The 57,671-nt window shown below is 38.5% G+C and carries 43 protein-coding genes and 6 pseudogenes (1 of these 49 running past the window's edge); 17 read left to right on the top strand and 32 right to left on the bottom strand.

The annotated features are described in order from the left end of the window. The 3 genes in view from NSQ44_RS01490 to NSQ44_RS01480 are tightly spaced (at most 19 nt apart) and all read right to left on the bottom strand, a layout consistent with a single transcriptional unit that may run on beyond the window. Positions 1-819 carry the 5' portion of a hydroxymethylglutaryl-CoA lyase gene (locus NSQ44_RS01490; RefSeq protein WP_340854577.1) on the bottom strand. The gene continues 132 nt to the left of window position 1, outside the view, so only the first 819 of its 951 coding nucleotides appear in the window; it begins with the start codon at positions 817-819; the stop codon falls past the left edge of the window. Continuing rightward, a complete protein-coding gene (locus NSQ44_RS01485) occupies positions 820-2,028 on the bottom strand; it encodes a CaiB/BaiF CoA transferase family protein (protein WP_340854575.1) in 1,209 nt (402 codons plus the stop codon). It abuts the gene before it with no gap. A gap of 19 nt (positions 2,029-2,047) precedes the next feature. Beyond that, on the bottom strand, positions 2,048-2,764 hold the full coding sequence (locus NSQ44_RS01480) for a FadR/GntR family transcriptional regulator (protein ID WP_340854573.1): 717 nt from the start codon (positions 2,762-2,764) through the stop codon (positions 2,048-2,050). Positions 2,765-3,081: 317 nt separating this feature from the next. Between NSQ44_RS01480 and NSQ44_RS01475 the strand changes: the two genes are divergently transcribed. After that, on the top strand, positions 3,082-3,849 hold the full coding sequence (locus NSQ44_RS01475; protein ID WP_340854572.1) for an inositol monophosphatase family protein: 768 nt from the start codon (positions 3,082-3,084) through the stop codon (positions 3,847-3,849). A 190-nt stretch (positions 3,850-4,039) separates the two neighbouring features. Here the strand turns inward: NSQ44_RS01475 and NSQ44_RS01470 are convergent. From NSQ44_RS01470 to NSQ44_RS01460, 3 genes and pseudogenes are all read right to left on the bottom strand, one after another. Then, positions 4,040-4,570, bottom strand: a pseudogene (locus tag NSQ44_RS01470) (amidohydrolase family protein); the annotation flags it as partial. 339 nt (positions 4,571-4,909) lie between these two features. Next, positions 4,910-5,602: pseudogene (locus NSQ44_RS01465) on the bottom strand (transposase); the annotation flags it as partial. A 143-nt stretch (positions 5,603-5,745) separates the two neighbouring features. After that, positions 5,746-6,902 (bottom strand): IS3 family transposase gene (locus tag NSQ44_RS01460; protein WP_445659486.1). Its coding sequence is split into 2 segments (ribosomal slippage): positions 5,746-6,641 and positions 6,641-6,902, totalling 1,158 coding nucleotides; the frame shifts between segments, so codons are not numbered across the junction. Positions 6,903-6,993: 91 nt separating this feature from the next. Here NSQ44_RS01460 and NSQ44_RS01455 point away from each other — a divergent pair. Then, positions 6,994-7,151: pseudogene (locus tag NSQ44_RS01455) on the top strand (IS3 family transposase); the annotation flags it as partial. Positions 7,152-7,364: 213 nt separating this feature from the next. On the opposite strand, the gene NSQ44_RS01450 reads toward NSQ44_RS01455, so the two are convergent. From NSQ44_RS01450 to NSQ44_RS01415, 8 genes and pseudogenes are all read right to left on the bottom strand, one after another. After that, positions 7,365-8,387 carry an LLM class flavin-dependent oxidoreductase gene (locus NSQ44_RS01450; RefSeq protein ID WP_340854569.1) on the bottom strand — a complete coding sequence of 341 codons (1,023 nt, stop codon included), beginning with the start codon at positions 8,385-8,387 and terminating at the stop codon, positions 7,365-7,367. A 684-nt stretch (positions 8,388-9,071) separates the two neighbouring features. Continuing rightward, positions 9,072-9,665, bottom strand: a pseudogene (locus tag NSQ44_RS01445) (LLM class flavin-dependent oxidoreductase); the annotation flags it as partial. A 520-nt stretch (positions 9,666-10,185) separates the two neighbouring features. After that, positions 10,186-10,659 (bottom strand): PCYCGC motif-containing (lipo)protein, encoded by a 474-nt coding sequence (locus tag NSQ44_RS01440; RefSeq protein WP_340854567.1) that lies wholly within the window; start codon positions 10,657-10,659, stop codon positions 10,186-10,188. A gap of 495 nt (positions 10,660-11,154) precedes the next feature. Then, positions 11,155-12,516: a branched-chain amino acid transport system II carrier protein gene (gene brnQ, locus NSQ44_RS01435; RefSeq protein ID WP_340854566.1), complete on the bottom strand. Its 1,362-nt coding sequence runs from the start codon at positions 12,514-12,516 to the stop codon at positions 11,155-11,157. Between the two features lie 321 nt (positions 12,517-12,837). Further along, complete coding sequence (locus tag NSQ44_RS01430; RefSeq protein WP_340854565.1) at positions 12,838-13,314, bottom strand: flavin reductase family protein; 477 nt, start codon at positions 13,312-13,314, stop codon at positions 12,838-12,840. Between the two features lie 361 nt (positions 13,315-13,675). Beyond that, positions 13,676-14,515, bottom strand: a complete 840-nt coding sequence (locus tag NSQ44_RS01425) for a zinc ribbon domain-containing protein (protein ID WP_340854563.1) — start codon at positions 14,513-14,515, stop codon at positions 13,676-13,678. 103 nt (positions 14,516-14,618) lie between these two features. Next, positions 14,619-15,932 carry a beta-N-acetylhexosaminidase gene (gene nagZ, locus NSQ44_RS01420; RefSeq protein ID WP_117017021.1) on the bottom strand — a complete coding sequence of 438 codons (1,314 nt, stop codon included), beginning with the start codon at positions 15,930-15,932 and terminating at the stop codon, positions 14,619-14,621. After that, on the bottom strand, positions 15,929-17,311 hold the full coding sequence (locus NSQ44_RS01415; protein ID WP_340854562.1) for a zinc ribbon domain-containing protein: 1,383 nt from the start codon (positions 17,309-17,311) through the stop codon (positions 15,929-15,931). The genes nagZ and NSQ44_RS01415 overlap by 4 nt, the downstream gene beginning before the upstream one ends. A 370-nt stretch (positions 17,312-17,681) precedes the next feature. On the opposite strand from NSQ44_RS01415, the gene NSQ44_RS01410 reads away from it, so the two are divergent. Genes NSQ44_RS01410 through NSQ44_RS01400 form a run of 3 tightly spaced genes read left to right on the top strand, consistent with a single transcriptional unit; the run spans position 17,682 to position 21,011 of the window. Further along, complete coding sequence (locus tag NSQ44_RS01410; protein WP_066250486.1) at positions 17,682-18,725, top strand: sugar phosphate nucleotidyltransferase; 1,044 nt, start codon at positions 17,682-17,684, stop codon at positions 18,723-18,725. Further along, positions 18,722-19,939, top strand: a complete 1,218-nt coding sequence (locus tag NSQ44_RS01405; protein ID WP_340854559.1) for a glycosyltransferase family 4 protein — start codon at positions 18,722-18,724, stop codon at positions 19,937-19,939. The genes NSQ44_RS01410 and NSQ44_RS01405 overlap by 4 nt, the downstream gene beginning before the upstream one ends. Beyond that, complete coding sequence (locus tag NSQ44_RS01400) at positions 19,920-21,011, top strand: glycosyl transferase (RefSeq protein WP_340854558.1); 1,092 nt, start codon at positions 19,920-19,922, stop codon at positions 21,009-21,011. Before NSQ44_RS01405 ends, NSQ44_RS01400 begins: the two co-directional genes overlap by 20 nt. 520 nt (positions 21,012-21,531) lie before the next feature. On the opposite strand, the gene NSQ44_RS01390 is transcribed toward NSQ44_RS01400, so the two are convergent. The 3 genes and pseudogenes from NSQ44_RS01390 to NSQ44_RS01380 form a co-directional block, all read right to left on the bottom strand. Beyond that, positions 21,532-22,905, bottom strand: a complete 1,374-nt coding sequence (locus tag NSQ44_RS01390; RefSeq protein ID WP_044899598.1) for an IS1380-like element ISGsp2 family transposase — start codon at positions 22,903-22,905, stop codon at positions 21,532-21,534. A gap of 94 nt (positions 22,906-22,999) precedes the next feature. Further along, a pseudogene (locus tag NSQ44_RS01385) lies at positions 23,000-23,301 on the bottom strand (SRPBCC family protein); the annotation flags it as partial. A 177-nt stretch (positions 23,302-23,478) separates the two neighbouring features. Next, complete coding sequence (locus NSQ44_RS01380; RefSeq protein ID WP_340854556.1) at positions 23,479-23,976, bottom strand: 2,4'-dihydroxyacetophenone dioxygenase family protein; 498 nt, start codon at positions 23,974-23,976, stop codon at positions 23,479-23,481. A 269-nt stretch (positions 23,977-24,245) separates the two neighbouring features. Here NSQ44_RS01380 and NSQ44_RS01375 point away from each other — a divergent pair, with 269 nt between their 5' ends. Then, positions 24,246-24,413, top strand: coding sequence for a hypothetical protein (locus tag NSQ44_RS01375; RefSeq protein ID WP_327856052.1), 168 nt, complete (start codon positions 24,246-24,248; stop codon positions 24,411-24,413). Between the two features lie 151 nt (positions 24,414-24,564). On the opposite strand, the gene ltrA is transcribed toward NSQ44_RS01375, so the two are convergent. The 3 genes from ltrA to pdxR all read right to left on the bottom strand — a co-directional run bounded on the left by ltrA (position 24,565) and on the right by pdxR (position 30,439). Then, positions 24,565-26,022 carry a group II intron reverse transcriptase/maturase gene (ltrA, locus tag NSQ44_RS01370; protein ID WP_232515578.1) on the bottom strand — a complete coding sequence of 486 codons (1,458 nt, stop codon included), beginning with the start codon at positions 26,020-26,022 and terminating at the stop codon, positions 24,565-24,567. An 874-nt stretch (positions 26,023-26,896) separates the two neighbouring features. After that, the gene (locus tag NSQ44_RS01365) at positions 26,897-28,108 is read right to left on the bottom strand and encodes an MFS transporter (protein ID WP_066250471.1); all 1,212 of its coding nucleotides are present in this window, start codon (positions 28,106-28,108) and stop codon (positions 26,897-26,899) included. A 930-nt stretch (positions 28,109-29,038) separates the two neighbouring features. After that, positions 29,039-30,439 (bottom strand): MocR-like pyridoxine biosynthesis transcription factor PdxR, encoded by a 1,401-nt coding sequence (gene pdxR, locus NSQ44_RS01360; protein ID WP_340854553.1) that lies wholly within the window; start codon positions 30,437-30,439, stop codon positions 29,039-29,041. Between the two features lie 361 nt (positions 30,440-30,800). On the opposite strand from pdxR, the gene skfA reads away from it, so the two are divergent. The 7 genes from skfA to NSQ44_RS01325 all read left to right on the top strand — a co-directional run bounded on the left by skfA (position 30,801) and on the right by NSQ44_RS01325 (position 36,932). Then, positions 30,801-30,968, top strand: coding sequence for a sporulation killing factor (skfA, locus tag NSQ44_RS01355; protein WP_063386524.1), 168 nt, complete (start codon positions 30,801-30,803; stop codon positions 30,966-30,968). A gap of 67 nt (positions 30,969-31,035) precedes the next feature. After that, a complete protein-coding gene (gene skfB / locus NSQ44_RS01350; RefSeq protein WP_117017014.1) occupies positions 31,036-32,271 on the top strand; it encodes a sporulation killing factor system radical SAM maturase in 1,236 nt (411 codons plus the stop codon). Continuing rightward, positions 32,268-33,767, top strand: coding sequence for a CPBP family intramembrane glutamic endopeptidase (locus NSQ44_RS01345; RefSeq protein WP_340854552.1), 1,500 nt, complete (start codon positions 32,268-32,270; stop codon positions 33,765-33,767). Before skfB ends, NSQ44_RS01345 begins: the two co-directional genes overlap by 4 nt. A gap of 15 nt (positions 33,768-33,782) precedes the next feature. After that, on the top strand, positions 33,783-34,505 hold the full coding sequence (locus NSQ44_RS01340) for an ABC transporter ATP-binding protein (RefSeq protein WP_144596901.1): 723 nt from the start codon (positions 33,783-33,785) through the stop codon (positions 34,503-34,505). Further along, entirely contained in the window at positions 34,498-35,946 is a 1,449-nt protein-coding gene (skfF, locus tag NSQ44_RS01335; protein WP_340854550.1) for a sporulation killing factor system integral membrane protein, read from the top strand. Before NSQ44_RS01340 ends, skfF begins: the two co-directional genes overlap by 8 nt. A gap of 43 nt (positions 35,947-35,989) precedes the next feature. Continuing rightward, on the top strand, positions 35,990-36,496 hold the full coding sequence (locus tag NSQ44_RS01330; protein ID WP_063386519.1) for a HEAT repeat domain-containing protein: 507 nt from the start codon (positions 35,990-35,992) through the stop codon (positions 36,494-36,496). A gap of 13 nt (positions 36,497-36,509) precedes the next feature. Further along, positions 36,510-36,932 (top strand): TlpA disulfide reductase family protein, encoded by a 423-nt coding sequence (locus NSQ44_RS01325; protein ID WP_094244947.1) that lies wholly within the window; start codon positions 36,510-36,512, stop codon positions 36,930-36,932. A gap of 155 nt (positions 36,933-37,087) precedes the next feature. Here NSQ44_RS01325 and NSQ44_RS01320 read toward each other — a convergent pair whose 3' ends face one another. From NSQ44_RS01320 to NSQ44_RS01280, 9 genes are all read right to left on the bottom strand, one after another. Next, entirely contained in the window at positions 37,088-38,059 is a 972-nt protein-coding gene (locus tag NSQ44_RS01320; protein WP_327848262.1) for a sugar phosphate isomerase/epimerase family protein, read from the bottom strand. Continuing rightward, the gene (locus NSQ44_RS01315; RefSeq protein WP_340854548.1) at positions 38,056-39,222 is read right to left on the bottom strand and encodes a Gfo/Idh/MocA family protein; all 1,167 of its coding nucleotides are present in this window, start codon (positions 39,220-39,222) and stop codon (positions 38,056-38,058) included. The genes NSQ44_RS01320 and NSQ44_RS01315 overlap by 4 nt, the downstream gene beginning before the upstream one ends. A gap of 164 nt (positions 39,223-39,386) precedes the next feature. Next, complete coding sequence (locus NSQ44_RS01310) at positions 39,387-40,436, bottom strand: Gfo/Idh/MocA family protein (protein WP_327848264.1); 1,050 nt, start codon at positions 40,434-40,436, stop codon at positions 39,387-39,389. Between the two features lie 64 nt (positions 40,437-40,500). Further along, positions 40,501-41,529: a sugar ABC transporter substrate-binding protein gene (locus NSQ44_RS01305; RefSeq protein ID WP_327848265.1), complete on the bottom strand. Its 1,029-nt coding sequence runs from the start codon at positions 41,527-41,529 to the stop codon at positions 40,501-40,503. Between the two features lie 41 nt (positions 41,530-41,570). Beyond that, positions 41,571-42,581 (bottom strand): ABC transporter permease, encoded by a 1,011-nt coding sequence (locus NSQ44_RS01300; RefSeq protein WP_327848266.1) that lies wholly within the window; start codon positions 42,579-42,581, stop codon positions 41,571-41,573. Next, the gene (locus NSQ44_RS01295; RefSeq protein WP_327848267.1) at positions 42,556-44,046 is read right to left on the bottom strand and encodes a sugar ABC transporter ATP-binding protein; all 1,491 of its coding nucleotides are present in this window, start codon (positions 44,044-44,046) and stop codon (positions 42,556-42,558) included. The genes NSQ44_RS01300 and NSQ44_RS01295 overlap by 26 nt, the downstream gene beginning before the upstream one ends. Then, on the bottom strand, positions 44,043-44,891 hold the full coding sequence (locus tag NSQ44_RS01290) for a sugar phosphate isomerase/epimerase family protein (RefSeq protein WP_340854545.1): 849 nt from the start codon (positions 44,889-44,891) through the stop codon (positions 44,043-44,045). Before NSQ44_RS01290 ends, NSQ44_RS01295 begins: the two co-directional genes overlap by 4 nt. Next, on the bottom strand, positions 44,888-45,739 hold the full coding sequence (locus NSQ44_RS01285; protein WP_340854544.1) for a sugar phosphate isomerase/epimerase family protein: 852 nt from the start codon (positions 45,737-45,739) through the stop codon (positions 44,888-44,890). The genes NSQ44_RS01290 and NSQ44_RS01285 overlap by 4 nt, the downstream gene beginning before the upstream one ends. A 1,111-nt stretch (positions 45,740-46,850) precedes the next feature. Further along, complete coding sequence (locus NSQ44_RS01280; protein WP_327848270.1) at positions 46,851-48,332, bottom strand: sugar ABC transporter ATP-binding protein; 1,482 nt, start codon at positions 48,330-48,332, stop codon at positions 46,851-46,853. A 328-nt stretch (positions 48,333-48,660) separates the two neighbouring features. On the opposite strand from NSQ44_RS01280, the gene NSQ44_RS01275 reads away from it, so the two are divergent. Together NSQ44_RS01275 and NSQ44_RS01270 are read left to right on the top strand one after the other, a co-directional pair. After that, positions 48,661-49,776, top strand: coding sequence for an IS4 family transposase (locus tag NSQ44_RS01275; RefSeq protein ID WP_339210175.1), 1,116 nt, complete (start codon positions 48,661-48,663; stop codon positions 49,774-49,776). Between the two features lie 202 nt (positions 49,777-49,978). Next, the gene (locus NSQ44_RS01270; protein ID WP_340854541.1) at positions 49,979-50,785 is read left to right on the top strand and encodes an AraC family transcriptional regulator; all 807 of its coding nucleotides are present in this window, start codon (positions 49,979-49,981) and stop codon (positions 50,783-50,785) included. A 398-nt stretch (positions 50,786-51,183) separates the two neighbouring features. On the opposite strand, the pseudogene NSQ44_RS01265 reads toward NSQ44_RS01270, so the two are convergent. Both NSQ44_RS01265 and NSQ44_RS01260 read right to left on the bottom strand, forming a co-directional pair. Beyond that, positions 51,184-51,795: pseudogene (locus NSQ44_RS01265) on the bottom strand (FGGY family carbohydrate kinase); the annotation flags it as partial. Next, complete coding sequence (locus NSQ44_RS01260) at positions 51,771-51,920, bottom strand: hypothetical protein (RefSeq protein WP_340854539.1); 150 nt, start codon at positions 51,918-51,920, stop codon at positions 51,771-51,773. The gene NSQ44_RS01260 and the pseudogene NSQ44_RS01265, both read right to left, overlap by 25 nt. 254 nt (positions 51,921-52,174) lie before the next feature. Between NSQ44_RS01260 and NSQ44_RS01255 the strand changes: the two genes are divergently transcribed. Both NSQ44_RS01255 and NSQ44_RS01250 read left to right on the top strand, forming a co-directional pair. After that, positions 52,175-52,588, top strand: coding sequence for a DUF2000 domain-containing protein (locus NSQ44_RS01255; protein WP_340854537.1), 414 nt, complete (start codon positions 52,175-52,177; stop codon positions 52,586-52,588). Between the two features lie 35 nt (positions 52,589-52,623). Continuing rightward, positions 52,624-53,931 carry an APC family permease gene (locus tag NSQ44_RS01250; protein ID WP_340854536.1) on the top strand — a complete coding sequence of 436 codons (1,308 nt, stop codon included), beginning with the start codon at positions 52,624-52,626 and terminating at the stop codon, positions 53,929-53,931. Between the two features lie 2,066 nt (positions 53,932-55,997). On the opposite strand, the gene rhaB is transcribed toward NSQ44_RS01250, so the two are convergent. After that, positions 55,998-57,443, bottom strand: a complete 1,446-nt coding sequence (gene rhaB / locus NSQ44_RS01245; protein WP_340854535.1) for a rhamnulokinase — start codon at positions 57,441-57,443, stop codon at positions 55,998-56,000. Positions 57,444-57,671 lie beyond the last annotated feature (228 nt).

Genomic DNA, 57,671 nt, shown 5'->3' with positions numbered 1-57,671 from the left:
TAAATGAATTCCAGTCTCAATCCCCATCTCTTCTAGTGAATGAACTAAATCCTCTGTTGCAATGTTACCCGTTGCTCCTGGTGCATATGGGCATCCGCCGAGACCTGCGACAGAACTGTCAAAATGGATGACACCTTGCTGCAAAGCGGCAACCACATTCGCCAACGCCATTCCGCGCGTATTATGGAAGTGCATGGAGAAAGTCATGTGAGGAAATTCCTTTTTTAATACACCAAGATATTGATAGACTTGTTTTGGATTGGCCATTCCTGTCGTGTCAGCAAGCGAAACTTCAGTTATCCCCATTTTCTTATATCGATCTACAATTGTTACTATTTTTTCTAAAGGCACTTTTCCTTCGTATGGACATCCAAATGCAACGGAAATTGATCCTCCTACTTCAACATTATGTTTTTGCGCCAAATCGACAATAGGTTCAAATCCTCTTTGCGCTTCTTCCACAAGGCAGTTTGCATTTGATAAACTATGCGAATCTGTTGCCGAGAGCATTAGCTTCAATTTCTTTATTCCAGCCGCAATTGCTCTTTGGGCCCCTTTTACATTTGGCACTAAAGCCCGAAATTTAATATGCGTTAAATCTTCTATCCCTTTCACAACTTCCTCGGCGTCTTTCAACTGCGGAATTGCTTTCGGATGAACGAACGATGTCACTTCTATCGATTGAACTCCTGTGTTCGCAAGCGCACGGATAATTTTTATTTTTTGTTCAGTCGGAATCCATTGACCCTCTGATTGAAACCCGTCGCGCGGCGCAACTTCGCAAATGATGACCCTTGCAGGAAACATGACATCACTCATTTAAATGACTCCTTTCTCTTTTAACTCGGCAAGCTCCTGTTTTGATAACCCTAATTTTCCGCCTAATATTTCTTCATTATGCTCTCCAAGCTCAGGAGCGCGGTAACGAATGGTTCCAGGAGTTTTTGAAAAATTAGGAACGACGCCCGGCACTTTTACTTTTCCAAGCCGAGGATGCTCAACTTCTACTATGTTTTTCCTAGCTTGATAATGTTCATTTTCAAAAATATCTTTAATACTTAAAATCGGACTGACAGGCACACCGTACAAATCCAATTTTTCCTGCAGCTCCTTCAGCGTAAACTGGCGTATCCAGTCAGAGACAATCTTTTGTACTTCATCGTCATGTTTTAAACGTTGTGAATTTGTATAATAACGTTCATCCTCGAGCATATCTGTTCGTTCCATTGCTTCTGCAAGCCGATTAAATGTTGAATCAGTACTGCAAACAAGAACAACATATTTTCCATCCTTCGTTTCATATGTTCCTGCTGGACTTGAATGTCCGGCCAACCCGGGTGTTCTTTCTCTTACTATACCGTTTTGGTCATATTCAGCTACTAAAAATTCGAGCATTCGGAAAATCGATTCATATAATCCCATTTCGACTACTTGCCCTTCTGGATCATCATTTTTATCACGGTAATATAATGCACTGACCGCAGCAAATGCAGTATATACACCAGTGATATAATCAAGCAATGAATAAGATGGGCTGACAGGCGGTCTGTCCGGATACCCTTGGATATAAGTATGGCCGCTGAAAGCGGTGCACGGAGTTCCGAACCCGGCTTTTTCGCGATACGGTCCTGTTTGACCGTAGCCCGAGATTCGAACCATAATCAATTTAGGATTTGCTTTTTTCAATTCTTCATACCCTAGCCCCCACTTTTCAAGAGTACCGGGGCGAAAGTTTTCAATTAAAATATCCGTATTTTTTATAAGTTTTTTTAAAATTTCTTTTCCTTCTTCTTTCCGTATATCTAAAGTAACTGATTTTTTGTTGCGGGCAAGCCCTGGCCATCTGAGCGGCTCATTCCCCTTCCAAGGGCCTACAGTCCGCAAAGTATCACCTTTATTGGGCAATTCAATTTTCGTCACTTCGGCGCCAAGGTCAGCTAACAGCGTTGCCCCAAAAGGAGCAGCGATCATAGTCGATATATCCAAAATATTTACTCCTGTTAACGGACCATATTTTCCTTTTTCCATCGTATCCCCCTCCAAAACATTAATTTTTCTCTGGCAGCATGCCTAATACATTGCTTCGCAAATTGCTTAAATGGACTTTCATCGCTTCCGATGCGTTTGCTTTATCTTTCTGTTTTACGGCTTCCAAAATCGCTTCATGTTCAAAAAAAGATTCAGAATAACGCGCTTGCGACTGCAACGTTTGCTTTCGCACTTGGCGGTATAAATTCAAATTCGTATCCATAAATGAGATGAACACAAAATTATGTGTCGCTTGGGCGAGAGATAAATGAAAGTTGCTGTCTGCATCTATTTCCTCTTCCGGATTTTTCAACTTTTCTTCCATTAATTTCAATGCCTTTTCCATCTTTTCTATATCTTCTTTCGTTGCCCTTTCGCATGCGATTTCAGCAATTTTTGGCTCCAATGCTTCCCGGGCCTCCAAAAATTGAATCACTGTTGTTTTTTCGAGTACATCAATAGGGTTGATCTGATATTTCAGAATCAAGCTTTGATCGACTTTTTGAACGAACCGTCCGCCGCCTGGTTTTGAAATAATGATTCCTTCCGATTCTAAAACTCTGCATGCTTCCCGCAAAGAAGTCCTGCTGCACCCGAGAATTTTCGCCAATTCACGCTCCGGAGGCAGGCGGTCATTTGGTTTTAGTTTTCCTTCTTCTATCAGCTGCTTAATTTGATCAACAATTTTTTCGTAAACTCTCGTATTGTTGAGCTCATTAAATATATTGGATTTCATAAACATGTTCCTTTCATTTTTTTGGACTGTTGGGCAGTCCAATTTCATTAAAATTATAATATTCTGTCATTAAATCGTCAAGCTGCTGCACCATCGAACATGCAAAACACCGGAAGATATGAAGAGAAAAGCGTTCAATGCAAGATGTAAGATGATTTTTCTTATCCAGGGCATTTCATTTCTCATGTGGAAACCTTTCATTACACTTCTAAAGCAAGTGTGTGTTAACATTCCATCTATTCCTAAATTTCTTGAAATATATTATGATTAATTAATAGCAATCAATCATTGATTCACTTTTCCGAAGGAGGAACGCAATGTATAAGCAATATTTGCCTTTTGCGATAAAGTTAGCTAAAGAGGCCGGTGAATTGATTCGGCCGTATGCAGGAAAAGCTGGGCAGCAAACATTAAAGTCAGCAAAAGATTTTGTGACTGAAATGGATTTGAAAGCTGAAAAGCTGATCATTGATCGCATTCAGGAGACATATCCCGATCACCGCATATTCAGTGAGGAAGCCGGCAGCATTGGGGGAAAGGATGAATTTGAATGGGTGATTGACCCTATTGACGGGACCATCAACTACAGTTTCGGCGTTCCGCTTTACGGAGTTTCCATCGCCCTAACCTATCAAAATGATCCAGTCGTCTCTGCAATATCATTGCCTGCTTTTGGGGAAACGTATTGGGCAGCAAAGGGAGAAGGAGCCTATTTAAATGGAAATGCTATAAACATTCGAAATGCCAGCCTGGCGGAAGCTTTTATTTCCATTGGCGATTTTGCAAAGGACGCCAATAAACAAACGAATAAAGAGCGCATTTCATTGCTTGAAAACATTGTAAACGACGTTTACCGAGTCAGAATGATCGGAACAGCTGCTGTCACTTTAGCCTACATTGCTTGCGGCAAACTTGATATCGCAGTCTACTATAAGCCTAATTTTTATGATATTGCTGCTGGACAGCTGCTTGTGTGCGAAGCGGGCGGAGCTATACAAACGATCGGAAATTATACTGTCATTGCTGACCAAAATATAATAGACGAGATAGCACCTTTACTGCCTGTTCAGCACACAACGGCATAAAAGCAGTCCGCAAGTCTAGACTGCTTTTATGCTTTTCTGCTGCCATATAATACAACGACATTTCCGTTTTCATGATGCTGAGCCCGTTCGTGAAATAACGTTTTGCTAACAAAAACCGGAACGATGATTCAAAAAATAAATCATTTAGCGATTGATTGTCCAGTCTGCTGGCTTAAAAGACGAAAAGCTTTTAAAAATCAATTAATGAACTTGCCCCTTTGTAATGCTTTTCATTTGGAGGCCAGACAGAAAGGTCGAACGGAAAATCGGAGCCAGGCACTACTCGATCTTCTCCCACTATTCGCACTAAATAGTCAATGCTTGCTTGCTCCCACAAAACATTGTCATACCAAAAACGCTTTAAGTATTCTTTCGGAGAGGATGTTAATTTTTTTGAAACCGCTTCCCATTCTTCGTATCCTTTTTCAATTCTGCCGATTTGGTAAGGCAAAAATCCTCCGCCATGGGCAAATAATATTTTCACATTTGGAAATCGATCAATCAATCCGCTTAATAAAAGATCTGTAGCACAAATCGTTGTTTCCCACGGAACACCGATTAAATTTGGCATCATTCTTCTTTTCAAGCGAGGATCTTCGCTCAATAACGGATGAATGAAAACAATCGCTTTCAACCGATCGGCTGCTTCAAAAAATGGGATAAAAAATTCATCTGACAGCATATGATTAGCTGCCCCAGGACCGATAATGGCTCCCTCTATAAACTTTAATTTTCTTCAAAATTCTAGCGTTTTCTTTAAATTTCGCTAACACATAATAGCTTCTTCACCTCAAATGAGTGGATATTACTTGTATTTATTCAATATATTTACATGGTAAGGTGCATCCTATAACCTGAATCCGTGATGAATTGAAATCGACTTTGATTTTGTTGTAATTTTGATGGATTGATAATCCATAAAACCCCTTTTATGCTTATGACCTATGTCATCTCTATTTCCGAAAATGGAACAAATCTCTTTTTTAGGTATACGAACCAAAAAAATAGACAAAAAAGCACAGGGAGTGACGTTGGACATCAGTGCCCGAACATTCGTTCGTTATCTTGCCTCTCTCCATTTCTGATAGACGTTCAGTAGGGGCTCGCTATAGCCACTCCTTCGCGTCAGTTTCATCCAGATCTGTCGTGATCGACGGACGAGTCGCCCTGCCATCGTGATCACCGTCTGAATAATCGTCTTGATGCGGCGGCGTTTCACTTTGTGGTGCAACGGATGTCTCGGATCGCTTAATAGATCTTGTCCAATCAGACGAAGAAGATTGTAAACGAAGGCTCCCATGACCAACACGAGCGCATTCGTTTTCATCTTCCCAGATGGAAGCCGCTCTAAATCTAAGTCGCTCTTCAGTTCGCTATGAAACTGTTCGCATGTCGCATGGTCATGATACAACGCGAGCACATCGCTCATTCGAACATGCTCGTATCCTTTGAGCCGCACCCAATAGCTTTCCACTTCATAATCAGGAACGAGCATCAGCTGTCCATTGCGTTCCATCGTCCGTTCCGTCACTTGGGTGACTTGAACGTACGTATACGTGTTTCCATCGATCGCTGCCTTCTGTGGAAGGCATAGCTCATAGGTTTGTACTCCTTCGCTTTGTCCATCATCGACACGTTTGCCCTTTTGCGAAGCGATCTGGAACCAAAGCGCTTTCGATTCTCGGCGTAAGTTTCGCTTGATGACAAAGTCCACGTCTTCCTTTAGGCATACGTGCACATTTGATATTAGGTCAATAAAGTAGACACAAAAATTTATAGATTTTTTTCGCAGCTACCGCGCTATCGCTTGGTGGCCTTTTAAAAGTAATTACGACGTTGTCCTAATTATTTTTAAAAGGTAAATTTTCGGGGCTAACTATTCTATTAATATGTTCATTAAGCTCCCTTTTTATAGTACATACGTTCGTATTCAGATGGTGAAAAATACTCTGTCGCGGAGTGAATACGTTTATTATTGTAAAATATTTCTATATACTCAAATATGCTCTTTTTTGCTTCCTCCCTTGTTTTATAACGAGTCTGATAGATTAGTTCTTTTTTTATTATCCCATGAAATGATTCAATACAAGCGTTGTCATAACAATTTCCTTTGCGGCTCATGCTACATTTCATTCCGTATTCCATTAGCTTAGCTTGATAGTCATTTGAAGCATATTGACTCCCTCGATCAGAATGATGGAGGATAGAACCCTGTGGTTGTTGACGCTGATAGGCTTGCTTTAAAGCACTTAACACTAGCTCCTTTTTCATGGAACAGTCTATATGCCAGCCGACTATTTTCCTTGAATACAAATCCATCATACTAGCTAGATAAAGCCAACCTTCATCCGTTGGAATGTAGGTGATATCAGCTACCCATACTTCATTTGGTTTCGTAACAGTAAAATGTTGGTTTAAGACATTTTCGTGGACCGGATGGTTATGTTTTGAGTTAGTAGTTGCCTTATGCTTTTTCACGGTACGAGACTTCATTCCCTCTTCATTCATTATGCGGGAAACCGTCTTCTGTGAAACCTTAATGCCTTCATGATTAAGCTTTTTGGCAACCTTGGGACTCCCATACAGTTGGCGAGATTCGATATACACACGACGCACTTCCTGCGTCAATTCTTCTCGACGCTCTTGTCTAGCACTTTTGGGACGATCACGCCATTTATAATAACCGCTTCGAGAAACTTTCAATACTTCGCACATCTTCTCCAATCGGTAATCGAAGCGATGTTTATGGATAAATGAATATTTTACCGATGGTCTTTCGCGAAGAAGTGCATCGCCTTTTTTAAGATGGAGTTTTCCTCCTCCAGATCCCGAATACGTTTCTTCAGTTCACGAACTTCGTGTTCTTCGGATCGAAACGTTTGGGTTTCTGATATTTCAGGTTCTTGCTTATATTTTTTCATCCAGCCGTGAAGAGTATTTTCGTTAATTTTGAGCTCACGAGCCACTTGTGCAACGGATTTCGCTTCCTCCAAAATATAACGAACAGTTTGACGCTTAAAGTCTTCCTCGTACCGCCTTTGTTTTTTTGTCATGTAGACACCTCATTTTTTAGTCTATTATTACTATAATAATCTGTGTCTACTTTTTAGTCTAACATCATATGGACCTATGGAATCTTTCTAGGGATCACTCAAATGTGAAAAATATTATTTGAACAAATATGACTCGTTTGAGGAGCTTTGTCAAGGAATCGAAGAGTACATCCTATTTTATAATCATGATCGACCCAAAAACGCTTAAACGGCCTCAGCCCTATGGAATTTAGGGCCGAAGCCACTTAGATGATTTTTGTTATTTCCACTGTCTACTTGACAGGGACAGTTCAAAGCCGATAGCCTGTTTTGAGAATCCGCAATTCATAAACATCGTTGCTTTTATGACAGCATAAATAACATTTCTGAAAAAGGAGTCTGCCGCTCTCAGATCTCTTCCCGAACTGAAAAAGTTAAACAGTAATGATAGTTGCCGAAAATAACATATTTAAAATAAAAGAACTACATTTCATTCTTTATCTCAGATAAAATACGGTACGAATGCACGCGAGCCGAATGGTCGTATATATATGAAACAACCATTATTTCGTCTACCTGAGTGTCATCCAAAAATTTTTGAAGCTTCTCTTTTATTGTTTGCTTAGATCCAACAAACGAAAAATAAAGCTGATGGCGTACCGCTTCTTTTTCAAATTCATTCCATTCTCCATCCATGCTTTCAACAGGAGGCTGCAACAATCTAGAAGTTCCTCGGATCACGCCCAAAAACATTTGATACAAGCTGGTTGCAAGATACTTCGCCTCTTCATCGGTATCTGCTGCCACGACATTCACACACGCCAACGCATACGGCTCCTTCAAATGTTCTGACGGCTGGAACTGGTCACGATATATTTTCAGTGCTTCATATAAGTGATTCGGTGCAAAATGGCTTGCAAACCCAAAAGGAAGTCCAAGCTTTGCTGCAAGCTGAGCGCTATACGTACTTGATCCAAGCAGCCAAACAGGAACATTTAATCCCTCACCAGGAACTGCGCGTACATATCCTTTCCGCTTCTCTTTCGGAGCAAAATAATTGATGAGTTCTTGGACGTCGTTTGGAAATTCTGATACTGACCCATGTAAATTTCTTCGCAATGCCATGGATGTCACCTGATCTGTTCCAGGAGCACGTCCTATCCCTAAATCAATTCGACCTGGATACAACGACTCTAATGTCCCGAATTGTTCAGCAATCACAAGAGGAGGATGGTTCGGAAGCATGACGCCTCCAGATCCTACTCGAATCGTTTTCGTACCTCCTGCAATATAGCCTATTAATACAGAAGTAGCTGAGCTTGCGATGCCCTCCATATTATGGTGCTCTGCAAGCCAATAACGTTTATATCCAAATCGTTCAACATTTTGCGCAAGGTCTAAACTGTTTTTGAATGTGTCAGCCGGCGTTTTCCCTAATAAAACAGGAGCCAAATCCAAAACTGAGAATTCAATCTCTTCCAATCTTTTTTTCTGAGAATTCGTCATTTTTTCAACTCCTTTTAAACTCTCCTTATAAGGATTGTAAAAAACTGTTCAATGGTATTACAAGGAATTTGCCTGCCGCACAACTTCTCACAGTGAAAAAAATAATTTGTAATTTTTTTATGATTCATCACAGGCTAATCATGAAAAATCAATAAATAAAAGCGAGAACGAGTTAAATCCTTAGTCTTAAAATATGAATTGCGCTGGAAGATAAATCTAGTGACCTTTCGCTTAAAAAATAAAGAACTTCACAAAGCTGCTTCCATTATTATCTTCCATTATTATAAGGAAAGTTTGTAAGTTTATTCTGATCAAACATAAGCAGATTTTTACTACTAAACAGTTAAAAATGGGTTTTCAATGTTTATAGGAAGGAATTTCCGCTGAAGTAGAGACCTATCGAGATGAATGACTTGTGTGAGCAAGACATAATCAAGTCCAAAAAAGTGTTCAGAACCATCATGGAGAATTTTCTTTTGTTTACAAGCTCAATCAATCATTTCGTTTTCGAAGCAAAAAACATTTCCTCCAAACAGAAAAACTGCCTGTACACGTCATTGTCAACCAATGTTCTATCTATCATTGCGGGTGAATTGATTGAGGCATAAAACTAAGCACAATAACTTACAGCCGCACAGCTTATACTCGCCAAGCGCTTTCCTTATCAGCAAAACTTTCATCTACATCTGAAACTCGTCCAGCCATTTCTCTTGCTGCTTTCGAGTTTCCGCCTTGGAAAATTTTTGGGATATTAATAGGTTTAGGCTTTAATGGCGCTTCATTTATACGATAAAAATCTCCTTTAAACGTAGTGGTTTCCTTTGTCCACAAATCTCGTAGAACCTGTATAAATTTTTCAGACCGTCGATAACGTTCATCATGGTCTAACCACGGTTCCCCATAACCGATAAATTCATTTTTAAACCATCCGCTGACAATATTAATGGAAGCACGACCATTACTGATATGATCAATCGTTGAAATAATTTTTGCTATGACACCTGGATGCCATAGACCGGGCAGCACAGCTGTAATAATGTTTAATTTTTTGGTACTAGCGGCAAGTGCAGAAGCAAGCGCAGCTGCTTCTAATTGTTTTTCAGCTCCGTAGCTGGCGAAAAATCTTGTTTGCAGCAGGACGTAATCAAAACCATTTTCTTCAGCTATTTGTGCATAACGTTTGTTATCCTCAAATGACCAGCCTGTTTTCTGTGGCAGATTAGAGATCACAAGCCCTCCACTAACGTTTGGCGCCCAATAAGCAAATTGTAAACCCATTGATTTTCCCTCCTTAAAATTTTAATAAAAAAGGCTCATATCAGATCCCTAATATTAGGAACTGATATGAGCCTCTGGCGGTCCAGTGGGCAACCGGATAAAAGTAAAAGATTTAAGTATGATATTAATTCCATTATTCCTATTTGTCAAGTATGTTTTTATAAATTTTGACTTTTCTTGCTAGTTTTATTGGATCTGTCTTTAGAATTGGACATGAAGGAAATTCGGAATGGAAATTGGGTCATGGAGCGATAGGGAATATGATTATATATAATGGAGAAGGGAAATAAATAATTCTTTGTTGGAAAGCGTGGAGGATCGGTCAAAAAAAGCCGAAGGAGCTTTCTCCGACAATTTTATTATGTAAAAATAACAAAAAAGCAGTATTGATGGACATTCAAGATTAAATGTCTAATCACAAGCCTTTTTCCATCATGATCAAGTCCTGAGGACAAAAACAGTTTCGACAAAGCATAAAACATAGAAAAGATGAAACCAATAATTGGTCTCATCCTTTTCTTTATAACGGCATTGGTGTGTCTGTCGGGTTTGCATAGCCTTCTTTATATTTTTCATCTATATATTGGCGAATTTCTTTTACCGTTTTTCCATCTTGCTTCATTTTGATGGCTACGGCTGCAATTTCTAAGCAGACGTTGCAGCGTGTTCCATGGTCATCCCATACAACAGACCCATTTTGATTTACTTGCTTAACAAAACAATTTAAACTGCTTCGATGTCCGGCATGGTCGCCGCAGCCACAATAACAAGGAATCCATTGCAGCAGCTCCGTTGATTTTCCGGCCGCTTGATAGATGAATTGAATGTCTTCGCTATATTCATTTAAAAAAGTCGGCAGTTCATCCCTTGAAGCAGTTGTTTCCCACAAGTCGCCATTCGGCGCGTGCTCTATGTTTGATTGTTCTTTATTTGAACTGCAAGCAGAAATGATGATTGTAATAAATAATAATACCAATAATTGTTTGGCTTTCACAACGTCACACTTCCTTTTATAAAGTCTATTAAAATACTTCCTTTCTATTCATCCACGAAAATCCACAAAAAATTACTTTTTATGAAAGCAAATCGCATTCAGCTGCCGTACATAGAACCATCTGGCGGCCGATGTTACCCTTACAATATATATTCCTATTTCCCTTCCTTAAAGTTTTTCTCTCAATTAATAAAGTCTAATGAACGGCATACATCTTCAAAGCTTCTGATATCATTCCATTATATTGTAAAGGGGATGCTTCTAGTAGCTGCTAGATATCCTTTATTTTCAAATCCGAACTTGCGAAGGGTGGATAGATTTTAAGCTCTACAAGAAATATACCATAATCACTAAATAATAAAAAGAATCTTCCTTTAGTTTTAAAAAATTGTCAATGGTCAAGTTTGATCAAAAAAGGAACCTTCCTTAAGAAAGTTCCTTTTTTATAGCTTACAAAAATTCAAACTATTCTTTCTATTATTATAATAGAACATTTTACGCTCTAACAGTTGATTTGGCCTGAACCCTTCCGACAATACCTGTAATAATAATGACAATGATCGCTGGAATAAACCAACCGAGTCCTTGTTTATAAAATGGCAATACTTGTTCATAGAACGAAACAATTGGTACCATCCATCCGAAATAATCAATTCCAAGTGAATCACATAATGATTTCAAACCGTCAAAAATACTGATTAAAAATGTAACTCCAGTCGCTGAAACATATACAATGCGTGCGTGATGGAAAAGCGGCGACAAGAACGTTAACAAAATCAAAACAATCGCTAGCGGATAGATGAACATTAAGACAGGGATAGAAAATGTAATAATATTCGCTAATCCAAAGTTTGCTATTATAAAAGTAAGTATGCTAAAGAAGACAACCCACGTTTTATAGCCGATTCTCGGAATCAATTTATGAAAATATTCAGCATTCGCCGTTATTAATCCGATGGCAGTCGTTAAACATGCAAGGATGATAATAATAGCCAGCATAATTAAACCGAATGTGCCAAAATAATGTGAAGCTGCATTGCTGAGAACGGGTCCACCTGTTTTAAAAATTCCGAAAGCTTCTACACTTGTTGCTCCTAAATAAGCAATTCCAATATAAATCAGTGCGAGAAGCGCAATGGCAACAGTTCCTGATTTTGTTGTTGCTTTCAGAATATCTTTTTTTGATGTTACACCTAATTTGCGTATGGCATTGATCACAATAATGCCAAATACAAGTGATGCAAGGGCGTCCATTGTACTATAGCCATCTATAAAACCTTGGGAAAACGCATGAATTTTATACACGCCTTGCGCTGAGCCAATGTCCCCAATAGGATTCACAACTACCATAAATAAAAGTATGGCAAGAAGAATCACAATTCCAGGTGCTAAAAGTTTTCCAACATTATCGACAATCTTAGACGGGTATAAAGAAAACCAAAAAGTCACAGCAAAAAATAGCAGCGTATAAATAAACAATCCAACTTGATGAAATTCCTCAGCAACAAACGGCGCAATACCGACTTCATACGCAACAGTTCCAGTCCGCGGTGCTGCAAAAAAAGGACCAATTGTTAAATAGAGCAATGATGTAAGAAAGACGGCATAAGTCGGATGAACTCTACTAGAAAGCTCTTGTAAATCACTGCTTCCGGAAAAACTCATCGCTATAATCCCGAGAAACGGCAATCCGACTCCAGTAATAATAAATCCAGTCACAGCAAACCACAGATTTTCCCCGGAATTTTGTCCAAGCTGAGCCGGAAATATTAGATTCCCTGCCCCAAAAAATAGAGCAAACAACATAACTCCAATGACAGCAAGCGAAGAAAATGATAGCTTGTTATCCCTATCCATAATTATTGATCCCACCATGATGAAATTTTTTAAAATTAATTTATTAAAATAATTTGCATGATTCGTACAATAAATTATATTATACTATTTTTTTACGAAAATTTCAATGAATTCATATACTTATACTACGTACATTCACTTGGAAAAAACGCTTGAAGCAGACGGAAATGAACGCCTGCTTCAAGCAATCGTAAGTCATCATCGCTTATTCTTTAAAATCTTGCTTCAACCTTTTGCCGAACAAAACTATTTTCTTATTTTTTGTCTCAAATAATAAAATTTGCAGGTCTTTTTAACCGAAACATTTTTCTTATAAAAAGTTTAGCCTCCATAATAAAAACCGGTTTCTTTCAATGTTAGCGGATCGCCTTCCCGGTGCACGCCGGCATTGATCACTTCACCGACGTAAATATAGTGGTCACCTTTTTCTATTTTTTCCACCACTTTACACTCAAAAAAGCTCAACGCATCTTTAAAAATCGGACATCCTGTTTCTTCGGTATAGAATTCGTATCCCGCCAGCTTGTTGCCTTCCGGTTCAATGGATCGGAAAAAAGCAGTAACCATTTCCTTCTGCCCCGTCTCCAAAATATTGACGCTAAATACTCCGCTTTTGGCAATTTGTTGTTGTGAACGTGTACCCGCTTTTACAGCAACTGCAACTAAAGGCGGTTCAAAAGAGGTTTGCGTCAACCAATTTCCAGCAAATCCATTGGCTCCGTTTTCATCTTTCGTTCCGACAATGTACAAGCCATATGTAATTCCACGTAAAGCCATTTTTTTCGCCTTTGCATCCATGTTGAGCATCACCTTCCTTTGAAAACAATTTTTTGGATTGTTTTGGTATTCCCTTTAGCTTCATTTTAGGCAAACGATTAAAATATGTCCAGTTTCAGCTTATAGTTTGCCTAGAATATCGGCCAATTGTTCCATACTGCTTCCAATTCTCTCATAATGACCTCAACTTAAAACGTCATATCATACAATAGAATGAAAATCAGCCTATTAACATATGAAACGCTGGTATGCGGCGGGCATACCAGCGCAGAAGGTGATCTGATGCTTTTAAGGCTTAACGGTACTCATTGTGTAGTCTATATTGTATGAAAATTAAAGCAGCTAATATTTAGATTCGTTCAAAATGTTCAATGTCACTCCATCACCAAAAATATCTCCATTGATCAACAATTCTTCCCATTGCCGAATCAGCCAATATACCGATAAAAATCGCAAACACGATGGAAAATATAGCAACATAGATAATAAATGAGTATAAAGGATCTATTCCTTTTGAATATTTCGTTAGCAGTACACTTATCAAATAATATGGAATTAAAACGATCGCAAGCAAAAGTGAAATGCTCAGCACGATGTTTCCATAAACATGGGATTTTAACAAAACTAGCAATAACGCGATAAGCGAAACAATGATCGCGGTGGTAAGATGTGCTCCATATATAGCTGTTACCTCTTGAAAAGATGCACTTGATCCAAACAATTTATTAACAATGAACATACACAATAACACGAGCGCAACAATAAGAAAAACAAATATAAAAACATTAAAAAATACCGAAACATACGAAGGTCCATCATAAAACTCATTTATCAGTCCTTGAGTACCATGAATGGCTGATTTAAATAGATTGCGGACAAAAACGCTAACCGTTAACGCAACAATGAACACAAATAAAATAATGCTGATAAAGCCATTCACCCATTCATTTTTTTCTTTACCAAAAATGGATGACGGATGTTTCAAAAAATGAACAAAATAACTTCCATACACTTTCGACTGCTTTTTAACCTTTTCTACATGTTCATTCATTTGTGTGGAAGCTGCTTGGCCATAAGACGGTTGGGGATTTCTGTTAATTGAAACCTGATCCCCGCCGCCTCCCGCTGTTTCTTGTAGATTTGGATCATTATTCAATTTTGCCCCGCATTTCCCACAAAAATTTCCTTTTTCTTGTTCATTTCCACATTGATGACAAATCATTTTCCTCTATTGTTCCTCCTCTATTGATTGGTATAACATGGGCAGCCGCCTACAATCGGCTTGCCCAAACATTGAATGAAGGTCTTCTACGAATTTAATTGAATCACTGTTCCTTTGTATTCATCCAATTTTCGATCAGTGTTTTATGCTCCTTGCTTCCAACTGTTTCTTTCGCATATTGCGGATCAACGATCGGATTTTGAATAGTGGATAATTTATGCATTAGCACTCTTGTCACCGCTTCGTTGATGCGTTTTTCTTGAATTTTTCCGTCTTTCACTGCTTTCACTAAGCCATTATAAACCTCCACTTGATGCTCATATTCATGGCAAACGAGCAGCAAATCCGCTCCGGCATTAATCGCTTCGATTGCCATATCTTCATATGAATAATATTTATTTACTGCGCCCATTTCAAGATCATCCGTGACAACAATTCCTTTATACCCCAGCTTTTCCCGAAGCAGCTTTTGAATCATAACAGAAGATAAACTTGCTGGTTTGCTAGGATCATAACTTGGATATTTAATGTGAGTCATCATAATGAAAAATTGATTGTGATCTGTATTTTCAATGAGCTTTTTAAATGGATAAATATCGGAATTCTCTAAATCCAATTTGTCCGCTTTTACAGAAGAAGTGTCAATATGCGGATCAACACTGCTTCTTCCGTTGCCGGGAAAATGCTTGAGCGTTGCTGTAATCTTCGCTTCATGCAATCCTTGAACCACTTTTGCACCATACGTATAGACCGCTTCCGGATTTGTACCAAAAGATCGGCTGTCAGTCTCTGACAAATCCAAAACGGGTGCAAAATTTAGATGAAATCCCATGGCAGCCAATTCCCTTCCGTTCAGAAGAGCAATATCGTACACCGCTTTTTCATTTGCAGCTTGCCCTAGCTTCTGTTGGGATGGGATGGGAGACACTTTTTCTCTCATCCGCAAAATGTCTCCCCCTTCTTGGTCCACTCCGATCATAAGCGGCACTCCAAACCGCTTTTTCAGCGCGAGCCTTTGCAAAGAATTATTTAATTGCGCAACTTGTTCCGGAGTCTCCATGTTGCGGTCAAACAAAATGACAGAACCGATATGTTTGTTTACGATTAAATCGGTTATTTCCTCGTCTTTTTCCGTGCTTTTAAAGCCCACCATCAAAAGCTGGCCGACCTTCTCGCCCAAAGACATATCATCCACTATTCTAGCTGCTTTTTCTTCGACCGTTTCTTCTTTCTTATCGTTTTTTTCTTCTTGCAAAGCTGCAACATTACCCGCTTCTTTTACTTCCGGTTCTTCATGCTGGTCTTGAATCTTTGTTTTTTGATTTTCCTGAAAGAGCGGCAATTTCGGGATTGATATAATGGCAAAAATACTCAAAATAAATATGGCGAAAATGAGAAGCAAAGATTTCCATTTCATTCCGTTCTAGTATTTAGCTTTTTAATTTCAGGCGTTGCTAATTTCCAGCCGTCTGATTCCTTCACTAAATACCATTTCCCTCCCCATTCTTGTACTAATGTGGAGCCGTCGTCCTGTTTGTCATAAGAAGTTAATTGAAAACTCACTGTCGCTTGATCATTTTCTATACTTTCCACACTTACATTCGTAACTTCATTTTTAAAATTGTTTTTTAGCCCTTTAGACCATTTTTCATAGCTAATTTTACTGCGACGGCTTGAGGAAAACATTGCATATGCCGATTCGTAGTCACCGCTTGAAATACTAGTATAATGGCTCATAATCACATTTTCGATCTCCGATTGTTCATCATGATAGTCTTTTAATGAATCTCCAACATCTTCGAAATCTTCCATTGGAATTTCTTGTTCAAATAATAGATCAATCGTTTCCCCGGCTTCTTTAATTGTCTTTTTATTGCTTTTCAACGTACCATCAGCAGTTTTGATTTCGGCATGAAGCGTCATCGAACCGTCTGTTGCAACTGGCCCAAACTCTTCTACATCCGAAATTTTTAAACCTGTGCTCTTTCCATTGACGAATAAAGTGGCATCTTCAATATTTGAATATAAATATACATAATCTCCAGTTAAATCAAAATTTATGTACACTTTATTTTCTTCAGCATCACTTGGCGAAACTTCTTCCACTTGCTTTACGTCTGCGTATTCTCCTTTGTATACTGCTTGCACTTTATGATTGATTGGCAAAAACGGCCCGTAAGTCCGTTCTTCGTCTTTTTTTATAGGTTCATATTTTTTCCCATCTATGTAAATATGGCCATCATGATTCGCCGTTACGACAATATATAAATTTTTAGGTATGAGTGCATAATAATCAAAAAATAACCATTTTTTTCCTAATTTATTGATCGAAATATCTGCATCCGTATGCTCAGGAAATGCCCCTTTTTCATAAATAACCGCTTCTTCATGCAAGCTATTTTTCAGTTCAGAAAATTCCGATGGGTTCATTTGATAATAGTCAATTAATTGCTTGGCCACTTTTTCATCTATTTTTATATCCGATTGCTTCGAGTTTAGTAAATGAGCCACTTTTTTTGCATCATGATTGTTGACAGCTAGAATAAAATTTTCCACAAGTTTTGCCGGTTTATAGATCGATTTTACAATAAAAAATGAACTTGCAATTACTAAAATTAATAGAACTCCAATACTCGCAAAAATCTTAGATTTTTTCGTTGCCAGCACCGGTCTTCTTGATCTTGATCCCTCCCCTGCCGTCATTACATTTTGTGATTCTACGACTTTCGCGCCGCAATTCGTACAAAATGTTTGATTTTCTTCTAATTGGTGTCCGCATTGTTGACAATAGTTCAATCATATCACCTGCTTTCTTCATAAATTTCAAGGAAATTATACCATTTCATAAGGCTTTTGATAGATTTTCTGAATAATTAGACATTAAAACAAACAGCACTCTTCTTAGAGGTTTTTCAAACATTTTTTAAGCTTCTATCAATCGGAGTGGAGACTTTGAACAAAAGGGTGTTATATGCCCCTTTTTTCATTAAGTATAGGAAAACCCCCGACTGAGTTGAAATTCATACATTTTACTTATATAAGGAATTTTGTTATAATATTTATTAGCAACCAGTAGGTTTGAGTGCTAACAATATACGCCACTTTCATTTTTCATTCATCCATCTGTTATGAACTTCATAATCATAGACTAATGGAGGGATGACAAATGAAAACATTACTGTTAGCTGGTGGTTTAGGAACACGTTTACGCCCATTAACTGAAAATTTGCCGAAACCGATGGCACCCATTGCTAACCGGCCATGGCTCGAACACCTCATCACTTATCTTCGCGATCAAGGAATCAACCAATTCGTAATAGCCTCACACCACTGTTCAGATGTCATAAAAAATTACTTCGGAGACGGCAAACGTTTCGGTGTAGACATTGAGTACTCTGATGAAACACATCAAATGGGAACAGCAGGAGCTATCAAAAATGCTGAAAGATTTTTGAAGGAAAGATTTCTTGTTGTAAATGCCGACATTGTTCACTTGCCAAACTTGATTCCTCTTCTTGAATTTCACGAACAAAGCGGCGGGATCGCCACAATTGCACTGACGGAAGTAGATGACCCTTCTTCTTACGGTGTCGTTCAACTGGACGATTCCAGCCGGATTTTGCGTTTTGTTGAAAAGCCTCGTCGTGAAGAAGCACCATCAAATTTGATCAATGCTGGTTTGTACATTCTTGAACCAGAAGTAATGCGCTACATTCCAGCAGGACGTGAAGTTTCTATCGAACGTGAAACATTTCCCACCCTTATTCAAAAAAGCAAAAATGTATACGGAAAAATAAGCAGCGGTTACTGGTTTGATATGGGAACACCAGAACGTTACCGGAAAATTCATTGGGACGTTCTTGAAAATCGGAACCCGTTGCCTACTCGCGGAAATCAAGTTCAACCGGGCGTTTGGTTAGGAAAAGACACCAAAATCGGATCTGCCGTCCGCTTTATCCCTCCTGTTTTAATCGGGGATAATGTCGAGGTAGGCGATCAGTCAGTAATTGGTCCGTTTGCAGTGATTGGTGATCATTGCCGCATTGGCTCCAAAGTACATTTTTCAAACTCTATTCTTTGGGATCAATCAAGCATAAGCGATAATATTCGTGTCAACAACAGTATTATGGCTTACAAGACATTCTTAAATGAAGGTAAAGTGTACGACAACTTGATCTTGAACCAATATGAGAGGGTGATGCAAGCATGAGTCGAATTGCATATGTCAGCACATATCCTCCCCGCCGCTGCGGTATTGCTACCTTCACTGAACATGTATTTACAAACGTAAGCGCTGCTGGCAAACGCGGTAATCGTGACCCAATCATTGTACTTTATAATGAAAATGATGACAGAAATGTATATGAAAATAATCCGAGATTTTGGCCTTTGCCAATGCAAGATCGTTCAGCTTATGTGAAGATGGCCAAACGGGTCAATCGAAGCGATATTTCTGTTGTAGTTTTGCAGCATGAATTCGGCATTTTCGGCGGTGAAGCGGGAGAGTACATAGTCGACTTTGTACGCGCATTAAATAAACCGCTCGTCACGACGTTTCACACGATTTTCTCTGATCCTAAGCCGCCATATCGGCAAGTCCAGCAGGAAATCGCCGATTTAAGCGACGCTATAGTCGTCATGAACCGCAAGGCTGTCTCTTATTTAGTCCGAGCGTATAATTTGCCCGAAAATAAAATTATCTACATTCCACATGGATCGCCTAAACCTCGAGATAACGAGCGGGATCAGCTTCGCCGCCAGCTGGGATTTGAAGGCAGAAAAGTATTGCTTACATTTGGATTACTGAATCGCGGCAAAGGAATCGAGTCTCTAATTTCAGCCCTCCCAGAAGTTGTCCGTGAAGTACCGGAAACGTTATATATTATCGCGGGACAAACGCATCCTGAAGTGAAAAAGCGGGAAGGAGAATCATACCGTGAAGAGCTGCAAAACATGATTCGTCAGCTCGGATTAGAAGAGAATGTCCGAATGATTGACCGTTACTTTAATGAAGAGGAGCTCGTCTCCTACTTAACAGCGTGTGATCTATATGTAACTCCTTATCCGGGCTTGCAGCAAATCACAAGCGGAACGCTGGCTTATGCCGTCGGAATAGGCCGTCCGATTCTCTCCACGCCATACGAACATGCGCAAGATTTATTAAAAGGCTGTGAAGAACTGCTTCTTCCGTATGGCGACATCAAAGCATGGGAACAGCGATTAAAAAAGCTATTAATGGATGACAATGCATTACACCAATGGGAAAATCGAATTCGGCAGATTGGAAAGGCAACCCATTGGCCAACTGTCGGGATGCAATATTTGAAGCTGTTTGCCAAAATCGGCGAAATGGACTTGGATGAGAAGGGTGTGAAAGAGCCGAACGAAAGCGTGGTGAAACACGTTGCCCCAACCAAATATTAATTTTGATCATTTGGAACGTTTAACTGACGATACAGGGTTGATCGAGCATTGCCTCGGCCGGATTCCGCGCCGTAAAGAAGGATATTCAACAGACGACAATGCGCGCGCCCTTTGGCTATGTATTGAATGGATAGAGCTTCTTCAAGATGAACCGTCTGAATTGAAGAGACTCTACGGAATGCTTGATCGGTATTTAGCCTTTTTGCTTTGGGCTCAAAGGGATGATGGATGGTTTCATAATAACTTTTATTATGACCGAACACCTGAATCGGAAACTCGTTCTGAAGATTGTCTTGGTCGATCAGTTTGGGCAGTGACAATAGCCTATTTAAAACTTAATGACAATGCCCGCCGCTATGTGGCAGCAGAAATTTTGCGCAATGCCCTTTCTGCATGCCGCAAGCTTCGTTTTGCCCGCAGCCAAGCATGGGTGCTGGCCAGCTGCAGCAAACTGCTCATGGAAAAGAAAAACAGCATTTCCTCTCTTGGAATAGCAGAAGATGAACTTAAACAATTGGCAGAGACATGCGAACATAATTTATTAACAGCATACAAAGAGCACCGAACGGAAGATTGGCATTGGTTCGAAAAACAAATGACATATGCCAATGGAATTTTGCCTTGGGGATTATTTTTATCCTATCGATACAACCGTCGCAATGAAACATTGCGAATTGCCAAAGAGAGTCTTGATTTTCTCATCGAAAAGATGGGCGGATTCAACAGCTCCTCCATTCGTCCAATCGGCAACCGGGGTTGGTGCAGCCGCCACAATCGCGCCGACTGGGATCAGCAGCCCATCGATGTTATGAAACTAGCTTTAGCTGCAAACGAAGCTTATCATATTTTGGATGATTCTGCTTACTTACAAGTTGTGCTGCGCTGCCGAGACTGGTTTTATGGCGGGAATGACCATCACATTCCTTTAGTCGATCCTAGCGATGGCAGCTGCTGTGACGGTTTGAACTCCGATGGCCCTAACCAAAATCGGGGCGCGGAATCAACACTTTCCTATTTAATGACTGAAGCTTTAGCACATCTGCTAAAATTGGAAGTATTCGAAAAGATTTAATAAAAAATCTTTTTTTCAGTTGTTCAAAAAAGTGCATCCGCCTTTTCCTCTATTCTTCGGACGATATGGCGATTGCATTGGGGAGATCATCATCTCCCTAATTTTTTTGCTGCTTTCTTTTCCTCCAAGTTATTTCCTCGAGCTGGATCTGAAAACGTAAATGAATTTTTTGTTATTCCACAACCTTTTGCAATTTTTTTAAAATGTTCATCCAGCCATGATTCATCCGTTCACGAACAACAGAGCTTTTTCATTTACTTTAGGCAGCACATCGTCAGGATGCTTCCATCCGCTGTGAATAAGAGTAAATTCACCTGAATCCGTGATGAATTGAAATCGACTTTGATTTTGTTGTAATTTTGATGGATTGATAATCCATAAAACCCTTTTTATGCTTATGACCTATGTCATCTCTATTTCCGAAAATGGAACAAATCTCTTTTTTAGGTATACGAACCAAAAAAATAGACAAAAAAGCACAGGGAGTGACGTTGGACATCAGTGCCCGAACATTCGTTCGTTATCTTGCCTCTCTCCATTTCTGATAGACGTTCAGTAGGGGCTCGCTATAGCCACTCCTTCGCGTCAGTTTCATCCAGATCTGTCGTGATCGACGGACGAGTCGCCCTGCCATCGTGATCACCGTCTGAATAATCGTCTTGATGCGGCGGCGTTTCACTTTGTGGTGCAACGGATGTCTCGGATCGCTTAATAGATCTTGTCCAATCAGACGAAGAAGATTGTAAACGAAGGCTCCCATGACCAACACGAGCGCATTCGTTTTCATCTTCCCAGATGGAAGCCGCTCTAAATCTAAGTCGCTCTTCAGTTCGCTATGAAACTGTTCGCATGTCGCATGGTCATGATACAACGCGAGCACATCGCTCATTCGAACATGCTCGTATCCTTTGAGCCGCACCCAATAGCTTTCCACTTCATAATCAGGAACGAGCATCAGCTGTCCATTGCGTTCCATCGTCCGTTCCGTCACTTGGGTGACTTGAACGTACGTATACGTGTTTCCATCGATCGCTGCCTTCTGTGGAAGGCATAGCTCATAGGTTTGTACTCCTTCGCTTTGTCCATCATCGACACGTTTGCCCTTTTGCGAAGCGATCTGGAACCAAAGCGCTTTCGATTCTCGGCGTAAGTTTCGCTTGATGACAAAGTCCACGTCTTCCTTTAGGCATACGTGCACATTCGCTTCTGCATCGTTTCCTGCATCCATGCGAACAAGCAGACGAGATGAAGTCAGTTGACGAGCTCGACGGATAGCGGTGACTAAAAACGAGGGCATGTTGTCTTGCACATGTTGTTTCCCTGGACGCAACTCGGCATGAACGAGATACCCTTCCTTCCCTGCATACGCAAACAACGGTGTAAAACCGTCAAATCCTTTATACGTTCGACTGACTCCTTCTTTTTTCGTATCGGAGTTGTCAAATGGGGAACCATCTATATCAAGGGGAAGCCATGTCGTCTTTCCTTTGGTCCAACAAGGGGACAAAGTGGCATGTCGTTGAATCAACAGACGTATGGACTCCTCCCAAAGAATCGTTTCGGTCATCGGAAGACAAGCGAGCTGATCGAGTCGTTGTCGCAAGGTTGGAGAGGAAGGCACGTGCTGAATCCCCATCGATGCCGAAAAGATATCGTCCTGACGATACGCTTCGATATGATCGAAATCCGTTTTTCCTGTGGCAAGCAAGCCAATCATCGAGCGAATGACATCGCTATGGGAAATGTGCACTTCTCGACGAACCGTTGGAAGCCGAAGTGCGTTTACCCGTTTATCCAGTTTCGTTCGATGGAGTAAGTAGCCAACGAGAGCAAGCCCAGCACTTGGGGTAATCGCTTCATCTGTCAATACAAACCGAATCGGGAAATCTTTCATCACATCACCTACTTGATGAAGAATCGTCAACGTCGTTTTCCCTTATCGTATCAACGGTTTGCGACCATTGTAAAGATGTTTTGTCACGGATTCAGGTAAATTCAGTTTTATCCCCTAAATCCTTCAAAATAAATGAAACAACCCAGCCTTCTGTATCCCATGTGAAAGAGAGGCGGTAAGGCGGTTCAAGTTCTACCACTTTACATGGGGACGGCCCGAAAGGAGATTGCAGATGGAATTCATGTCCCAGCTTTGGCGGAAAATCATTTGATTTGGCATGAACCATGACGCAATCCCCTCTGACGTAGCCGCCGCCTCCCAAACTTTTTCAATTGAGGCTTCTAATACAATTGATTGATGAATGTCTTGTAATGGATTTTGATGATTTTTTTCCATAGTCTTGCTCCTTTTTACATCATTTAGTTTCAAATTATATGAAACCACAAGGTATTATGTCAAATGCACTGACTCATGAAATAGAAATTCTTAGATATAAATAAAAAAAACCGTTCCGAACTAGAACGGTTCTGTACCTTTGTAAACGCTGTCATTTTTTACATCAGTTTCAAAGGATCATAAAAACAAATCTTTATTAATGGGCAAATTATTTTTCTCGCAATAAGTTAAGTAATGATCGATAAACCAAAATACATCTACCGTTTCAATGATACGGTCTTGATCATCGAGAAATTCAAGCGATCCGTTTAAATGAAACACAGTTTCCATCCCTTCGTCGGAAACGAGTGTATGTGTCCTGCCCGGACTTTCGCGAATAAAATCTCCCGGTTTTGCGATCCAGTCGTATTCTTTGTAGTACCAGCTTCCTTTAACTACATAACCAGTGACAGGACCGCGGTGGCGATGCCTGCCAAGCGTGCCGCCCGATCCAACCCGAAGAACATTGACGGAAGTATTGCTGCGAATATCAAAAGACAAATGGCGTATCCAGACGTTTTCTACAAACGGGACCCATGGCGAAGTTTCTAAAGAAGAATGGATATAACCTTCAGAAAGCGCAAATTGGTCTCGCCTCACATCTATTCTTTTTTCCACCTGTACATAATGATCCACAATATCCCCCGCACCTTTTTATTTTTCTTTTAAAACAAGGTGTAAAAATTCACTAAATGTATATGATTTCTTCATCCAAATATGACAAATTCTTTTTAGTCTAGAAGAAGGAAGGTACTGCTAAAATTTTCAACAATTAACATATTTGGCTATAATCTAATATGAATAAAAATTATTCATTTTTACCATTTCATTTAGTTCATTTTCTCCCCTGCTTTATGGGCATATGCAAAAATAAAGATCAAAACAGAGGTGAAAGCAAAAATGTTGTGCGGATTTCTTTAGCTGAACAGTCTGCAGCAGGAATTGAACAAACATCTGCCGCATCCGAACAGACGAACAGCTCGATGGAGGATATTTCAGTAAATTCCATGAAGTTGGCAAATCTGTCAGAAGAGCTCAACGGGTTCGTTCAACAGTTTAAACTATCTAACTAATTTCTAATACCAATTATTTCAAGCTGGTCGAATACGTTTCATGCGAATGGCATGCCAAAATACAATAGAGTAGGGTAACCTCTTTCAAGGCTACCCCCTCATCAAACCGTACGTGCCCTATTAAGGCATACGGCTTACCAATGTGTTACAATTAATACGTCGCTAACCTTTGCGCATATTGCATTTTACGGACACGGTCAGGAGTGTAAAACTCTTGACCCTCTTCTTTCGCTCTTTGTTTACGTCTTTCGAGTTCTTTTCGTTGTTTTTCTTTCATACGTTGAATGTAATTTTCTAAAGTAAATCCATAAATTTTATGATAGTAATACCAATATGCTGGTATTAAACCTATCCTCGCAAAGAATTCATTATTCCATTTTGTTTTCATAAGATGTCCTTTTCTTTGATTTGGATGACTGTGTATCATGGCAACTCTTAACCTTTTTCGTATGTAACCATCTATCGCTAATAACTCTTTTCCAAATGCTTGAAAGAAGCAAGAACTTTTAAATCCAAATTGTGCATTTGCCTTAATTGCTTCATAGATCGTCAGAAAATAGTTTACCTTGCCTCGAATGATTGGATTAACCTGCCCAAGCCATTTCTCTTTGCTGAGTGTGAGTGTTTTCCTTGTCTTTGCTTTTATTTTCTGACGAAAATCTTTCCAAGTTGCATCTTTTGGTTTAGCGATATAGTATGGTTTACCATCCTTTTTGCGTTTTCGCCAATGTTCAAATGTAAACCCTATGAAGTCAAAATCGTCATTATTGAAATCTACAAATTTCGTTTTCTCCGATGAGAGTTCAAGACCGAGTTCCGCTAGTTTCTCTTTCGTGACTTCTGCAGCTTTCTTGATGTCTTCCTCTGTTTTAGCAAACACCAGGAAATCGTCTGCGTATCTGACAAATCGAAAATTGTGCTCAGCCCACATCCAATCAAGCTCATTTAGATAGATATTGGCAAGTAGTGGAGAAATGACACCCCCTTGGGGTGTTCCTGAAGCTGTTGCATGGTATTTTCCTTCCTCCATGTATCCAGCTTTTAACCATTTCCAAATCATGTCTAATACCGTTCCATCCGCAATGTATTTGTTTAACACTCTCATTAAGTTCTTATGCGGAATATTGTCGAAGAAGCCTTTGATATCTGCATCATAAATGTAGTTATATCCTTGTTCGATATTAGCCATGATTATTTGTAGGACGCGCTTCGCGCCTAGATTTGGTCTATAACCACATGACCATTTATGGAAAAAGCCATTTTCGAATTTCGGTTGTAGCACATCTACTAGAGCTTGTTGGACAATTCGGTCTTCAATGTTAGGGATTCCTAAAGGTCTAAGTTTGCCGTTCTTCTTTGGAATGTAATGTCTTCTTACTGGGGAAGGTTTATATTCTTTTCTTCTTAACTTTTGTAAAAGTGAGTTTAGATTCTCATCTAAGTTATATCGATAGCTGTCTATCGTTTCACCATCGATACCGCCAGACCCACCGTTCGCTTCTACCTTATCCCAGGCTGCTTTTAATTTCCTGTCAAAGAGAATTTGTCCATAAATACTATGCCATTTTAAAGTTAACGCACGGTTCATTGCATATTCCACACCTTTCATTGTGTACATTCAGTTCGTTTTTACCGCAGTATCGTTTCCTGTTCGCATTACACACCTTTACAGATGTAGAGCCACAAGGTCGTTCCCCTTCCGTTCATACTTGGTTTGGTCCAAATACTACTTCCGTACTATGGGAACGTCTGACTTCTCCATTCACATTCATCATTTCGGATTGCCCTTATAGATGGATGTCCCTAAGGTAGAATGGAGACCTCACGGGGTCATCGTACCTTCCTTATAAGCATACCCAGCACCATCACTTGATAAGCCATCTCTATTCAGCTGATTTATCGAACAGAGACCACTACTCTCAGTAGAGGACTTCCCATTATTTCCGCATGGTCGTCAACTTACCCTGCCGCTGTGCTTCACGCTTATGCATTTGGGTCTGCCTAACCGACTACGGGTCTCTCGACTTTCCGCATCTCCTTCAGACACCACCTCACGATGATGCCCTAGATTAGTCTTCACTGGTTGTATCAGCACTCCAGTGGAAGGACTTTCACCTTCGAGAAAAAAATGAGTCTTCCAGGTTATTCAGAGCCGTGTTTACCATAGGTATCGTGCTCCAGCCTTTAACGACTCATTCAGTGTAGAATCCCTACACAAAGTACGACTGCCCGTCGCACGAAAAAGGACAGCCTTTGATTAAAGAGGCTGTCCAAAAATCCGTAAACGCCCAAACGATCGCGCTTTATTTTCCTTGTACGACGGCTTCAATTGAACTTCGGCGCCAGCAAATGATCCAATTCCCCCACTGTTTAAAAAAGTTACGGGTTGGGATCAATTTTCCCAATGAGAATAGATTTTTACAAGCCAATTCATCTTTTCACTTCGGTCTAAAAAAGGTGATAAATAACAACAGTTCTTAGCGTTAACTAGACGACTTGGATTTGGCCAGTTTCGTATTTTTCAATGACTTGTTTTGCCAAAAGACAGTAATAAAAAGTGTAAACACTAATAAAATGCATCCTAAAATGAAAGGATACAAAATTTGAATATCATATAATATTCCCGCCAACATCGGCCCCAATATATTTCCTATACTCATATAGGCGTTGTTTAACCCCATGGCAAAGCCTTGTTCATTTCCAGCCATCTTTGAAATAAGAGTGTTCAAAACAGGACGCAAGATGGATGTTGCAAGAAAAATCAAGAGGGTGATGACAAAAAACAGAGAATAGCTGTCGGCAAACAATGAAAGGAAAAATCCAATTGCAACTACGCCTAAAAAGAAATTTAAAACGGCTCCTTCCCCAAAGCGGCCGACAAGCTTATCGACCACAAACAACTGCACAATCACACTTATCAGTCCAGTTAATGTAACCATCCAAGCAATTTCTTGCGGTGTTGCCCCAAACTGATCATCCATATATAACCCGATGACAGATTCATAAGCCATTAAACCAAAGCTCATAACAAGAGTAATAATCAACAGCATAAAATACGGCTTATGAGCGGACGAAACCAATTTTTTTAACATCGGCTCATCATTGATTTGCGTTTTTTGTTCCGGGGTATGTTGTTGTTCAACACTTTCTTTTAAAACTGTTAATGAAAAAATAACAGCAGCTAAAGAGACGATCGTTGCAACAAGAAAAGGCATTTTCAACCCAAAATCAGCAAAGAAACCGCCAACCCCTGGTCCTATTACAATCCCAAGCGACATGGCTGCTGATATGAAACTGTTGCCTTTAGCCCGCTGCTCAATTGTCGTAATATCGGCAATATAAGCAAAAATAGCGGGTACCAGAAGCGCGGAGCCTATCCCTCCGACTACACGCGAAGCGTACAGCCACCAAATGGAATCAAATGCGTAAAAGATAAACATAGAAACAGTTAAACCGATTAATCCTAAAACAATCATTTTTTTCCGTCCATACTGATCTGTCCATTTCCCTGCAATTGGAGAAAACACAAGCTGGGCTCCTGCAAATATTGCGACCATTAAACCAGCTGCCGTACCGCCTTGACCAATGGACTCCAAATAAGCAGGCAATATAGGGATAATAATGCCAAAGCTTCCAATAGTTATAAACATGTTAATCATTAAAATAATCATTTTTCTCCACTGAGACATTGACATAGTGAGTACCTACGCTTTCTTCCGGTCTATTTCAAGCACATAGAAAACCTGCTATTCCGTTTTCTGGACAGCAGGTTTATTCTACAGGCATACTGCGGTGATTTGTATTTAGCATTTTCAAACACATACTAATCCTATCCAGAAAATATATTCGCTTCCTTAAAAATGCAGCTTAAAGATAGAATTAGTTAGTCATATCCAAACCATCATCCTTCCGCTTTTTTACAGATTTATAATATCTTATAACATCAAACAAATCAAATAAAAATTTAAATTCAATGCAGGCAACATAATGTTGAAAAGGAAAAAAACAGAAATCCCGACCGAGAGCCTGAGGAAAAAATCTGGGCGACGAAGAAGAAACTCGGCATAGACGGGACGAATGAAAGCAAAATGATGTGCCATCAACATAAAAACTAACGTATGATGTAATCAATACAGGCATTTAAACTTAGCAGACACACTATCCGGCATGCTTTAAGATCCGCTGTCTTTCATTCTACTTGAAGTAAAATGTATTCGCTTAGAATTTGAAGATCCGGCGAAAACTCAAAAGGACAAAATACATGTGGTTATGCATGATTCAAACTTTTTCCTCGTTTTGTTCGGGGGCTGCCTATGATAATTCATTTGATGAAATAAAATCCACTGAAATTGATTCATTTGAAACGAATTTTTAGCACATAAAAAACTCCCTCAAAGTTGTGAGAGAGTTTAACCCCTTAAACAAACGTTTGATTAAAACCCTGCATGACTTAAAGTCCCAGCAAACTTACCTCCATAAACAGCGCTCTCATCAAATTTTGTATTTGGTCAATATTATCGTTTCATGGGCATGTTTGGACAATTTTATTATCGACATTTAAAATGAATATCCTGTACATGTTTTCATCTTCATCAAACGTTTAGATGCCCCACGATGAACACCTCCTAATTTAGAGCCTGCCTTAATCTAAAAATGCCTTCCGCAATTTCTTCTTTTGTTAAATTTCCGTATCCTAAAATAATTTTGTTTTGATGGATTCCTTTTTGAATAGCATGAACTTCTACAGGATAAATTTTCACTTTATGCTTCTTCATTATGTCATTTACTACTTGATCTAAAAACACGATGTTTTGAAATTCTGCGACTAAATGCAAACCGGTGGAATCTCCAAAAATTTTAACTGTGTCGCCAAATTGTTCAATCAAACATTTTTTTACATGGTCACGACGCGCTTTATATATTTTTTTCATTTTCCTGATGTGGCGCTCTAAATGCCTTTCATCAATGAAACGGGCAAGCGTCAGCTGCTCCAATGACGGGGTATGGAGATCTGTAAACCATTTTAAGTCCTGACAGCGTTTAATTAATGCCGGCGGAAGTATTAAATATCCCAGCCTTAAAGCCGGCGATAATATTTTGCTGAAGGTTCCGATGTATATCACTCTGTTTGGGTCAAGTCCTTGAAGGGAATGAATCGGCGCCCCTTGATGACGAAATTCGCTGTCATAATCATCCTCAACAATATAGCAATCAACTTTTCTAGCAAATTGAATTAACTGGATTCGCCGCTGTATTGGCAGTGTTCCTCCAAGTGGAAATTGGTGGGACGGTGTAACAAATATAAAGCTCGGTTTTCTATCCGAAGGAAGCAAATCCATTTTCATCCCCTGTTCGTCAACAGGAACAGGACAAATGACCGCACCGGATAAAGAAAAAATGGTTTGAATTTCTTTTGTAATAGGATCTTCAACAATTACTTCATCTCCCGGTGAAAGAAGCAATTTTGCTAGAAGAGAAAAGGCTTGTGTTGCTCCAGAAGTTATCACTAGTTGATCTGGGTGACATTCCACTCCTCTCGTTCTCTTTAAATATTGAGACAAAACATAACGAAGCTCGATTCTGCCTTCGGGATTATCATAACCCAAAATAGAATGGGCAGTTTCTGCACAAACTTGTTTAGCCATTTGCCCCCATTTTTGTCTTGGAAACATATTTAAAGCTGGGATGCCTGAACGAAAATCTATGATATCGTTAATTTCTTCTTTTATTTGCTGCCTTTCTAAAAACGATTGACTATCCGTTTTTTCCTGCTGATGCAAGTATGCTCCTTCAGCTACAAATGTTCCGGAACCTGGCCGTGTTTCGATATATCCTTCTGCCAGCAATTGCTCATAAGCTTCTAAAATGACATTTCTTGAAACCCCTAAATTGGAAGCTAATTCACGAGTAGGCGGAAGACACTCTCCAGCCGCAAGCTCGCCGTTCAATATTTTTGTTCGAATTTGCTCGTAAACTTGCCGTATTAAAGGGACGTCCAGCGTCCGATCAATCGATAGCCAAAGCATGCTTGCCCTCCTATTGCAAATTGGTACTATAAAAATTTATAAAAATTGACTATTATTCTACCATTTTAACATGATCGTTTTAAAAGGATATGATTGGAAAATAAGTATATACTGGGAAAAAGATTGGGTGGCTAGCCTTACGGACATCCTGTATCAAAAGGCTAATAAGCGTGAAACTTGTATCAATAATAAACAGCTCTTGCACCAATACAAGCTGTTATGAAATCTTTATATTAAATTTTCAAAAAATTATAACAAAATGACAATTTATTTCTTACTTCGACATTATCGCTATGCTAAATTTTAAACAGTTATATTTTATTCCAATAATGACCATTTTTAAATGGAAGGAGATGGGATTATGGAGAAGCAAAAAAAACAGTGGGAGCCGACAGCTATCAAGGAACTGAAAAAGCCAGCAGGCACCTCGATTGTGAAAGCGGCTGGATGTATGAGCTGCTGGGCCTCAAAAAGTATCTCGATGACTAGAGTCTGCTGGCTCCCACATCCGGCAATGCGCCTGCTATAACCATTATATTCAAAAGGATTGCAATGGAGCAGTTTTTTAACTGCTCCCTAAAGTAAAGGAGGATTTTATGTCAAAACTGTTAGAAACGGCAACTAACACTTCACCAGAATTTGCGATCCACTTCCAACCTCATGGGGCCATTTTGCTTGACAGAAAAAGCATGTTCTATTTTAGACTTAGCGGCAGGGGAACAGAATTAGCTTTAATGCTTGCCAAAAATAACAGTGTTCAAAAAACGGCAAGAATTTGGGAGATTCTTTCAAAAGAAAAGGTAAGTGAGGAAGAATTAAATAACGAGCTAGATTCACATCCATTTACATCAGCGTGGAAAAAAGGCCTGCTAAATCACCCTTTGATGATCACCGGATCTACAGAGTACTATTTGCCAATCAGCTGCACCCTTCAATTAACAAATATGTGCAATTTGAAGTGTCCTTTCTGTTATGCAAGCTCAGGAAAACCGTATCCAGATGAACTATCATCTTCCCAATGGATAAAAGTGTTGCAAAAACTCGCATCTCACGGTGTAGCTGACATCACCATTACAGGCGGAGAAGCAAAGCTAACAAAAAATTTCTTGAAAATCATTGCCACAGCCAGTTCTTTATTTACGAACGTCAACCTTTTTAGCAATGGCCTAAATTGGCGCGACGATGAGATTGAACTGATCAGCCACTTGGGAAATGTCAGTGTCCAAATAAGTATAGATGGAAACAGCAGCACCCATGACAAGTTAAGAGGGAGAGAAGGAGGATTTTCCGAAAGCTTGAAAAATGCCGAACGTTTTGCTCAATCATCGGTTCCCGTCCTCATTGCTATGACTGTTAACCAACTCAACTACAAAGAAGTTTATGAAGTAATCGAAAAATCGGTGGAAGTTGGCGCAGTTGTATTTCGTGCGGGTCAAACTATTCCCGTAGGCAGAGCATCTGAATATCAAGACATGACAAGCGAAATGAAGGAGAAAGTAAAGCAGCAGTTGGCAGACGCCAAAAAAAGATGGAGTGATCAAATCATTATTATGGATTGGGAAGACCACCATCAAAATGATAGTCTTACAGATTTCTGCACGCCGGGATTTTTGTCATGGTATATTCGTGCGGATGGACAAGTTACACCTTGTCAAATTGAAGATACATCCCTTGGAAACGTCTTAAAAAACAGCATGCAGGAGATCGGTTCACCGGAAAGGCTAATGCAAGCGAAGCGACTTGCTAAACAATGTAGATGTATAGGAAAGATAGAATTACCTGAAGCCGATTTGCCTTTTACCATTCAAAAAGAAGCTGAGGTTAAACCATGATGACGACCATCATCCATTTATTATGGATCATCCTTCCTATTGCAGGAACCTTTCTGTTTTACAAATTCAAACCAAAAACGTACGAATCGCTATTATTACATAAAAAAGAAGCTCGGGAATTGGCAGTGCAATTCATTAAACGGTATTCCGGCATTGATGTATCAGATTGGGATTTTTACGCGATGTATTGGTACGACCGAAATACCGTCAATATGCTGCATCACCTAGGATTGTTAAACAAAGTTCGCCATATTTTATATCATTGGGGTTTAGTCGAATCATGGAGAATTAGATTCGTTCGAGAAAACCGATCAATCATCATTGGCATCAATTCAAATGGAGAAATTACGTTTTACACCGCGAACCTGTCAAAGAAAGAAATGGCGAAACATAAAGGCGCTTTTTCCTCTCCGGAACAATTAAAAAAAGAGCTTGCCGTCTCAGATAATGGATTATGGGCTGCATCTCAATTCACAGGTGCAGGCAGAAAAGAAGAAGACTTGGAAAATATTGAAACGTACTGGTATATTGCCGAATCTCAACCAGTAAGAATGAAAATAACGGTTGAAATCCATAACGGGCAAATATTCTATATCGGTTCAGAACAAGAGATATTGACAGAAGACATCGAAACAGCGGTTAAGAAAGAGCAAATGGAATCTACCTTAAATATGACGGGAGTATTAGCGTCATGCCTGGCCGTTATTGCAGCGATCATCATCCTTATCAACCTTCGCCAAAATGCCGGCATCACTGCAAGCATCTTGCTGGGGGCGGTTCTATTCTTTTGTAACATCATAACAATAAAAGAAGACATTCAACTGAGCATCGTCAATACTTATGATTCCCGCCTCAGCATAAAAACGGTTTATGCTCTTGGAATCTTATCGGCAATTTTAGCAGGATTGGCCACAGGTTTCGTCGTATATATATGTTCATTGGCAGGGCACTCTTTGAGTAATGTTCTCCAAATAGCTTTTTTTGATAATGCTGTATGGCAGTTTTTCGTCGGCTTAAGTGTCGGCATCGGCTGCTTAGGTTTTTTTTCAGCAATTTTTTCATGGCTGGAAGAGAAAAATTGGCTGCGAATTTCTCCCGAGTTGTCCAATCGTACCATTTACTTGTCAGGCTTTACATTTAAACAAGGATTAAGCATCGGCCTGCAAAGCTCCATTGCAGAGGAAACAGTCTACCGTTTGTTGATCATTCCGACGATATGGTGGTTGAGCGGCAATTGGGCTTTGGCGATCATCATTTCCTCCATTCTATGGGCCATTATGCACCAAGGAACAGGATTTCATCCCAGATGGATCAGATGGATCCAATTAGTGATCTTTGGCATTATACTGGGATTCTTTTTCATCCAGTTCGGTTTTCTGTCCTCCTTAACCATTCATTTTATTTATAATTTTATTCTTGTCATGAAGCCGCTTTGGGATTACACTTTCCAGAAAAAATTGAAGGCCAGTGAAACCTTCAAACAACCCTCAGTATAACAATGGAGGAGAGGCATGAAGATCATCCAAGTAACCAATTTGAAGAAAAAATATCGTAACGGTGATGGTGTAGAAGATATAACTTTTTCCGTTCATTCAGGAGAAATCGTAGCCTTATTAGGGCCAAACGGAGCAGGTAAAACAACAACCATTAGGTGTCTCGCTGGATTATACACCCCTGATGATGGGACGATCAAAATTGCGGGGCATTCCCCTGGTACGGTTGAAGCGCAGCAATCCGCTTCGCTAATTCCGGATCACCCATATTTGTACCCTACCTTAACCGTAGCGGAACATTTGCAATTTCGCGCCAGAGCCTTCAAAGTTGAAAAAAAAGACCTTCAAAAAAAAGTTTATGAAGCTTTAAAAGCGGTAAATATTGAATCGTTGGCGGATCGATTAAGCGGGCAATTGTCAAGGGGACAAAAGCAAAGGGTTATTTTGGCTGGCGCCATTATACAAAACGCTTCTATATATATATTGGATGAACCAACAATCGGTTTGGATATTTCTTCCAAACAATGGCTTGCCAACTGGCTTGTCCGTAAATCAAAACATCATTGCGCCATTCTCATATCCACCCACAGCCTCGAATTTGTATTGGAAACGGCTAATAGAGTGTTATTAATTCGAGAAGGCCGTATTGTAAAAGAAATGGCCGTACCAAAAAACAACGAAGAATATCCAGCCTGGAAGCAAGAAGTCATACGCAGTTTAGGGGATTGGTCAAATGATTAATATTTGGTCATTTTTGTTCCTTCAAGCGAAAAGAGAAATCGATAGCCAAAAACACGGGATAAAATTCTTTCTGTTCATTTTTGTTTTATTTATATGGTTTTTTCTATTTCAACTTGAATGGGGGGCTAATTCCAGAAGTTGGGACATTGCCTATACAGGATGGATTTGCTCAGGAATTTTTATTGTCATGACCATTTTTGGGCTGCTTTCCAACCGCATACCTGGGCTCATGCAAGACGTCATATGGCTTTATACCGCCCCTTATTCTTTCACTAAAATCGTTTATTCCATATTATTATGGCGATTGTCTTGGAAAGGGTTGCTCTGTCTTCTCTCAGGAATCACAGCTGATGCCGTTTATTTTTTGGCAGGAAATCCTTTTGGCCGGTTAACAGCACAATCAATCCGATTACTTTGTCTCATTGTTTTATTAGAATCATGGATAATGGCTATGTCCTGTGCCAGAACTGTAAAAGGAACAAAAATTGCTTTCTCCTTTGTTGCCTTCATTCTCACCGTTATATATGGTATTGCTCTCTATGGTTCTTTTTTTCAAGCCAATGAATTGATTTGGCAGAAGTATATTAGCTACCATATCGGCTTTATCGGCTATTTATTTACAAACAGCTTTTTGCTGCAAGGGTTTCTTGCCTTTCTAATCATGATCGCCCTTTCGTTCATGATTATTCGAATAACAACGAAAAAATCGGAATGCAAAGAAAAATTGGTAAAAGAAGCTGATTTTTGGGCGGAGTTTCAAGATCATCAAACCGATTTTTTTAAAAACAGCCTGAAAGAGATGCACACATGGTGGGGGCTGAAAGGATTAAACGGTATTTTTTCTTTCCTTTGGCTCGAAATATTGCTTGCCAAGAAATACATTTTTTTTCATGCTACTCATTTGTTTGTTCTTCTCATCTTAGTTCCCGTTTTCATTGCAAAAAACATTTATTGGTTTTATATTTTGGTCGTTTTAACAATCGGAGCTTTTTTCAGCAGTTCCTACTATTCAGGATTAATTAGACATGCAAAGTCTGGAGATCTTTTTTTGCTGCCGGGAAAACTATGGAAAAAAGCATTGCTGCTGGAAGGCTCGAATACCGCTTGGATCTTTCTATTTTATCTTTATTGCGTGGGTATGTGGCATTTCCATTTCAACACTGCTTTTACAGATTTCCTTTCATTTAGTTTGTACGGGCTTGGAGGATACATGCTCATGCTTTCCATCCGCTGGGCGGCATTTGTTAGAACATATAAAAAAGACCCCTCTCTCAGCCTGATTTCATACTATAAAAATTTTGCTTTCATTTGTATGGGGAGCACCCTTTGTTACATCCTTTTGTTTTTTCTTTTCAAAAACCTTCTTTTCTATTGGCTGCCGCTTTTCATGATCGTGTTAAGCACGATTTTATTCTTATCTTTCTATCAATATGAACGTTGAATCAGAAGGGATTTAATACTTTTTCTTAAGGAGATGAATTTTCATGAGTTCAAATGAAATAATCTCTCAAGCCTTGACGAAACTAAAAAGCAGCGATGAAGCAACGGTATTTCAAGGAGTGAAAGAACTAAAAAAAACTGGAAAAGCCGCTGTCCCAATACTCATAAAAGCTTTAAAAGATGAGAAATCCCTCCGAATGATTTCATCCGTTGTGCTGGGGGAATTTGGTGCAGATGCAAAGGAAGCAGTTCCCGAACTCGCTTCGCTTTTAAAAGATGACGACGAAGATATAAGAATGTCAGCTGCTTTATCCTTAATGAGAATCGGACATCACAGTCTGAACGCCCTCGTTGAAGTTGCACGAAATACAGAAGGAAAACCGCGTTTTTGGGCATCATGGGCAATCTCCTTGATCGATCCGTCTAAAATTGAACCTCTTATGTTGAAGTGTCTAAAAGAAGAACTGGATAAGCCGTCCGGAATGGTCAGTCCTTTTGCCGCGGAGGAAGCAATTGGAAAAATTATCGCTATGCAACTAAAGGATCAATGAGGAGGAACAGCACATGGATTTAATACAAACAATGACAAAAGACTTGCCGTGGCTGAACGTTCCAAAAAACGGACATGATTTCCCATCATCCAATCGGCTTTTGTTTTATTTTTGGTCAATTAGCTGCCCGTATTGCAGTGAATTAACGGATCAGTTATTAGAAGAAACAGTTAATCTTGAAACCTTTCATGTCATTGCCGTTCATGTACCTTATACAGCTGAAGAGAAAGCGTTGGAGCTTGTGAAAACACGAGTAGAGGAAAAAAAGATTACAATTCCTGTAGTTTTAGATCAAAACTATGCAATCGCACAATCTTTTGGTATTCAAGGAATCCCTGCTTTTTGCCTAGTCAATCAACAAATGAAGAAAGAATTATTAACAATGGGAGAGGAAGGTTTTCACAAAATGATGAAAAAAATTAAACAGCTAAAGTAAAGTCTTACCGCTTTTTTCATTTAAAGACAGAATCGACGTCTGCTCTTTCATACTGTAGTAAAAATCAAAAGGCTTTCTCGAAAAGGACATTTTTTTCCTTTTGAGATAGCCTTTTGATAGCAAATGAATATTTTCAAGATAGTCCTATAAAATATTTAAGCCCACCACATCTCGCTAACTTCTTCTTTAAATAGAATTTCTTTTAATAAGCCCACTGATTTACTTAACCCCTCATCTATGGATGCAAGCATATCTTCATGTTCAATTGACATGACATAATCATATCCTACTGCACGCAAGGCACTGACAATATCCTTCCAAACCTTTTCACTATGGCCATAACCGACTGATCTGAACGTCCATGACCGATCTAAAATTTTACTGTAATGCTTTGTATCCAATACACCGTTCACGCGAATATTCGCTCTATCTAAATATGTGTCTTTTGCATGGAAATGAAAGATGGCATTTTCACGCCCCAGCTTTTTAATAGCTTCCACCGGATCAATGCCTTGCCATACTAGATGACTTGGGTCGAAGTTAGCACCAATGCTAGGTCCCACATGCTCTCTTAGCTTTAATAAAGTCTCCGGATTATACACGACAAACCCGGGATGCATCTCAAATGCAATTTGATTTACTCCGTGTGATTCTGCAAATTTTGCCTCTTCTTTCCAATAAGGTATCACGACTTCATTCCATTGCCAATCTAATACTTCTAAATATTCCGGAGGCCAAGAACATGTCACCCAATTCGGATACTTCGCGTTCGGGTGATCACCGGGGCACCCAGAAAAGCCGTTAATTACAGGTACTTCTAAACGTTCAGCCAACAACACCGTTTTTCTCCATACTTCATGAGATTCTTCTGCAAACTTTTTGTTAGGATGAAGCGGGTTCCCATGACAACTTAACGCACTAATTGTTAATCCTCTACTTTCTATCGCACGTCGAAACTCTTTTATTTTCCCCTCATTTTCAAGTAGTTCATCCGGGTTACAATGGCTGTTCCCTGGATAATTGCCAGTGCCTAATTCAATGGCTTCTATACCCATTTCACATATTTTATCAAGCATCTCTTCGAAAGATAAATTTTGATACAGTACTGTAAAAACACCTAATTTCATTTAATTACCTCCTGCCCTGTCTGTATTTTCACCCATCTCTTCTCCTCATTGCTTTTTAAAATTGCTTCAATTAACAGCATAATGCGGTGCCCATCTTCTATAGTGGCAAAAGACGTTGAGGAGGAGTTCGGATACATTTTGACTGCTTCGTAAAAATCGATAAATAAATTTTTCAAACCGTCCGGCCAACCTTCTTGATGTCCGCCAGGATAGTGTGTAATCGATGCAGGGAAAGATGATAATAAAGAAGGATCTCGTACAAGCTCCTTATTTGCATCATCACGACTGCCAATCCACAATTTATTTGGATCCTCTTGATTCCAATAAAGAGTTCCTGATTTTGCAGCGATTTCAAATGTCAGACAATTTTTCCTGCCGGCATTGACCTGTGATACGACAAAAACACCATGAGTGCCATCTTCAAAATGGACCATTACACTGCCGCAATCTTCACTATCCACTTGTATTTCTTCAAACGCATCCTGTCCTTTACTTTGAAACGTTTCGACTTCTCCAACTGGTCTTTTACGTACAGGATGGACAGTTTTTAAATCTGCAAACACTTCTACAATTTTTTTATTAAGAACATATTGGACGGTATCACACCAATGGGATCCAATATCAGCTATTGCACGGGATTTCCCATTTCTTTTCGTATCTAAGCGCCAATTGTAATCTGTATCGTACAAAAGCCAATCCTGAAGGTAAGATCCATGTACAAAATGGACTGATCCATATTCGCCTTTTTGAATAAACTCCCTTGCTTGAGCAACTAACGGATAATGCCGATAGTTAAAGCATACTCCAGCCACTACATTTCTTGATTTAGCCAACTCCACTAACTCACGCGATTCCTCACTTGTCATTGCTAACGGCTTTTCTGATAGTAAATGCTTATCAGACTCTAAAACTTTTTTATTGATGCTATAGTGAAGATAGTTCGGTGTGCAATTGTGAATGGCATTAATCTCCGGATCACTAATTAGTTCATCTACACTCCCATAAAATTTTGGAATCGCAAACTGCTCTGCCGTTTTTTTGGCCTTCTCTAGAGTACTGGCACAAATAGCTGTCACTTCAATGCCATTCAATCGTCTTAAAGCTTCTATATGGGATTTAGCAGAAAAACCCGTTCCAATAATTCCAACTTTGATTACTGACATGCAACAAACCCCTTACTTTGTTATTTTTTAATATTTTCAAAGAAACAGCTGAGAATGATAATTCTTAAGCCTTATTACTTTCTTTCTAACTTTAAATAACGAATTATATTACAAATCTTGCTGCATTAAGACTTTTTTCAGTATTTGCACCCAAGAACATCTTTTTAGACTTTGAGAATATCTTGAATAAGTACGGTTTTGTCGGTTTTTACAGATTCTATTGCGCCCAAAACCATTGCCAAACTTTTTAAATTGTCTTTCCCAGATGATTCTGGTTCCCTGTTTTCACGGATCGAATCTGCAAATTCTTTCAAACTTGCCCATCTCTCTTCAGCTTCTAATTTAACTAAATCAACTATCAAAACACCATTTGATTCGATTGCGCCTTCCATAAACACTGATTTAAAAATATCATGCGGCTTTACAATAACCTGATTATTGGCCCAATAAATTTCCCCTTCTTCTCCTTGGATGCGCCAATCACCATCCCAAGTTGTTTCCCAACCTCTTGATACCCAACTTCCAGTGTAAGAAACAACTGCTCCATTTGACATTTCAAATAATACGGAAGCAACTGCATTCCCTTTAAACCAACTCCATTTTGGATTCCAAGAATAAGCTTTGATTGAAACCGGCTCAAGTCCAAGAATGCCCCTAATTTGATCAAAGTGATGAATCGCCATATCAGTAATTAATGGCTCATCCATTTCCGTACGGAACCCTGTAAAACGCGGAGACTTTTGAAAGTTAATATATACGCTTCCCAGTTCACCAATAACATTTTGCTGAATGACTTTCTTTACCGTTTGAGGTGCACGTTTAAAACGATAATTTTGACTTACCATAAGTTTACGACCATTACGTTCAGCAGCTTCGACAATTTTTAAACTATCCGAAATTGTTCCTGCCAAAGGTTTTTCTACTATACAATGGAGTTTGTTTTCCAGTGCTTCTATAGCTACTTCAGCATGATAGTCCGGAGGTACCACAATAAGTGCTGCATCCGCTTGAACATTCTGAATAGCATCTGTTAAACTTTTAAAAGCTATATTGGGGTTTAATCTATAATAATCACATGCTTTATCTAATAAACTTTGATTTAGATCGACAATTGCTGCTAAATCCCAATGAGGTGAATCTAGCACAACCTGTGTCCAGCTCCAACCCCATCCACCTAGACCAACTTGAATAATGCGCAACTGTTCTTTTGACATAATTTACCTCCTAAATTTTTTTGAATGAACAAGGGTGATATAAAATCACCCTTGGCAAGATTATTTACTTTTTAAATTTATTACCCCAAAGATTTGGATCGTCCACATTTTCTTTTGTAATTAGGGTCGGTGGAGTAAACTGCAGTTTAGGAACTTCTTTGCCGTTTAGGTGATCTACAGCAGTCTTAACAGCTAATGCCCCCATTTCGAATGGGTCTTGGTTAATTGTTGCATCCTGTTCTCCATTTCTGATTCGTTGTAAAGCTTGAGGGGTGCCGTCCACACCGACAAGCATTATATGTCCTTTTTCTCCAACCTTTTTAAACATGCCAACTTGTCTAAGACCACTCAATACTCCTCGCTGCATGTCATCATTATGAGTAAAGATTGCGTTAATATTTGAATTAGCTGTGACAGAATCAGCAGTGATACTTTGAGCTTTTTCTGCAGACCACGAAGCATTTTTAGAGTGAACTTTGAAGTCTAGAGACTTTTCCATGCCTTCATTAAAGCCTCTTCCCCGTAATACTGCATGATAAGTTCCTGGCGCACCAGTTAATTCTAATACGGATCCTTTACCCAAAGTTTTAATAATGTGTTCAGCTGCTAAATTCCCTGCTTTTTTATTATCAAAAGCAATAGCGCTTACAATATCAGCTCCTTTTGATACTACGCCGTCCACAGTTATTACTGGAATTCCAGCTTCATTTGCCTTTTTCACACCTGGTACTAATTCGTCTGAGTTGGCTGGCGCTAAAATAATTAAGTCTACACCTTTAGCGATATTGTCTTCAATTTGTCTCAACTGCATTTGACTATCAGCCTGACCATCAAGAACAGTTACGTCAACACCTAATTTTTCTGCTTCTTCTCGAATCGCTTGATCTAACGCAACCATAAATTCAAAACCACGGCTCCACAATAAAACGGCAATTTTCTTTTTATCTCCTTTTTTATCATCTTTTTTCTCTTCACTGGCATTAATATTATTAGTATTTGAATCACTGCCAGAAGAGGATTGATTATTTGAACCACAACCTACGAGTAAAGTAAAAACCAGGATAAAAAGCAACAAGCTTCTAATTAATTTCACTCGGTTTCACTCCTTTTCCATAATATATATTTAACAAATTATTAAGAACTTAATAAAAACTTACGACGATACACATCCAGCAATGCTGCTACTAAAATAACACACCCTGTTATGAGTGAATCCCATGCTGGAGGAACTCCCAACAAATTGATTGCGTTTGAAACGAGTGATATTAAAATAACACCCAAAATCGTTCCAAGAATATTTCCTTGTCCACCAAATAAACTTGTACCCCCGATAACAACTGCTGCGATAACTGTTAATTCTATTCCTGTCCCCGCAGCAGGACCCGCTGATTCCAGACGAGCGGTTAATAAAATACCCCCGATTGCCGCAGTTATTCCAGAAATGACATAAGTTAAAGTAATAATTGTTTTAGTTTTGATTCCGGAAAGTCTGGCTGCCAATTCATTTCCACCACTTGCATAAACAGATCTTCCAAATACTGTGTGTTTTAAAACGATATGTGCAATCAAAGACAATATTGCAACCACGATGATTATATACGGAATCGTAAATATGCTTCCTGTTGCCAACACCACAAAACTTTCTGGAACCGGACTGATATTAGCACTGTTGGTATAAATTAAAACTATACCTCTAGCAATTCCCATCGTTGCTAATGTAACTATTAGTGGCGATAAATATAATCTGGTGATCAATAGACCATTTATCAAACCAAAAGCTGCACCAATTAAAATCATTATGAGAACGCCTACAATTACCGGAAAACCGTTATAAACGATTAAACCTAAACCTATCACAGATGATACCGCCATCACAGCCCCAACTGATAGATCAATTCCTCCGGTTAAAATAACAAATGTTACACCCAATGCTAATGTTAAAAGAATGGTTGATTGCATTAACAAGTTAATCAAATTGGTTTTTGTCAAAAAAACTGGAGACAAAATGCTTAGTACGATAGAAAATAAAATGATTACTATCAAAAGTCCAAGACTACCAATATATTGTTTTAACGGTTTCCGGAAAAAATTTTTGGTTTCAATGGGTTCAAGACTTTTCTTAACCTGCGTCTGCTCCGGTTGCATATTTAAGCACCTCTTCCTTCGTAATCATATCACCTTTAAGTTCTGCAACATTTCTTCCTTCTTTTATGACTATAACTCTATCACTCAACGCTAAGAGTTCCATAATATCGGAAGAAATTAGAATAATAGCCAGTCCTTCTGATACTAGTTTTTCGATAATATTCTGGATTTCTGATCTGGCACCTACATCAACCCCACGTGTAGGTTCATCTAGAAGTAGTATTTTAGGATTGGTTGCCAACCAACGGGACAATACAATCTTTTGCTGGTTACCACCGCTCAAGGAAATGACTGATGTTTCTAGATTGGGAGTCTTAATTCGAAACTGTTCTTTATAGCTTTGAACAATTTCATTTTCACGTTTTTGATCGATCCACCCATATTTCATAATTCTGTTTAAAATAGACAATGATACATTTTCTTTAACACTCCCACTCAACACTAATCCTTGTGTTTTCCTGTCTTCCGGAACCAACGCAATTCCGTGCTTGATTGCATCCACAGTACTTTTTATTTTAACGGGTTTCCCGTCGATCATAATTTCTCCTTCATCTATCCGGTCTATGCCAAATAAACATCTAAAAATTTCCGTTCTTCCAGAACCAACAAGCCCTCCAAGACCTAATATTTCACCTTCATGTAAATCAAAGGACACATTTTCTACAGCGCCGATCCGTTTTAAATTACGCACTTCCAGTATTTTTTTTCCAATTTGTGCTTTTCTTGTTCTTTTTAAAGAAACGTTTCTTCCCACCATTAAACGCACCAATTCATCTGGTGTAATTTCATCTTTTGTTACTGAAGAAACTAATTTTCCGTCTCTAAATACTGTTATCATGTCTGCCAGTTCAAACACTTCTTCTAAACGATGAGATACATATAGTATCACTAAACCTTTGTCTCTCAAATTTTTCACAATTTGCATCAATCTCTGTGCTTCCGATTCGGAAAGGGAGGCAGTTGGCTCATCTAAAATCAAAACTTTAGTTTCCATTGAAAGCGAACGTGCTATTTCAACTAATTGTTGTTCTCCTGTGGACAAGCTTGAAACTTTTGCTTCAGGATTAATATTAGCTCCAAGCATATTTAAAGCATCGTTAGCGCGTTTATTCATGCCTTTCCAATCAATCATTTTCTGGCTGCTTTTTGGCCAATGCCCTAATGAGATATTTTCTGCAACTGATAAATGCGGAACAAGAAGCAATTCCTGATGGATAACAGCAATTCCATGATCTTTTGAATCTTTCGGGCTTGAAAAAGTAACTTTTTTGCCATCTATTAAGATTTCTCCTTGATCGGGCTTATAAAAGCCCGCCAATATCTTTATCATTGTGGATTTTCCTGCACCGTTTTCTCCGACTAAACAATGGATTTGCCCGCCATGAATGGTTAAACTGACATTACTTAGTGCTTTAACACCTTGAAACTCCTTACTAATATTCCGAAGCTGCAATGTTTTAATCATGATGAGACAACCCTTTTCAAAAATCGTAATCCATCTGAACCGATTGAATCTTGCGAAGGAGCCAAAGGCCTCCATTGCGAAACAGCCCGTGCAATTTCCTTTATTTCAGTAGTGAACGATTCTATTACAACCGGTCCATCATAAGATATTTCATTGAGCGCTTGGAACACATCGTTCCAAGGAATGTGTCCAGTACCCGGTGTCCCTCTGTCATTTTCACATGAATGAAAATTAAATAGTTTGCTGCCGGCTCGTTTAATAGTATCTGGGATATTTTTCTCTTCTAAATTCATATGAAACGTATCTAAAAGCAAACCAACATTATCACGATCCACTTTTTCAAGAAAATCCAATCCTTGTTCAACTGTATTAATAAAATCGGTTTCAAAACGGTTTAATGGTTCAACTGCTAATTTTATTCCTTTACTTTCTGCATAATCAGCGACTATTCTCATATTTTCTACTGCCCAATCCCATTGTTGCTTTTTTTCAGCAGGAGATAGCAAACGCGTCTTTCCCGTTGCAGAGTACATCGGTCCAGAAACTAGAGGAGAATTAAGTTCAGCTGCAATATCGATACAAGTTTTTATATATTCAACTCCTTTTTCTCGAATTCCAGAATCTTCTGAACTAATGTCGCGGTTAGCCCCAAAAGCCCCACACACCAACGCTTCAACACCTGTTTGATTCAGCCGATTACGGATTGACGCAGTATCTATTGTTTGCGGATCTTCAATACAAATCTCTATATAATCAAAACCCATGTTTTTGACTTTATCGATAAGATCCAAAGTATCATTGGAAAATGGAGAAACCCATATAAAAGTACTTGCACCAAATTTCATTGTATTTCGTCTCCTTTGGCAATAGCCTTTTCAATGGATTTAATATAGTCAATGCATTTTTTTGTATAATTATCAAAAAATTCCTGACCTCCACCTCTTCTCATCACTCCAAAAGGATCAGCAGCAGCAGGCAGAATTTCAAAAGTTACATACCCTTGATAATTTATTTCTTTTAACGCTTTCAATATTGGAGCAAAATCAATGTGTCCCATTCCAGGTGCAGCACGGTTGCTATCTGCAAAATGGATATGAATCAATGCATCACCGCTTTTACGAATAGCTTCTGCAATATCAGCTTCTTCTATATTCATATGGAATGTATCTCCCATAATTCCAACATTAGGAAGATTTACTTTTTTCATCATATCAATCGCTTGATCCAATCTGTTTAACATATAAGTTTCATAACGATTCCATGCCTCTATACACAATTTGACATTTAGTTTGGCAGCATATTCTCCACCTTCACGAATGCCTTCTATTGCCCATTTTATTTCATCTTCAATATCGGCCAATGAAGACGTTTTCATACAAGCGGTTGGAGCAACTATCATTACTGGGGCGCCAACTTCCGCAGACATATCCGCCACTCTTTTCACATAATCAATGGCTTGTCTGCGTTTAGCCGGATCTGGATGGGCAAGATCGCGCTGCTCATTATAGATAGAACAAATCGAAGAAACTGAAATACCGTAATCGCTTACCAATTTACGCACCTGTTTCGTATCGTAATTGTCAGGTTCGCCAACTAATTCAATTGCGTCATAACCAAATTTAGCCAACCGTTCAATGCTTTTTTCTACATCCTCTCCATAATAAACTAACGAGTCATAACTGTACTTAAGCATGAAAATCCCCCTTAACATTTTTATTTAAAGACTAGTTCATGAACTAGTATTAAGATATCTCGTAGATAATGTTACTTGGTGAAAAAGAACTAAACAATTAACAAAATTGAGCAAAAAAATTCAAAATCTTGCGGTTCTAAACTCATATTTGTTGATAGACCACTTGGAAGCAAGCGCTGATCCCGAATACAAATAATGTTTATTTTCGAAGAGAAATGCACCATCGCAAAAACACCCTATCGCAAGAAGTCATTTTTCATGATTGGAAATGTTTCTAAAACTTTTTCGAATCTCTTGTATCAACGATTGTTTGCGATTTGCCAAATACAATTAAATTGACGAATAATAGTAATAAAGGCTCATTTCGAAAACTTTCCAAGGATACGTTTGTCTTATCGATTTTAGAAAATTATAGCAGGGAAATGAAAGTGGCATCATTACGACTGTCGAGGAGAAAACGGTTTACGAAGCTATCAAGAAACATATATTCGTATAATTCTGGTATCTTTGCTAGAAAAAGTAATTTTTAACAAAGAGTTTTGATGGATAATTGATGAGATAAGTAGAAAATGTTTGACGGGAAACACATAAGCTTCTTATATGGATTGACAGTTAAAATTAAAAATTCATCCTGATAAAGTGTAGTCAAATAGGATTGCAAAACATAAAAAATCAGATGAGTTAAGAATGGGCTTGCAAGTTGTCATTTAATAGTTAGCCCATTTGATTTCGTTGATCAAGCTAATAAAAACGTATTTTCTAAACTGCCCATTCAAAAAAGGAGAGGGGAGAAATGGTGAGGTTGTTGTCAATTCCAATGACTAAAGAATACCATTGACACCAAATCATAGAATTGCGAAAAAATTTCTGATTCGCAATCTTTACTTTAACTTGTTGACCTTGCTAGCAAAAAAACTGAATTTAAAAGCATTGTAGCAAATATCATTAGGGCATTGGATTATATATGAAACCAAGACGTTCCACAAATTTTGCAGTGATATATTTTGCAAATAAACCCGTTTTACTGCTTTTTTATAATCGTTGACAAAAAACGTTTAATTCATAATAACTTATTAAAAAAAGAGATTCCTTTAAGTATACAAAGTTTTAACTAACTAGCCCCATACATCAAATTATTTATCTTTTCCTCAGTTAGGTTCTCATTTAGGAAATTACCAACAATTCTCCCTCTATTCATTACTAACAATCGGCTGCATAAACCTAATAATTCTGTAAGGTCTGAAGAAATAATGATGACTCCTTTTCCCTCTTTTGCCAATTGATGAATCTTAATATATATTTCACATCGGCTTCCTACATCTACACCCTTTGTCGGCTCATCCAAAATATACAGATCACAATCTGTAACTAGCCATCTGCCCAACAGCACTTTCTGCTGATTTCCACCACTTAAATATTTTACACTTTGTTTTATATGGTTCAATTTAATATTAAGATCAATGACTTGTTCAATCGATTGATCCACTTCAATATTTGAATTTATAAATTTCATACTATTAAACTTGTCCAAACTAGCAATCGTTAAATTGTTTATCACACTCATATTCATCATCAGACCTGCTTTAAAGCGGTTCTCGGTCACATACCCAAATCGATTATGAACTGCTTGCATAGGGTGTCTAAATTCAATTTGATTATTTTTCCAGAAAATTTTTCCACTATCTTTTTTTCTTTGTCCAAAAATAATATTTGCTAGCTCTGTTTTACCTGCACCAGCCAATCCTGCAATTCCAAGAATTTCCCCTTGATATAAGGAAAAACTTACATTAAAAAGAACACCTTTTTTAGATAAGTTTTCCACCCTTAATAACTCTTGTCCTTTTGCTTTTGGGATTGGCGGAAAATAACGTTTAAGCTCATATCCTAACATCAAATCTGTCATTTCTTTTTCAGTTATTTCATTAACATTACAGGTAGCAACCTTCTTACCATCACGCAAAATAGTCACTCTATCACAAATTTCATGAATTTCATTTAATCTATGTGTAATAAAAATAATTCCGGTACCTTCGTTTCTATATTTTTTAATTAATCTAAACAAATTTTCCCTTTCATTTTCAGTCAAGTTCGTTGTCGGCTCATCCATAATCAATATTTTTAATTTACGGCAAATTGCCTTGGCAATCGATATTAAGTAATGTTGCCGGGAAGGTATTTCATTTAACTTTAATTTTGGATCTATTGACGCACCAAGTTGTCTTAATACACATTTAGCGTCTTTTTTCATTTTTTTCGTATTAACAAAAAATTTTAAGATTCTAGGTTGTCTTCCTAAAAAAATATTTTCAGCAACAGTCAGACTCGGAACAAGAAAAGGGTTCTGATGAACCACCGAAATTCCATGATCATAGGCATCTTTTATTGATTTAAAATGAATCAACTGATCATTTATTTTTATTTTTCCTGTATCTTTTTTGTATATACCTGAAGCAATGTTAATTAATGTTGACTTTCCCGCTCCATTACCTCCTATAAGAGCATGAACTTCTCCAGCTTTTAAGTCAAAACTTACATTATCTAAAACTTTGTTTCCAAAAAACGATTTGCTGATATTCTCCATCTTTAGCAGCATTATTCCACCACCTTTACAACAACCAAAAGAGCCATATTTTCTTCCAGTTTAAAATATATTTGGTAACAGTAAAATGAAGTAAATTGCTATAAAACTATAATTTATTGTGGAGTATTATGATTCGCCTTGAATTTATATTGAACTTTATAAATAATTATAACCAAAAAATTAAATTGTTTATTCTGAATCACTAGCATTGCAGTAATTAAATCTGATGATTCAAAATACTAAGAATGTTCAATTTTTTATTGATTTCGAAACAAAAAAATCCTTTACAATGGAAGTACAGGTGGTTCCTGCCCAAATCCAATCGTAAAGGATAACCATTATGGACAAGAATACACTAATTTCATCATTTGGTAAATGGGTTTCACCCATAAATATTCAAAAACTTAGCGAACAAGTCAAAGAATTGAAACAGGACTATTACACAAAAAAGCTGACAACAGAAGCCTATATTAAACTTTTATTGGTAGCCCAGCTGCTCGAATTTAAGAGCTTAGAGGAAATGAGTGATGCACTTGTAGACGAAGATCTTCAAAAAGCACTCGGATTTGAATCGATAAGTGCCTCTCAGCTATCCCGAAAAAACAATCAGATCCACCCACTAATTCTTGCAAATTTGTTCTTGGATCTTGTTTGGAAAATTCAACGGTACCATTATAAAAACGGAAAGAATATGCCACTGAAAATCATTGATTCAAGTACACTCCCGTTGAACTTGACCAATTATAAATGGGCAAAATTCCGGAAAACAAAAGCTGGTGTAAAGCTACACTTACGGCTCGTTTTCATGGATAAAGACACCGTCTATCCTGAAAAAGCAGTGATTACGACAGCAAAAGAACATGACCGAAATCAACTCGAAGTCCTAGTGGATGATCAAGAAGCCATGTATGTGTTTGACCGCGGTTATGTGGACTATGAACGTTTTGACCGGATGACAGATGATGGCTATTTCTTCGTTTCAAGACTGAAGAAAAACGCAGTCATTCGTGAAGTCTATACATTTTCACTTCCTGATGATTGTCACGTTCTATCCGATAAAATGGTCTACATTGGTACCACACAAAATCGTACTGAAAATGTCTATCGTCTACTAGAAGTTATGGACACAAAAGGGAACTTACTTCGTTTCATCACCAACCGATTTGATTTAAAACCAGAAGAGATAAGTGATATTTACCGATCTCGCTGGGCTATTGAACTCTTTTTCAAATGGCTCAAGCAACACGTAGAAATTAAGCACTTTTATGGAATGAGTGAAACAGCTATTCAAAATCAAATTTTCTTAGCCCTGATCACGTATTGCTTACATGTTCTCATTCAATTGGAGATGAAAAGTAAGAAATCCCTACTTCGAATTACTCGTTGGTTAAAGAGAGCTCTGTGGAAACCAGCTTATGTTTGGTTGCGAAAATTTGATGGGCGAGCCAGTCCATAATCTCCCTTTTGTCGTTGTCGCTCTGGTTTAACTGTATATATTTACCAAATGGGCAGTGCCACCTTTCTTTAGGTTTTGTCTTTTTGGCACAAATTCACAAAAAATAATTAACAGAAAATTCTAACTATATTTATGCAATGCTAATGATTCTGAATTGTCAATAAATATTAACATAATAGTTTATCAAGAAGAGGAGGGACCTATGGACAATTTTCCAAAATTGCTGCAAACTCCTCACTTAACATCGATTGTGGAACTTAATCAAGATCGAAAGCAAGAAAAGAAAATTTTACATACACATGAAAACACAGAAATTTTTTTCATCCAAGATGGACAAGGAACCTTTACAATTAATCAAAAAACAATTCCATTAATCAGAGGAGACCTTCTACTAATCAATTCATTTGTTGAGCATGAATCAACATCTTCTGTTGATCCTAGTTTCAAAGGGTTTTCATTATCTGTTTCGAACTTGCAATTATCTGGATTACCAAAGGGATTTATCATTCCCCCCGAAAGATCACCAGTTCTGAAAGCTCAAGAACATCACTTAACAATCAACAAATATATAGAAGATATCTACGAGGAATTTAATAATAAGGAACCTGGTTCTCAGGAAATTACCTCTTCCCTATTAACAACCTTAATAATCAAAATCCTTCGTACGTTATATTCAACAAATTCTAGTAATATTTCCTCGATTTCAGAAAAGGTGAAAAAATATATTGCGGAAAACTATCATCGAGATATTACTCTCAATGAATTAGCAAACATTGTATATGTAAACCCTTACCATTTAGCCCACACCTTTAAAAACGAAGTTGGCATTTCTCCTATTCAGTATCTTATAAAACACAGAATAGAGGTCGCAAAAACAATGCTACTTCATACAAATTTAACCATTCGTGAAATCGCTTCCAAAGTAGGGTACCCTAATGCTAATTATTTCAACCTACTTTTTAAAAAATTTACTGGCTATTCACCAGGAAAATTTAGAAAAAATTTTTAGAGATTGTTAAAGATAATATGACCATTTCAGTAGAGAAAGGCCGTTAAAGGAGCAGGTGGTCTCAAAAGGTTTAAAAAACCTTTTCGAGTTGGAGAAGTATTTACGCTTTTACTCCCTCATTTCTTGTACTTGTGCGTGCTGTTTTCGCAATTTGAGGGCAACATAAAAAAGCAGTGTTTCTCCCAGTTGTAAATTGCGTTGCCCCTAAAACGGCTCTATATCTACTTTTTGTTATTTATATGTTGTTTTCCTCTGAAGTAAGCCGTTTCCGATCCTCTTCCCCGCTATTGTTGATCTTTCATAGACACAGACAGCTAGACTTTTCGTCTCTATTCCCTTCATTTCAAAGGGACGTCCTTCACAGTCTTTCCAATGAAATGTTTATTGAAATTAACCACTACAGGTGGGTTCGTTTTTGTTCCGATCGTTGCAGTAATAACCCCCGGTTCAATCACATTGACGCCAAGATTGGACAAAACTCCGTCGCTTGCTCCGACGACAAAAGGGGTTTTCTTATCTACTCCCATAAATTTGGAATGCTCTTCATAAGCGCCAGTCAAAATCTCTGTAGTCGGGACAAGCTTTGAATGTTGATCCCTTGTCACCCCTGCCACTTTTAATGCTTCTTCATCCCAATCCAACATTTTAAGGTTGAATAGTCCTGTAGCGGAGGCAGTTGAATAATCCACTATAAACTTGCCAAACATTTTATAAAATACATATTCTTTTATCGAAATAAATCTTGTGTCTTTCCAAAAAATTTCAGGGTGTTCCGCCCTCAGCCATACGAGCTTCGAAAATGGTGACATCGCGTGAATCGGTGTTTCGTGCGCCTATACATGGATTGGCCATTGTATATTTCTTTTATGATGTTCGCATGGAGAGCGCTTCTCGTATCAGCCCATGTGATGCTGTTAGTCAATAAATAATAAATTCCCTTCTTCATCCACAGCTATTAAACTATGCATTGCTGCACTAAATGAAATCAAACGCAACTTGTCAGGAGCAATTTTGCAGAAGGCGGAAGACACTCTCCAGCCGCAAGCTCGCCGTTCAATATTTTTGTTCGAATTTGCTCGTAAACTTGCCGTATTAAAGGGACGTCTAGCGTCCGATCAATCGATAGCCAAAGCATGCTTGCCCTCCTATTGCAAATTGGTACTATAAAAGTTTATAAAAATTGGCTCTTATTCTTACCATTTTAACATGATACGTTTTAAAAGAATATGATTGGAAAAAGCCAGTATATACTGGGCAAAAAGATTGGGTGGTGTTTTTTTCGTTGTAAACTCAAAAAATTTCAAAATGGACTGTGCTAAGCGGAAATAAAAAAACTACGCAGCATTCAAAATCAACAAAATATGTCCAAGAAAAAATGAAGGGAGCATCATGGTGATGAAATGCGTCATGGTCATTAATGCAGATTTACCAACAGGATTAATTGCAAATACTGCTGCTGTGTTAGCCCTAACATTAGGAAAGGAAATTGAGGGAATTATCGGTCCAACCGTAAAGGATGGAAGCGGTCATTCTCATACAGGAATTACAACGACACCCATTCCGATTTTAAAAGGCGATGCAAAAAAATTGAAAGAATTAAGGAGCACGTTATATGATGAGGAGTTTTCTGATTTACTAGTTGTCGATTTTAGCAATGCGGCACAATCAACGAACAGTTATGAAGAATATACGGATAAAATTTCAACTTTTACCGAACATGATCTTGAATATTTAGGAATCGCTATATATGGAGCCAAGAAAAAAGTAAATAAACTAACAGGAAGCTTAGGACTTTTAAGGTAGCAGATACCCAAATGTTTACGTGAAAGAGGGATTTTATGAGCCTAAAAAGAGAGTTAGGATGGAAAGAAGCCACCTCCCTTGGCACTGGTGCTATGGTAGGTGCCGGTATTTTTATACTCAGCGGTGTAGCAGCCGGAATGGCTGGTCCAGCTGTTATCCTTTCATTTGTCATAGCAGCAGTCTTAGAAATTTTACTAGGCTTATGCTACGCAGAATTAGCATCAAGATATCCAAGAGCAGGCGGTGCTTACGAATACGCACATCAAACAATGGGATCATTTGTTGGCGCCTTAATCGGATGGTCCTACTGGGGAGCGTGGCTTGCAGCAAGCAGCTTCGTTTCAAAAGGATTCGGCAACTACCTTCATTCCCTGACAGGGGCTCCGCCGTTGTTAAGTGCCATCATGCTTCTTCTTGTTTTAGGCTTTTTAAATATGTTAGGTGTTAAGCTTAGCGGCATTGTTCAAATAGGAATTGTAATGATTGAAATCATCGTACTCATTTCATTTTTTGCCCTAGGATTCAGCCATGTGGATTATTCGTTATATTCACCGTTTGCCCCAAATGGAATGGAAGGGATTCTTTCCGCAGCTTTAGTTGGTTTTTTGTCTATGGTTGGATGGGATGTAATTGTCGACGCAGGGGAAGAAATGAAAAATCCGGGCAGAACAATTCCATTGGCAATTTTATCATCTATTATAATTGTCCTTATCCTTTACGCTGGGCTGTTATTTGTTTCAACGGGAGTCGTTCATTGGCAGGAGCTTGGAGCCTCAAAAATACCGGTCGCTTTAGCCAGCCAGCAATTTTTAGGAGACATCGGCCCAACTTTAGTTAGCATAGTCATTGTGATTGCTTTAACCGCCACAGCCAACGCTTTCATTGTTTCCATTTCCAGAACTGCCTTTGCAATGGGCCGCAACGGCTTTTTTCCTAAAAAAATCGCCTTTGTTCATCCCCGCTCGCAAACTCCTGTTTGGGCGGTTTTACTCGGAGTCAGTATTCAAATTCTTTTTACGCTTGTCAGTTCCATTAATATTGCTGTGAAAGCAACTGGCTTTTTGTATCTTCTTACGTTTATTTTTACAATGATTAGCTTTTTTATTTCGCGAAAAAAGGCATCTGCTGAAGAGCGTTCAAAACAATTTTCCGTTCCTTTTTATCCATTTCTGCCGGGCCTTGCTCTCGTTATTTGCATCAGTTTGCTTGTTCCGGTTGGAGGAAGCGGTATTTTTGCGGGTTTGATTTGGTTATTCATTGGCATGGTAATTTATTCATTTCGCGAAAAGTCCTGGAAATCATTCTACAAAAAACAAAAAAAGAAACGTTTTTCTGTTCAATAATTTGAAAGTGTTTCGGACATTTAAAAAATGTATGAAATGGAAAATAAAAACATTACATCCATTGTATCTAATTTCATTTCTATATCGCTTGACATGGAGCCTCTGCGGGCATGAGTGTTAGTAAAGGGGACAAGTGATAGGACTTTGCAATGCATACAAGCCTTCATACCCGCCGTTCCGTGTAAAGCGGTGAATATGCAACAAAAGCTCAAGTCCTATTTATTGTGTAAAATCACACTTCCCGCCCAGAAACCTAAAAGTTAAGTATCACAAAACTGATCGGATTAAAAAAGTAATGGTATTGTGGAAACAGATACGAACCTTGAAATTTTTATCGCAACAAAACCTTGTGATCAACGCTGTCCTCAATTTAGGGAGAAAACAAGATCCATTCATGATTATCGTCTACAGAAAAATTCGAGACGTAAAATTTCGATAAATGTATACATATCTAATTCTGAAAAAGCGTCGTTATAAATGTACATCTTGTGGGAAGCGTTTCTATGAACGATATACCTCCTTAGAGCGCTATCAATGTCATACGAAATGTGTTCTTCAAGCCCTTCTCATCAAAGTGAGGAAGGAGTCCGTGACTATCAGATTCAAAAGACTCGTGGATTGTAAAGATTCTATTTGGGAACTTTCAGGATAAAAGTGCTTACGAAAATCTCCTTTTAAAATGATAGTTGGCCGACTCCAGCAAAAGGGGATTGTAAATACAATCTGATTTTATTTGCGTTTCTTGGTAGCTAACATTCCAGCACCAAATACAATTATAAAGATAACTATGGCCTCTAACATTTTTTCACCTCCCTCTATAAATATTGATTTATCTACGGTTTGACCCGTTTTAGGGGTGTCAAAAAAATATTTTTCGACAGATCACTAACATAATTTTATAAATATGCGATTCTCTTACAGTTAATGGGTACGCTCCGCGGTCACTACTGGTTAAATATGGATGTAGCTAGGTCTGTATACGATGCACTGTGAATCTCTGCGTCGCTTATGATGACGTACCCTCCTATGTCTCTTGGCATCTAGGTGCCCACGTTCCTTCGTTCGGTCTAGTCATCAGGCAGAGACCGGCCAAGCTCCTCTATAACACTTCTTAGAATTCCTTTGTCCGCACGAAAATCAAACACATGATACACTGAGCTTTATACCATCGTGCAATTCGGTATAATATACCTCGTAAAATATATGTGAGTTACAGACCTTGACGCACATTGAGTAGTAACTTCCGCATCCACATCCTTGGTGAGCGCGAATCATCTTCAAGCTTTTTCAATCGTTTTACCTTCATTGGATTAACGACAACAGGTTTCAAACCTTTAGTTATTTCTTTCTTAAAAGAATGCTTATTTGCAGAATTACAAATAAATATTAAAGAAACTGTTTATAACGAATTCTAATATATTTATTATGACAACCAATGATATCGCAAGGTACTTTTTCGTAAATATACTCCATTTGTGTAACTTATTATACACCAAATACTAAAAATGGAAATGCCGTATAGAATGTTCGTAAATAAGGTATTAGGCTCATTTATGAATCAAAAAAGACGAGTGGAGAATCGGTCGTGAAAATCACTTTCAATAATGCTTCGGCTGAAAACGGTATGTATGCATATACCCCGACAATAAATAATTTTTTAAATGGTATTTTAATACGTAAAATCCATAAAAGAATTTTATTTACTACAGTATTAATAAAACTTGCAGACAGGGGAAGTATAAATGCAGTAAAAGCCCCCCATAACTACCATGAAGCTTTTCATACCCCAAGGGATAAAAGCTTTCCAACGATTTTTAAGGATTGGGGACGGCTTAGAACATTTTTGTCCTATTGCTCCACAATGTCCCCCATCATATTTTTTTCGGAAAGCGAATCTCCCTTCCTAGGCGCGCGGAAAGGAAATTCGACTGATCGCCTATGTTCTTCCTAAAATTTTTATAACACACATCGTGCCACTATTCCCGTGCATGTGTAATCCCGCAGGAATAGTCCCCTATTCATCATTTATGCTTTCTTTGAGCATGATCTCCTCCACAATGAATGTATCAGGAGAAAACAGCTTGTTTAAATTGTTCTTTTAATGCATCGTTTCCGCTTTCTCTTGGATCAAAACGCTTAATAGAAAAAGAGTTCAAGACTAGATTCCGTCCTTCCTGTAAATTTGCAAGCTTTTTCTCCGCTATTAGCTGAATTAAAATATTTCCTACAGCCGTTGCTTCAGAGGGACCGGCAAAAACCGTTTTTCCGCTTACAGCAGCGGTCATTTCGTTTATGAAATCATTTTGCGAGCCGCCTCCGACAATATATAATGAATCGATTGTTCTGCCCGATATACTTTCAATTTCATCCATTGACAAGGAATATAGTATAGCCAGATTTGTAAATACACATCTCGCAATTTCTCCTGTTGATTGCGGCACAGGCTGAAGCGTTTCCCTGCAATATTTCTGAATTTCTTCTACCATATTGTCCGGATTAAAAAATCGCTGATCGTTAAAATTGATATATTGTTTGCACGGAGGCGCCTTTCTTGCCTCATCAACCATTTGGGCAAAATTGTAATCTTTCGTTAAATGTCTTCTCACTTCTTGAATAATCCACATGCCCATAATATTTTTTAAAAAACGGTATGTCCCAAACACTCCCCACTCATTTGTATAATTGTAAAATAATGATTTTTCTGTAATGATTGGCGCATCCGATTCAATCCCAATCAAAGACCAAGTTCCGCTGCTTAAATACGCCCAATTTTTTTCAGCAGCAGGTACTCCTGCAACTGCGGAAGCTGTATCATGAGAACCAACTATAATCACTTTTGTTTCGGGCAGATCGTAATCAGGAAAATATTCGTTTCTGACATATCCGAGCATGTCCCCGGGGTAAGAAAACGGCGGAAACTGCTCACGCTCAATTGACAGCAGCTGAAGCAAATCTTGATCAAAATCTTTTTCTTTCACGTTTAAAAGCTGAGTACAAGATGCGCTTGTCACTTCCGTCACTGCACATCCAGTCAGTTTGTATCCTAAGTAATCAGGAACTGTCATAATCATTTTCGTTTTTTCAAGATTTTCTTTTTTTTCTTCATATAACTGGTATAAGGTGTTGAAGGATAAAAACTGAATGCCTGTTTTTTCATATATATCTTTTTTGGTAATATGCTTCGTAATTTTCTCAATCGTCCGTTCTGTTCTTTTATCTCTGTATGCTATGACCTCTTGCACCCTTTTTCCTTCTTGATCGACCAGCACATAATCTGTAGCCCAAGTATCGATTCCAAGTGTACACCTTTTCACTCCCAATGTTTTGGCATATGCCAATCCCTTAACAATTTCCGTCAGCAAATGATCAATATCCCAATAATACGTTCCATTTCGTTCCGTAAAACCATTGGCAAATCGGTGTATTTCTTCAATTGTCAATTTTCCATTTTTTATATCCCCTATGACAAGCCGTCCGCTTGATGCACCGATGTCAACTGCGATATGTGTCATTTTATCCCTCCTAAAATTCACACAATCTATGAAGCTGCTAAATGTTTCGCTTAAAAATTAGGATAGCGTTCCATAACTAGACATTTTCTTGCTGCTCATGCAGCAGGTCAAAATCTGAGTAAACATTTGCAAACAACTTTTCTTCCATTCTTCAAAAAATTCATTGGCAGTAACCATTAAAAAGGTTTTCCCTGTCCACAAAGCAAGAAAAATCTCTTTACGTTTCCT

The organism is Aeribacillus sp. FSL M8-0254 (genome assembly GCF_038008845.1).
GTDB classification, from domain to species: Bacteria; Bacillota; Bacilli; order Bacillales; family Aeribacillaceae; genus Aeribacillus; species Aeribacillus composti.
Note: the sequence above shows the minus strand (reverse complement) of the source record. Positions and strands in the feature narration are given on the sequence as shown.

What these genes read in the sequence shown, in the direction of transcription:
- NSQ44_RS01485 (WP_340854575.1), bottom strand. Translation starts at nt 2,028, where the DNA reads ATGGAAAAAGGAAAATATGGTCCGTTAACAGGAGTAAATATTTTGGAT.
- NSQ44_RS01480 (WP_340854573.1), bottom strand. Translation starts at nt 2,764, where the DNA reads ATGAAATCCAATATATTTAATGAGCTCAACAATACGAGAGTTTACGAA.
- NSQ44_RS01475 (WP_340854572.1), top strand. Translation starts at nt 3,082, where the DNA reads ATGTATAAGCAATATTTGCCTTTTGCGATAAAGTTAGCTAAAGAGGCC.
- NSQ44_RS01450 (WP_340854569.1), bottom strand. Translation starts at nt 8,387, where the DNA reads ATGACGAATTCTCAGAAAAAAAGATTGGAAGAGATTGAATTCTCAGTT.
- brnQ (WP_340854566.1), bottom strand. Translation starts at nt 12,516, where the DNA reads ATGGATAGGGATAACAAGCTATCATTTTCTTCGCTTGCTGTCATTGGA.
- NSQ44_RS01430 (WP_340854565.1), bottom strand. Translation starts at nt 13,314, where the DNA reads ATGGATGCAAAGGCGAAAAAAATGGCTTTACGTGGAATTACATATGGC.
- NSQ44_RS01425 (WP_340854563.1), bottom strand. Translation starts at nt 14,515, where the DNA reads ATGATTTGTCATCAATGTGGAAATGAACAAGAAAAAGGAAATTTTTGT.
- nagZ (WP_117017021.1), bottom strand. Translation starts at nt 15,932, where the DNA reads ATGAAATGGAAATCTTTGCTTCTCATTTTCGCCATATTTATTTTGAGT.
- NSQ44_RS01410 (WP_066250486.1), top strand. Translation starts at nt 17,682, where the DNA reads ATGAAAACATTACTGTTAGCTGGTGGTTTAGGAACACGTTTACGCCCA.
- NSQ44_RS01405 (WP_340854559.1), top strand. Translation starts at nt 18,722, where the DNA reads ATGAGTCGAATTGCATATGTCAGCACATATCCTCCCCGCCGCTGCGGT.
- NSQ44_RS01390 (WP_044899598.1), bottom strand. Translation starts at nt 22,905, where the DNA reads ATGAAAGATTTCCCGATTCGGTTTGTATTGACAGATGAAGCGATTACC.
- ltrA (WP_232515578.1), bottom strand. Translation starts at nt 26,022, where the DNA reads ATGAAAGGTGTGGAATATGCAATGAACCGTGCGTTAACTTTAAAATGG.
- NSQ44_RS01365 (WP_066250471.1), bottom strand. Translation starts at nt 28,108, where the DNA reads ATGTCAATGTCTCAGTGGAGAAAAATGATTATTTTAATGATTAACATG.
- pdxR (WP_340854553.1), bottom strand. Translation starts at nt 30,439, where the DNA reads ATGCTTTGGCTATCGATTGATCGGACGCTGGACGTCCCTTTAATACGG.
- skfA (WP_063386524.1), top strand. Translation starts at nt 30,801, where the DNA reads ATGGAGAAGCAAAAAAAACAGTGGGAGCCGACAGCTATCAAGGAACTG.
- skfB (WP_117017014.1), top strand. Translation starts at nt 31,036, where the DNA reads ATGTCAAAACTGTTAGAAACGGCAACTAACACTTCACCAGAATTTGCG.
- NSQ44_RS01345 (WP_340854552.1), top strand. Translation starts at nt 32,268, where the DNA reads ATGATGACGACCATCATCCATTTATTATGGATCATCCTTCCTATTGCA.
- NSQ44_RS01340 (WP_144596901.1), top strand. Translation starts at nt 33,783, where the DNA reads ATGAAGATCATCCAAGTAACCAATTTGAAGAAAAAATATCGTAACGGT.
- skfF (WP_340854550.1), top strand. Translation starts at nt 34,498, where the DNA reads ATGATTAATATTTGGTCATTTTTGTTCCTTCAAGCGAAAAGAGAAATC.
- NSQ44_RS01330 (WP_063386519.1), top strand. Translation starts at nt 35,990, where the DNA reads ATGAGTTCAAATGAAATAATCTCTCAAGCCTTGACGAAACTAAAAAGC.
- NSQ44_RS01325 (WP_094244947.1), top strand. Translation starts at nt 36,510, where the DNA reads ATGGATTTAATACAAACAATGACAAAAGACTTGCCGTGGCTGAACGTT.
- NSQ44_RS01320 (WP_327848262.1), bottom strand. Translation starts at nt 38,059, where the DNA reads ATGAAATTAGGTGTTTTTACAGTACTGTATCAAAATTTATCTTTCGAA.
- NSQ44_RS01315 (WP_340854548.1), bottom strand. Translation starts at nt 39,222, where the DNA reads ATGTCAGTAATCAAAGTTGGAATTATTGGAACGGGTTTTTCTGCTAAA.
- NSQ44_RS01310 (WP_327848264.1), bottom strand. Translation starts at nt 40,436, where the DNA reads ATGTCAAAAGAACAGTTGCGCATTATTCAAGTTGGTCTAGGTGGATGG.
- NSQ44_RS01300 (WP_327848266.1), bottom strand. Translation starts at nt 42,581, where the DNA reads ATGCAACCGGAGCAGACGCAGGTTAAGAAAAGTCTTGAACCCATTGAA.
- NSQ44_RS01295 (WP_327848267.1), bottom strand. Translation starts at nt 44,046, where the DNA reads ATGATTAAAACATTGCAGCTTCGGAATATTAGTAAGGAGTTTCAAGGT.
- NSQ44_RS01290 (WP_340854545.1), bottom strand. Translation starts at nt 44,891, where the DNA reads ATGAAATTTGGTGCAAGTACTTTTATATGGGTTTCTCCATTTTCCAAT.
- NSQ44_RS01285 (WP_340854544.1), bottom strand. Translation starts at nt 45,739, where the DNA reads ATGCTTAAGTACAGTTATGACTCGTTAGTTTATTATGGAGAGGATGTA.
- NSQ44_RS01280 (WP_327848270.1), bottom strand. Translation starts at nt 48,332, where the DNA reads ATGCTGCTAAAGATGGAGAATATCAGCAAATCGTTTTTTGGAAACAAA.
- NSQ44_RS01275 (WP_339210175.1), top strand. Translation starts at nt 48,661, where the DNA reads ATGGACAAGAATACACTAATTTCATCATTTGGTAAATGGGTTTCACCC.
- NSQ44_RS01270 (WP_340854541.1), top strand. Translation starts at nt 49,979, where the DNA reads ATGGACAATTTTCCAAAATTGCTGCAAACTCCTCACTTAACATCGATT.
- NSQ44_RS01260 (WP_340854539.1), bottom strand. Translation starts at nt 51,920, where the DNA reads ATGCTTTGGCTATCGATTGATCGGACGCTAGACGTCCCTTTAATACGG.
- NSQ44_RS01255 (WP_340854537.1), top strand. Translation starts at nt 52,175, where the DNA reads ATGGTGATGAAATGCGTCATGGTCATTAATGCAGATTTACCAACAGGA.
- NSQ44_RS01250 (WP_340854536.1), top strand. Translation starts at nt 52,624, where the DNA reads ATGAGCCTAAAAAGAGAGTTAGGATGGAAAGAAGCCACCTCCCTTGGC.
- rhaB (WP_340854535.1), bottom strand. Translation starts at nt 57,443, where the DNA reads ATGACACATATCGCAGTTGACATCGGTGCATCAAGCGGACGGCTTGTC.